This window comes from Microbacterium sp. TS-1 (assembly GCF_000509385.1).
GTDB lineage: Bacteria > Actinomycetota > Actinomycetes > Actinomycetales > Microbacteriaceae > Microbacterium > Microbacterium arborescens.
Window position 1 is genome coordinate 2,218,090 of the sequence record NZ_BASQ01000001.1, and the last position, 55,890, is coordinate 2,273,979.

General features: G+C 71.3%; 57 protein-coding genes (2 of these 57 cut by a window edge). 15 read left to right on the plus strand and 42 right to left on the minus strand.

Annotated elements, in window-relative coordinates; translation table 11 throughout:
- The 3 genes from MTS1_RS10300 to MTS1_RS16315 form a co-directional block, all read right to left on the minus strand.
- Nucleotides 1-770, minus strand: the 5' portion of a protein-coding gene (locus MTS1_RS10300; RefSeq protein WP_023953616.1) for a zinc-dependent alcohol dehydrogenase family protein. It extends 253 nt beyond the left edge of the window; the window shows 770 of its 1,023 coding nt (coding positions 1-770); the start codon lies at nt 768-770; its stop codon lies off the left edge, out of view.
- Nucleotides 771-887: 117 nt separating this feature from the next.
- Nucleotides 888-1,862, minus strand: coding sequence for an intradiol ring-cleavage dioxygenase (locus MTS1_RS10305; protein WP_036305531.1), 975 nt, complete (start codon nt 1,860-1,862; stop codon nt 888-890).
- Nucleotides 1,863-1,969: 107 nt separating this feature from the next.
- Nucleotides 1,970-3,337, minus strand: coding sequence for an HNH endonuclease signature motif containing protein (locus MTS1_RS16315; RefSeq protein ID WP_023953618.1), 1,368 nt, complete (start codon nt 3,335-3,337; stop codon nt 1,970-1,972).
- 196 nt (nt 3,338-3,533) lie between these two features.
- Here MTS1_RS16315 and MTS1_RS10315 point away from each other — a divergent pair, with 196 nt between their 5' ends.
- Nucleotides 3,534-3,866, plus strand: a complete 333-nt coding sequence (locus MTS1_RS10315; protein ID WP_023953619.1) for a DUF3140 domain-containing protein — start codon at nt 3,534-3,536, stop codon at nt 3,864-3,866.
- A 44-nt stretch (nt 3,867-3,910) separates the two neighbouring features.
- On the plus strand, nt 3,911-4,717 hold the full coding sequence (locus MTS1_RS10320) for an alpha/beta fold hydrolase (RefSeq protein ID WP_023953620.1): 807 nt from the start codon (nt 3,911-3,913) through the stop codon (nt 4,715-4,717).
- A 31-nt stretch (nt 4,718-4,748) separates the two neighbouring features.
- Here MTS1_RS10320 and MTS1_RS10325 read toward each other — a convergent pair whose 3' ends face one another.
- Together MTS1_RS10325 and MTS1_RS10330 are read right to left on the minus strand one after the other, a co-directional pair.
- The gene (locus MTS1_RS10325; RefSeq protein ID WP_233494919.1) at nt 4,749-5,198 is read right to left on the minus strand and encodes a GIY-YIG nuclease family protein; all 450 of its coding nucleotides are present in this window, start codon (nt 5,196-5,198) and stop codon (nt 4,749-4,751) included.
- Nucleotides 5,199-5,234: 36 nt separating this feature from the next.
- Nucleotides 5,235-6,158 (minus strand): NADP-dependent oxidoreductase, encoded by a 924-nt coding sequence (locus MTS1_RS10330; RefSeq protein ID WP_023953622.1) that lies wholly within the window; start codon nt 6,156-6,158, stop codon nt 5,235-5,237.
- A 121-nt stretch (nt 6,159-6,279) separates the two neighbouring features.
- On the opposite strand from MTS1_RS10330, the gene MTS1_RS10335 reads away from it, so the two are divergent.
- Together MTS1_RS10335 and MTS1_RS10340 are read left to right on the plus strand one after the other, a co-directional pair.
- The gene (locus tag MTS1_RS10335) at nt 6,280-6,930 is read left to right on the plus strand and encodes a hypothetical protein (protein ID WP_023953623.1); all 651 of its coding nucleotides are present in this window, start codon (nt 6,280-6,282) and stop codon (nt 6,928-6,930) included.
- On the plus strand, nt 6,927-7,256 hold the full coding sequence (locus MTS1_RS10340; protein ID WP_023953624.1) for a hypothetical protein: 330 nt from the start codon (nt 6,927-6,929) through the stop codon (nt 7,254-7,256). The genes MTS1_RS10335 and MTS1_RS10340 overlap by 4 nt, the downstream gene beginning before the upstream one ends.
- A gap of 79 nt (nt 7,257-7,335) precedes the next feature.
- On the opposite strand, the gene purB is transcribed toward MTS1_RS10340, so the two are convergent.
- Both purB and MTS1_RS10350 read right to left on the minus strand, forming a co-directional pair.
- Nucleotides 7,336-8,718: an adenylosuccinate lyase gene (gene purB, locus MTS1_RS10345; protein WP_023953625.1), complete on the minus strand. Its 1,383-nt coding sequence runs from the start codon at nt 8,716-8,718 to the stop codon at nt 7,336-7,338.
- A gap of 27 nt (nt 8,719-8,745) precedes the next feature.
- Nucleotides 8,746-9,222, minus strand: coding sequence for a low molecular weight protein-tyrosine-phosphatase (locus tag MTS1_RS10350; RefSeq protein ID WP_036305536.1), 477 nt, complete (start codon nt 9,220-9,222; stop codon nt 8,746-8,748).
- Between the two features lie 145 nt (nt 9,223-9,367).
- Here MTS1_RS10350 and MTS1_RS10355 point away from each other — a divergent pair, with 145 nt between their 5' ends.
- A complete protein-coding gene (locus tag MTS1_RS10355; RefSeq protein ID WP_023953627.1) occupies nt 9,368-9,670 on the plus strand; it encodes a hypothetical protein in 303 nt (100 codons plus the stop codon).
- On the plus strand, nt 9,667-10,968 hold the full coding sequence (locus MTS1_RS10360; protein ID WP_023953628.1) for a glycine/serine hydroxymethyltransferase: 1,302 nt from the start codon (nt 9,667-9,669) through the stop codon (nt 10,966-10,968). Before MTS1_RS10355 ends, MTS1_RS10360 begins: the two co-directional genes overlap by 4 nt.
- A 27-nt stretch (nt 10,969-10,995) precedes the next feature.
- Here MTS1_RS10360 and MTS1_RS10365 read toward each other — a convergent pair whose 3' ends face one another.
- Nucleotides 10,996-11,403 (minus strand): phage holin family protein, encoded by a 408-nt coding sequence (locus MTS1_RS10365; protein WP_023953629.1) that lies wholly within the window; start codon nt 11,401-11,403, stop codon nt 10,996-10,998.
- A gap of 72 nt (nt 11,404-11,475) precedes the next feature.
- Here MTS1_RS10365 and MTS1_RS10370 point away from each other — a divergent pair, with 72 nt between their 5' ends.
- Nucleotides 11,476-12,540: a histidinol-phosphate transaminase gene (locus MTS1_RS10370; RefSeq protein ID WP_023953630.1), complete on the plus strand. Its 1,065-nt coding sequence runs from the start codon at nt 11,476-11,478 to the stop codon at nt 12,538-12,540.
- 135 nt (nt 12,541-12,675) lie between these two features.
- Here MTS1_RS10370 and MTS1_RS10375 read toward each other — a convergent pair whose 3' ends face one another.
- The 7 genes from MTS1_RS10375 to MTS1_RS10405 form a co-directional block, all read right to left on the minus strand.
- A complete protein-coding gene (locus MTS1_RS10375) occupies nt 12,676-13,170 on the minus strand; it encodes a DUF1990 family protein (RefSeq protein WP_023953631.1) in 495 nt (164 codons plus the stop codon).
- A 331-nt stretch (nt 13,171-13,501) separates the two neighbouring features.
- A complete protein-coding gene (locus MTS1_RS10380) occupies nt 13,502-14,839 on the minus strand; it encodes a glucoamylase family protein (protein ID WP_023953632.1) in 1,338 nt (445 codons plus the stop codon).
- Nucleotides 14,836-16,542, minus strand: coding sequence for an ABC transporter ATP-binding protein (locus MTS1_RS10385; RefSeq protein WP_023953633.1), 1,707 nt, complete (start codon nt 16,540-16,542; stop codon nt 14,836-14,838). Before MTS1_RS10385 ends, MTS1_RS10380 begins: the two co-directional genes overlap by 4 nt.
- Nucleotides 16,539-17,537, minus strand: coding sequence for an ABC transporter permease (locus MTS1_RS10390; RefSeq protein ID WP_023953634.1), 999 nt, complete (start codon nt 17,535-17,537; stop codon nt 16,539-16,541). The genes MTS1_RS10385 and MTS1_RS10390 overlap by 4 nt, the downstream gene beginning before the upstream one ends.
- A gap of 17 nt (nt 17,538-17,554) precedes the next feature.
- The gene (locus tag MTS1_RS10395; RefSeq protein WP_023953635.1) at nt 17,555-18,541 is read right to left on the minus strand and encodes an ABC transporter permease; all 987 of its coding nucleotides are present in this window, start codon (nt 18,539-18,541) and stop codon (nt 17,555-17,557) included.
- A gap of 3 nt (nt 18,542-18,544) precedes the next feature.
- Entirely contained in the window at nt 18,545-20,251 is a 1,707-nt protein-coding gene (locus MTS1_RS10400; protein ID WP_023953636.1) for an ABC transporter substrate-binding protein, read from the minus strand.
- Nucleotides 20,252-20,304: 53 nt separating this feature from the next.
- Nucleotides 20,305-21,315 carry a LacI family DNA-binding transcriptional regulator gene (locus MTS1_RS10405; RefSeq protein WP_023953637.1) on the minus strand — a complete coding sequence of 337 codons (1,011 nt, stop codon included), beginning with the start codon at nt 21,313-21,315 and terminating at the stop codon, nt 20,305-20,307.
- A 156-nt stretch (nt 21,316-21,471) separates the two neighbouring features.
- On the opposite strand from MTS1_RS10405, the gene MTS1_RS10410 reads away from it, so the two are divergent.
- Nucleotides 21,472-23,067, plus strand: a complete 1,596-nt coding sequence (locus MTS1_RS10410; RefSeq protein ID WP_023953638.1) for an alpha-amylase family glycosyl hydrolase — start codon at nt 21,472-21,474, stop codon at nt 23,065-23,067.
- A 148-nt stretch (nt 23,068-23,215) separates the two neighbouring features.
- Here the strand turns inward: MTS1_RS10410 and MTS1_RS10415 are convergent, their stop codons facing one another.
- Nucleotides 23,216-23,662, minus strand: a complete 447-nt coding sequence (locus MTS1_RS10415; protein ID WP_023953639.1) for an SRPBCC family protein — start codon at nt 23,660-23,662, stop codon at nt 23,216-23,218.
- Nucleotides 23,663-23,913: 251 nt separating this feature from the next.
- Here MTS1_RS10415 and MTS1_RS10420 point away from each other — a divergent pair, with 251 nt between their 5' ends.
- From MTS1_RS10420 to MTS1_RS10435, 4 genes are all read left to right on the plus strand, one after another.
- Nucleotides 23,914-25,047: a thiamine pyrophosphate-dependent dehydrogenase E1 component subunit alpha gene (locus MTS1_RS10420; RefSeq protein ID WP_023953640.1), complete on the plus strand. Its 1,134-nt coding sequence runs from the start codon at nt 23,914-23,916 to the stop codon at nt 25,045-25,047.
- A complete protein-coding gene (locus MTS1_RS10425; RefSeq protein WP_023953641.1) occupies nt 25,044-26,024 on the plus strand; it encodes an alpha-ketoacid dehydrogenase subunit beta in 981 nt (326 codons plus the stop codon). The genes MTS1_RS10420 and MTS1_RS10425 overlap by 4 nt, the downstream gene beginning before the upstream one ends.
- A 31-nt stretch (nt 26,025-26,055) precedes the next feature.
- A complete protein-coding gene (locus MTS1_RS10430; RefSeq protein WP_023953642.1) occupies nt 26,056-27,402 on the plus strand; it encodes a dihydrolipoamide acetyltransferase family protein in 1,347 nt (448 codons plus the stop codon).
- 108 nt (nt 27,403-27,510) lie between these two features.
- Nucleotides 27,511-27,720: a DUF4287 domain-containing protein gene (locus MTS1_RS10435; RefSeq protein ID WP_023953643.1), complete on the plus strand. Its 210-nt coding sequence runs from the start codon at nt 27,511-27,513 to the stop codon at nt 27,718-27,720.
- A gap of 120 nt (nt 27,721-27,840) precedes the next feature.
- Here MTS1_RS10435 and MTS1_RS10440 read toward each other — a convergent pair whose 3' ends face one another.
- The 9 genes from MTS1_RS10440 to MTS1_RS10480 all read right to left on the minus strand — a co-directional run bounded on the left by MTS1_RS10440 (nt 27,841) and on the right by MTS1_RS10480 (nt 39,281).
- A complete protein-coding gene (locus tag MTS1_RS10440) occupies nt 27,841-28,407 on the minus strand; it encodes a manganese efflux pump MntP family protein (protein WP_023953644.1) in 567 nt (188 codons plus the stop codon).
- Nucleotides 28,408-28,591: 184 nt separating this feature from the next.
- Complete coding sequence (locus MTS1_RS10445) at nt 28,592-30,556, minus strand: SDR family NAD(P)-dependent oxidoreductase (protein ID WP_023953645.1); 1,965 nt, start codon at nt 30,554-30,556, stop codon at nt 28,592-28,594.
- Nucleotides 30,553-32,043 carry an FGGY-family carbohydrate kinase gene (locus MTS1_RS10450; protein WP_023953646.1) on the minus strand — a complete coding sequence of 497 codons (1,491 nt, stop codon included), beginning with the start codon at nt 32,041-32,043 and terminating at the stop codon, nt 30,553-30,555. The genes MTS1_RS10445 and MTS1_RS10450 overlap by 4 nt, the downstream gene beginning before the upstream one ends.
- Nucleotides 32,044-32,060: 17 nt before the next feature.
- A complete protein-coding gene (locus MTS1_RS10455; protein ID WP_023953647.1) occupies nt 32,061-33,713 on the minus strand; it encodes a glycerol-3-phosphate dehydrogenase/oxidase in 1,653 nt (550 codons plus the stop codon).
- Nucleotides 33,714-33,760: 47 nt separating this feature from the next.
- On the minus strand, nt 33,761-34,633 hold the full coding sequence (lsrF, locus tag MTS1_RS10460) for a 3-hydroxy-5-phosphonooxypentane-2,4-dione thiolase (RefSeq protein WP_023953648.1): 873 nt from the start codon (nt 34,631-34,633) through the stop codon (nt 33,761-33,763).
- Entirely contained in the window at nt 34,626-35,696 is a 1,071-nt protein-coding gene (locus tag MTS1_RS10465; protein ID WP_023953649.1) for an ABC transporter permease, read from the minus strand. Before MTS1_RS10465 ends, lsrF begins: the two co-directional genes overlap by 8 nt.
- The gene (locus tag MTS1_RS10470; RefSeq protein ID WP_023953650.1) at nt 35,693-36,664 is read right to left on the minus strand and encodes an ABC transporter permease; all 972 of its coding nucleotides are present in this window, start codon (nt 36,662-36,664) and stop codon (nt 35,693-35,695) included. The genes MTS1_RS10465 and MTS1_RS10470 overlap by 4 nt, the downstream gene beginning before the upstream one ends.
- The gene (locus MTS1_RS10475; protein ID WP_023953651.1) at nt 36,661-38,154 is read right to left on the minus strand and encodes a sugar ABC transporter ATP-binding protein; all 1,494 of its coding nucleotides are present in this window, start codon (nt 38,152-38,154) and stop codon (nt 36,661-36,663) included. Before MTS1_RS10475 ends, MTS1_RS10470 begins: the two co-directional genes overlap by 4 nt.
- Before the next feature lie 44 nt (nt 38,155-38,198).
- Nucleotides 38,199-39,281, minus strand: a complete 1,083-nt coding sequence (locus tag MTS1_RS10480) for a substrate-binding domain-containing protein (protein ID WP_023953652.1) — start codon at nt 39,279-39,281, stop codon at nt 38,199-38,201.
- A 181-nt stretch (nt 39,282-39,462) separates the two neighbouring features.
- On the opposite strand from MTS1_RS10480, the gene MTS1_RS10485 reads away from it, so the two are divergent.
- Complete coding sequence (locus MTS1_RS10485; protein WP_023953653.1) at nt 39,463-40,203, plus strand: GntR family transcriptional regulator; 741 nt, start codon at nt 39,463-39,465, stop codon at nt 40,201-40,203.
- 53 nt (nt 40,204-40,256) lie between these two features.
- A complete protein-coding gene (locus MTS1_RS10490) occupies nt 40,257-41,270 on the plus strand; it encodes a metal ABC transporter solute-binding protein, Zn/Mn family (RefSeq protein WP_023953654.1) in 1,014 nt (337 codons plus the stop codon).
- Between the two features lie 19 nt (nt 41,271-41,289).
- Here MTS1_RS10490 and csrA read toward each other — a convergent pair whose 3' ends face one another.
- The 12 genes from csrA to MTS1_RS10550 all read right to left on the minus strand — a co-directional run bounded on the left by csrA (nt 41,290) and on the right by MTS1_RS10550 (nt 50,918).
- Entirely contained in the window at nt 41,290-41,538 is a 249-nt protein-coding gene (gene csrA / locus MTS1_RS10495; protein ID WP_370576215.1) for a carbon storage regulator CsrA, read from the minus strand.
- A gap of 60 nt (nt 41,539-41,598) precedes the next feature.
- A complete protein-coding gene (locus MTS1_RS10500; protein WP_023953656.1) occupies nt 41,599-43,650 on the minus strand; it encodes a flagellar biosynthesis protein FlhA in 2,052 nt (683 codons plus the stop codon).
- Nucleotides 43,647-44,738: a flagellar biosynthesis protein FlhB gene (locus MTS1_RS10505; RefSeq protein WP_023953657.1), complete on the minus strand. Its 1,092-nt coding sequence runs from the start codon at nt 44,736-44,738 to the stop codon at nt 43,647-43,649. The genes MTS1_RS10500 and MTS1_RS10505 overlap by 4 nt, the downstream gene beginning before the upstream one ends.
- Nucleotides 44,739-44,751: 13 nt before the next feature.
- A complete protein-coding gene (locus tag MTS1_RS10510; RefSeq protein ID WP_023953658.1) occupies nt 44,752-45,513 on the minus strand; it encodes a flagellar biosynthetic protein FliR in 762 nt (253 codons plus the stop codon).
- A gap of 1 nt (nt 45,514) precedes the next feature.
- A complete protein-coding gene (gene fliQ / locus MTS1_RS10515) occupies nt 45,515-45,790 on the minus strand; it encodes a flagellar biosynthesis protein FliQ (protein WP_023953659.1) in 276 nt (91 codons plus the stop codon).
- Nucleotides 45,791-45,802: 12 nt separating this feature from the next.
- The gene (gene fliP, locus MTS1_RS10520; protein WP_023953660.1) at nt 45,803-46,537 is read right to left on the minus strand and encodes a flagellar type III secretion system pore protein FliP; all 735 of its coding nucleotides are present in this window, start codon (nt 46,535-46,537) and stop codon (nt 45,803-45,805) included.
- Nucleotides 46,534-47,007 (minus strand): flagellar biosynthetic protein FliO, encoded by a 474-nt coding sequence (locus MTS1_RS16095; protein ID WP_023953661.1) that lies wholly within the window; start codon nt 47,005-47,007, stop codon nt 46,534-46,536. Before MTS1_RS16095 ends, fliP begins: the two co-directional genes overlap by 4 nt.
- Before the next feature lie 49 nt (nt 47,008-47,056).
- Complete coding sequence (fliN, locus tag MTS1_RS10530; RefSeq protein ID WP_023953662.1) at nt 47,057-47,707, minus strand: flagellar motor switch protein FliN; 651 nt, start codon at nt 47,705-47,707, stop codon at nt 47,057-47,059.
- Nucleotides 47,704-48,633, minus strand: a complete 930-nt coding sequence (locus MTS1_RS10535; RefSeq protein WP_023953663.1) for a flagellar motor switch protein FliM — start codon at nt 48,631-48,633, stop codon at nt 47,704-47,706. The genes fliN and MTS1_RS10535 overlap by 4 nt, the downstream gene beginning before the upstream one ends.
- A 412-nt stretch (nt 48,634-49,045) precedes the next feature.
- Nucleotides 49,046-49,855 carry a flagellar motor protein MotB gene (locus tag MTS1_RS10540; RefSeq protein ID WP_023953664.1) on the minus strand — a complete coding sequence of 270 codons (810 nt, stop codon included), beginning with the start codon at nt 49,853-49,855 and terminating at the stop codon, nt 49,046-49,048.
- On the minus strand, nt 49,852-50,655 hold the full coding sequence (locus tag MTS1_RS10545; RefSeq protein ID WP_023953665.1) for a motility protein A: 804 nt from the start codon (nt 50,653-50,655) through the stop codon (nt 49,852-49,854). The genes MTS1_RS10540 and MTS1_RS10545 overlap by 4 nt, the downstream gene beginning before the upstream one ends.
- Nucleotides 50,655-50,918, minus strand: a complete 264-nt coding sequence (locus MTS1_RS10550) for a flagellar FlbD family protein (RefSeq protein ID WP_036304745.1) — start codon at nt 50,916-50,918, stop codon at nt 50,655-50,657. The genes MTS1_RS10545 and MTS1_RS10550 overlap by 1 nt, the downstream gene beginning before the upstream one ends.
- Before the next feature lie 234 nt (nt 50,919-51,152).
- On the opposite strand from MTS1_RS10550, the gene MTS1_RS10555 reads away from it, so the two are divergent.
- Nucleotides 51,153-51,653 (plus strand): hypothetical protein, encoded by a 501-nt coding sequence (locus MTS1_RS10555; protein WP_144083386.1) that lies wholly within the window; start codon nt 51,153-51,155, stop codon nt 51,651-51,653.
- Between the two features lie 103 nt (nt 51,654-51,756).
- On the opposite strand, the gene MTS1_RS10560 is transcribed toward MTS1_RS10555, so the two are convergent.
- The 5 genes in view from MTS1_RS10560 to MTS1_RS10580 are tightly spaced (at most 59 nt apart) and all read right to left on the minus strand, a layout consistent with a single transcriptional unit that may run on beyond the window.
- Nucleotides 51,757-52,917 carry a flagellar hook protein FlgE gene (locus MTS1_RS10560; RefSeq protein ID WP_023953668.1) on the minus strand — a complete coding sequence of 387 codons (1,161 nt, stop codon included), beginning with the start codon at nt 52,915-52,917 and terminating at the stop codon, nt 51,757-51,759.
- 59 nt (nt 52,918-52,976) lie between these two features.
- On the minus strand, nt 52,977-53,420 hold the full coding sequence (locus MTS1_RS10565) for a flagellar hook assembly protein FlgD (protein WP_036304747.1): 444 nt from the start codon (nt 53,418-53,420) through the stop codon (nt 52,977-52,979).
- 14 nt (nt 53,421-53,434) lie between these two features.
- Nucleotides 53,435-54,928, minus strand: coding sequence for a flagellar hook-length control protein FliK (locus tag MTS1_RS16630; protein WP_023953669.1), 1,494 nt, complete (start codon nt 54,926-54,928; stop codon nt 53,435-53,437).
- Nucleotides 54,925-55,383 carry a hypothetical protein gene (locus tag MTS1_RS10575; RefSeq protein WP_023953670.1) on the minus strand — a complete coding sequence of 153 codons (459 nt, stop codon included), beginning with the start codon at nt 55,381-55,383 and terminating at the stop codon, nt 54,925-54,927. The genes MTS1_RS16630 and MTS1_RS10575 overlap by 4 nt, the downstream gene beginning before the upstream one ends.
- Nucleotides 55,380-55,890, minus strand: the 3' end of a protein-coding gene (locus MTS1_RS10580) for a FliI/YscN family ATPase (protein ID WP_023953671.1). 809 nt of this gene lie beyond the right edge of the window; the window shows 511 of its 1,320 coding nt (coding positions 810-1,320); its start codon lies beyond the right edge, outside the window; the stop codon is at nt 55,380-55,382. The genes MTS1_RS10575 and MTS1_RS10580 overlap by 4 nt, the downstream gene beginning before the upstream one ends.

Consider the following 55,890-nt stretch of genomic DNA (forward strand, 5'->3'; position numbering starts at 1 on the left):
CCGGCGCGGGTGGAGCGGATCGCCTGCATCATCGACTCCTGCGTGCCGACCGCTTCGATGACCGAGTGCGCGCCCAATCCGTCGGTGAGCTGCTTGATTCGCGCGACGCCGTCGCCGCCGCGCTCCTCGACGATGTCGGTCGCGCCGAACCGGCGGGCGAGCGCCTGGCGGTCGGCGTGGCGCGACATCGCGATGATGCGCTCGGCCCCGAGCTGCTTGGCCGACAGGATGCCGAGAAGTCCGACGGCGCCATCGCCGACGACCGCGACGGTCTTGCCGGGGCCGGCCTGAGCGGCGACGGCGGCGAACCACCCGGTGCCGAGCACGTCGGATGCCGCCAGCAGGCCGCGGATCTGGTCGTCGGTGGGCTGGCCCGGGACGACGACGAGCGTGCCGTCGGCCAGGGGGACGCGCAGGCGTTCGGCCTGCGAGCCGAGACGGCCCATCGGCACGCGGTCGACGCAGTGCGACTGGTAGCCGTCGCGGCAGATCTCGCAGGTGTTGTCGGAGGCGATGAACGAGCCGACGACGAAGTCGCCGACGGAGAGTCCGCTGACATCGTCGCCGATCTGCTCGACGACGCCGACGTACTCGTGCCCCATCGGGATGGGGCGCTTGATGGCGTCTTCGCCGCGATAGGGCCACAGGTCGGAGCCGCAGATGCAGGCCGCCGCCACGCGGATGACGGCATCCGTGGGCTTCTCGATGACCGGGTCGGGGCGTTCCTCGACGCGGACGTCGCCGGGGGCGTGCATGATGACTCCGCGCATGGTGGTTGTCCCTTCGTAGCGGTGATCCCATTCCACCTCATGCGAGGGCCAGCGGGTCCCTCCTGGCCAGCCATGAGGGTTGCGTGGCATCATGCGGGCTCACGCTGCGAGGACGGTTCAGGGGCGGCCGGGCGATCTCCCGCCCGGAGCGGCGCCCGCCGTCGGGGTCGTGGTCGTGTCGACTCGCGCCGTGAGTGAGACGCCGTACCCGGATGACGTGTCTCCTGAGACCGTTGCGAGCTGGAGCGCGCCGCCGTCGTCGCCGAAGACGTTGTCGGAGGCGAGCGACACCTGCTCGAGGTTGCGCGCGGAACCGCTGTAGGCAGGGAGCGCGTAGACGGCGGTGCAGATGTCCTCGGGGAGGGCGACCTGGGATGTCGCGACGGCGTTCGCGGCGTCGGTCATCGCCGACGTGTCGGGGTACACCTCGAAGTGGATGTGCGGCCACCGGCCCGTGTAGCAGGCGGGGATGACCGAGGTGAAGGTGACGACGCCGGATGCGTCGGCAACCTGCACGCCGCGCAGGTAGGTCTCGTTCTCGACCCCGTTCGAGTACATCGAATACCCGCCGGCGGCGTCGCAGTGCCAGACGTAGACCGCGGCACCCGCGAACGGGACGTCGCCCCGGGCCGTGTCGAGGATCGTGAGCCGGAGGGTCATGGGCACGCCATCGGCCGTCGTCCCGCCTTCGAGCGACGATCGGATGTCGCTGCGGACGATTCCGGACCGCTCGAGGATGTCGGGTCCGTTCGACCCGTCGCCGGGGTAGGGGCCGGCGGTTTCGTCGGGAATCTCGCCGGCGGGCAGGTCGGAGTTCGCGAGGGCTGTCGCGGACGGTGTTGCGGTGGGTGTCGCGGTCGGTGCCGCGGTGGCCGAGGCCGACGGCGAGGCGGTCGCCGTGGGAGTGCAGGCCGCGAGAGCTGCGGCGCCCAGTCCGAGGCCGGCGAGGCTCAGCACGGAGCGGCGGCTCATCAGCGTGCGGATGTCGAACGGGGCGCCCTGGTCGACGACCTCGTCGTCGGCGCGGTCGAGCAGACGGCCCTCGTAGGCCGGCCCTGCGGGCGTGTGGTCGGGTTCGGGGATGCGGTTCACGTCGGACTCCTCGGTCGGTTCGACCACCGAGCATCGCCGGTCAGCCCATCCGTATCGTTGGGTGGACCTATGCGCCGGATATGAGACCCGCCCCAGACGCCGCGCGGTCAGAAGGGTGGTCTGTCCGGTGGCGGATCGGCGGTGTCGATGGTGAAGCACACCGCGGGTATGGGTACGTCTTCGCGGTAGACCCTGCCGAGGGGTGAGGTCCATTCGAGGACCCCGCCGCCGAGCTGCCGGACTTCCCATTTCGTGAATTGCTTCATCGAATGGTGTCGTTGGCAGAGGTGGGCGAGGTTGAAGATGTGGGTGTGCCCGCCGAGGGCGTAGTCGATGGTGTGGTCGAGCTCGCAGCGGATCGCGGCTCGCCGGCATCCGGGGAACCGGCAGTGCTGATCCCGCGCCATCAGGAGTTTCTTCATCGATGCGGTAGGCCGGTACGTGTCGATCTCGACCGGGGTCCTGGTGACGGGGTCGATGAACAGCCGGTCCCATTCGCTGACCTGCCCGGCGAGCTGCCGTGCCGTGTCGGAGTCGATCAGCCCGGCGCCCACAGCTTCGGCGGGGTTCTCGTCCCGCCCCATCAGGGTCTCCGCGGTGACGGCGACTTGCACGCGTGCCCGGATCGCGCCGAGCCCACCGGGCCGGTCGGTCCCGTAGGTCGGGTCGATCACGGGTGCCCCACTGAGGACGAGGTCGCCGAGGATGTCGGCCCGCAGCTGATCCATCGTCCGCGTATCGGCCGGCTCGCTCTCCCCGACGGGGGCCGCGCCCGCAGCATCCGTCCCGGCGGCGCCCGCGCCCGTCTCCGCCCAAGCGTCCTTCACGGACTGTCCCATCTGCGTGAGCCGGTCGAGCATCCCCGCCGCGATCACCGTGGGCAAATTGGCGACGAGGTTCGACATCCCATCGGTTCCGTGGAACACGCGTACGCATCGTTCCGCCGCCGCGGTCTTGTGCCGCTCTGTGAACGTCTGCGGGTGCAACCTGGCCGCCAGGGCCTCCAGCGTGCCTCGCACCCGGGAGGGCACGTCCCGCTCGCACACCCCGATCGCGGCCTCCGCGTAAGCCGACCGCACCTCCGCCGGCACCCCGGCACCGACCCGCACGACCACGTCGACGTGGCCGCGTTCGATCCGCCGCTGAACCCATGCGTCGAACACCGCGGGATAGTCGTCGATGACGGTCATCGCGTGGTCGATCTCACCCTGCAGTCGCCGGTCGGTGAGTCGCGCGATCCCTGCGGCTTCGGCCGCGACCGAACGCAGCTCCATGTCCGACGCCATCCCCCGCACCCCATCACGGCGCGCCTCACGCAACGCCGACCGACCCAGCTCCGCCAACGCACGAACCCGCGAGACATCAGCCGCATGGAACTGGTCGAGCGCCTCCGCGAACACGGAGAACGCGTCGGCGTGCGGCGACGCATCTGCGGCACCGTCGCGCCCGAGCCCTCCGCCGTCGTTCGATGTCATGTTCCCATAATGTCAGCGACCTCTGACATGGGAGGTGTATATACGTTCGACGGTGGATATGTCGCGACGTACGCGAATTGTGCAGGAATCGCCATACCCGCCGACAGCAGAAACCGCGAAAAGGCGGCATGACGAGCTGACTCATCCTGCTGTCAAGAGGATGCGGCTGGGGCGCAGCCGCGGGCACCATCGCACCATGAGTGACGACGACGACCAGACGCGGCACGAGTTCCGCGACGCCGTGAACATGAGCCCCGCCGAGCTCGAGAAATGGCTCGATACCGACGAGTCGAAGAAGGTCGGTCAGAAGGACGGCGGCGGCGAGTCGACGGGCCACCAGTCGGGCCGACGCATCGTCGACCTCCTCCGCACCAAGAAGGACGAGCTCACCGAATCGGACCTGAAGCACATGCGGAAAGTCGTCGGCTACGTCAACCGGCACCTCGCGCAGCGCCCCTCGGGCGACATCACCGAGACGGCCTGGCGCTATTCGCTCATGAACTGGGGCCACGACCCCGCGAAGAAGTGACTGCCTCCGCCGAGCAGGCCTCCGCCGCGCGGGAGAATGGAGCCGTGAGCATCCCCGCGTCCTCAGGTCTGACCGAGCTGCCCGAACCGCGATTCGTCCTCGTTGGCGAGGACGGCCACCGCATCGCCACCTACTCGTGGGGGGAGGACGACCTTCCGACGGTCGTCGTCGTGCACGGGTTCGCGTCGAACACGAAGGACAACTGGGTCTCGACCGGGTGGGTGCGCGACCTGCAGCGCGCGGGCTTCCGCGTGCTCGGTCTCGATCAGCGAGGACACGGTGCGAGCGACAAGCCGCATCGTGCCGCCGACTACGACCTGCACCAGCTCGCATCCGACGTCGAAGCTGTGCTCGACACCTATCTCGTCGACACGGCGATGTACGTCGGCTACTCGCTGGGCGCGCGTGTGGGCTGGGAGGTGCTTCAGGACTTCTCCGCGCGCATCACGCGCGGCGTGCTGGGCGGCGTGCCCGACGGCATCCCGCTCGCGCGCCTCGACATCGATCAGGTGCGCGCGCTCGTCGAGAACGGCACCGAGGTGACCGACCCCGTCACGCAGAACTACGTGCGGCTCACCGAGCGCGTCCCCGGCAACGACCTGCGGGCGCTGCTGGCGATCGCCGGCGGCATGCGCGCCTCGGGCACCGTCGATCCCGACCCCGCGAACGCGCCGGAGCAGCCCGTGCTGTTCGCCACGGGATCTCGTGACGCCATCATCGAGGGATCGAAAGCGCTCGCCGCCGCGACGCCGCAGGGGCGCTTCGTCGAGATCCCCGACCGGCACCACTTCAACGCACCGGGGTCGCGGGTGTTCCGCCAGACCGCGATCGAGTTCCTCACGGAGGGATGACGCCGTATCCGCCCGGGCGCCGGCTGCGGCGTCACGACGACGCGCGCCGATACGCGTCGCCGAGCCATCGGTCGTAGGTGAGCCACGGATCGGATGCCGCCGCCCGTACCGTCTCGATGTGCTCGGTCAGCGGGCTCACGAGGGTGAACCACTCGCCGCCCTCGCGGAGTGCGGCGAACTCGCGGTGCCGCTGCTGCTCGAGCGACCGCCCGCCGCGTTCGAATGCGAGGAGCTCGTCGTGCCGGATGGCGGCGAGCCGCTGCCGTGGCCGCTCGCTCGTGCCGATCTTCACGCGGGCGCCGAATCGCAGGTAGTAGACGACGGCCACGACCGGGCGGGGCAGGTCGGCGTCGAAGGCGTCACCCAGACGCCATCCGCAGCGCCGGCACACCCAGTGCCCCGTATCGGGGCTCATGCCGCCGGAGCGCCCGCCGCACACGCGGCAGGCGGACGGCATCTCGGATATCAAGGAGGCGGGCACGACTCCAGGATCGCGCCCGCCTCCGACATCCACCCGTCAGACCGTGACGACGATCTTGCCGCGGGTGTGCCCCTCTTCCAGACGGGCGTAGGCGGCGGCGGCGTCGTCGAGCGGGAAGGTCTCGGCGACCTCGACCCGCAGCGAACCGTCGGCGGCGAGACGCGCGAGCTCGGCGAGCTGCGCGGCATCCGGGCGAACCCAGATGTAGTTGCCGCCGAACTCGGATGCCGCCCGCGGGTCGGCGATCGAGGTGACGACACCGCCCTCGCGCAGCAGGTCGCGCGTGGAGTCGAGCGAGCTGCCACCCGCGAAGTCGAGCACGACGTCGACGCCGTCGGGAGCGATCTCGCGCACCCGGCCGGCCAGGCCGTCGCCGTAGACGACGGGCTCGGCGCCGAGCCCGCGGAGGTAGTCGTGGTTGCGCTCCGACGCGGTGCCGATGACGCGCGCGCCACGCAGGCGGGCGAGCTGAACACCGAACGATCCCACTCCGCCGGCCGCGCCGTGGATGAGGACGGTCGATCCCTCTCCGACGGCCGACCGCTCGATCGCCTGCAGCGCGGTCAGGCCGGTGAGCGGAATCGCAGCGGCCGCGGTGAAATCGAGACCGTCCGGCTTGCGCGTGGCCGTGCGCACGGGGACCGCCATGTACTCGGCGACCGAGCCGCCGCTCACGACATCGGCGCGCGCGTAGGCCAGCACCGGGTCGCCGACCTGGAACTCCGGGGTGTCGAGACCGACCTTCTCCACGACTCCGGCGACGTCCCACCCCGGGACGGCGGGCAGCTGGACGTCGAGCAGGCCCTGCAGGTACCCCTCGCGCACTTTGTAGTCGACGGGGTTCAGACCGGCGGCGACCACGCGCACCACGAGGGTGTCCGGCCCGATGTGGGGCATCTCCCGCTCGGTGATCTCGAAGCGGTCGTTGCCGCCGAACTCGTTGTACGTCAATGCCTTCATGTGCGGGGGCAACGTCGATGCCGTCCGGAGGATTCCCCGGCGGGATGCCGCCCGGCGGGCGGCGTCCCGGGCCGGAAGCGTAGAATCGGGGGGATCCCGTTCTGAATCGCGAGAGTCCGCCGTGTCTGCAGCATCCGCCGCCCGCACCTTCGAGGTGCGGCATGTCCAGCTCGCGCGCGCCCTTTTCGCGGCCGTCGCCGCCGTGATGATCACCTTCTCGCCCGATCACTCCGCCTCCGTCGGGATGTCGGTATTCAGCGGCTTCGCGACAGCGACCGCGATCATCTTCTTCGTCGGAGCCTGGCTGACGAGTCCCGCGGGCCGCCGCGGGCTGCCGATCGCGCTCGGGGCACTCACCCTCATCGCCGCGATCCTCGCCGGCATCCCGCCGCTGCGGACGCCGATCGGGTTCTTCGCCGTCGTCATCTCCTGGGCCGCCGTCACGGGCCTCATCGAGCTGGTCGGCGGCATCCGCGGGCGACGCTCCGGTGCCCCGGCCGCCCGCGACGAGGTGCTCATCGGCGCGATCACCCTGCTGCTCGTGGCGGGCCTGCTGCTGGTGAACCCGGCCTACCGTCTCGATTACGTCATCGAGGAGGCCGGCGCCTTCACGCTCACCGGCATCACCATCGGGGTGGGACTGTTCGGCGGCTACGCCGCGATCGTCGCCGTGTTCCTCGGAATCGCCGGCTTCTCGCCGCGGCGCGAAGAGATCGTGCCCGCGGCATCCGTTCCGTCATCCCCCTCGTCCGATCCGGAGGTCGCATCGTGAGCGGCGAACACCCCACCCGCCGCGAGATCATGCGCCCGGTCCAGCTGCTGGGCCTCGCGTTCGTCGCGGCGATCTTCTCGGGTGTCATCACCCTCGTGTCGATGGGGGCGTTCCAGTCGATCCCGCGCGAGTCGGTCGAGCGTGCCGTCGTCGTGGCCCTCGTCGTCGCCGGCATCGCCTTCATCGCGACGCTCGTGATCATCGCACTGCTGATGCTCGCCGTCGATCCCGCGCAGGTGAGCAAGCGTGTCGACCGCCCGGTTCTGTACCCCGACGAGTCCGAGACTCCCGACGACCCGGCCCCCGGCACGTCGCCTCGGAGCTGAGCGACCGCCGAGCGCGTACCGTCCACACCAAAACGCACCGCCCCCCGAGCGTTCTCGGCGGGGCGGTGCGTTTTCGGCGTCAGCCGAGGCGTGAGACCAAGTCGTCGGCGAGGCCCGCGTAGGTCGCGGGGGTCAGGGCGAGCAGGCGCTTCTTGGCGGCATCGCCGATGTCGAGGCCGCGCACGAACTCGGCGAGCTCCGGTCCGCCGACACGGCGACCGCGGGTCAGGTCCTTGAGCAGCGCATAGGGGTCGGTGATCTGCGAGCGGCCGGCGGCGATCTCGGCGCGGACGACGGTCTGGATCGCCTCGGCCAGCACCTCCCAGTTGGCGTCGAGGTCGGCCAGCAGCACGTCGCGCGAGAGGGAGATCTCGGTGAGCCCGCGCTGCAGGTTGTCGAGCGCCAGCAGCGAGTGCCCGAAGGCGACGCCGATGTTGCGCTGCGTCGTCGAGTCGGTCAGGTCGCGCTGCATGCGGCTCGTGACGAGCGTCTGCGCGAGCGTGGCGAACAGGCCTCCGGAGATCTCGAGGTTCGCCTCGGCGTTCTCGAACCGGATGGGGTTGATCTTGTGCGGCATCGTCGACGACCCGGTCGCGCCGGCGACGGGGATCTGCGCGAAGAAGCCGAGCGAGATGTAGGTCCAGACATCGGTCGCGAGGTTGTGCAGGATGCCGCCGGCGTGCCGCACCCGGTCGTAGAGCTCGACCTGCCAGTCGTGCGACTCGATCTGGGTGGTCAGGACGTTGAAGTCGATGCCGAGGCCCTCGATGAACGAGCGCGAGAGCTCGGGCCAGTCGACGTCGGGCTCTGCCGCGAGATGCGCGGACCAGGTGCCGGTCGCCCCCGAGAACTTCGCGAGGTACTCGCCGCCCTCGATCTGCTTCGCGACGCGGGCGAGGCGCCAGGCGAACACGGCGATCTCCTTGCCCATCGTCGACGGGGTGGCGGGCTGGCCGTGGGTGCGCGAGAGCATCGGGGCATCTCGGTGCTCTCGGGCGAGGTCGCCGAGGGCGCCGATGACGGCGTGCAGCTTCGGCAGCCAGACGTTCTCGACGGCGCGCTTGACGGTGAGCGCGTAGGAGGCCGAGTTGATGTCCTCGCTCGTGCACGCGAAGTGCGTCAGCTCGGCGATCGCGTCGAGGCCGAGGGCCGACAGCCGGTCGCGGACGAGGTACTCGACGGCCTTCACGTCATGGCGGGTGACGGCCTCCTTGGCGGCGAGCCAGTCGATCTCCGACTGACCGAAGTCGCGGTACAGGCCGCGCAGCCGCGTCTTCTGCTCATCCGCGAGGGGCGAGCTGCCGAACAGGCTCCGGTCGGTCAGGGCGATGATCCATTCGACCTCCACCTCGACGCGTGCGCGGTTCAGACCGGCTTCGGAGAGGTAGTCGGCGAGGGATCCGACGGCGGCGGCGTATCGGCCGTCGAGCGGGCTCAGGGGCTGCGGGGGCAGAGAGGTCACGAGGCTCCATTCAGTGTGAACGGGCGCTCAGGACGTGGTGCGGATCGCGGGTTCGAGCTGCCGGAAGAGCGCCCGGCTCGCGCTCTCGATCATAGCGAGCACCTCGTCGAACATTCCGGCGTCGCCGTAGTACGGGTCGGGCACATCGAGGTCGCCGCCGGCGTGCGCGTCGAACGACATGAGAAGGCCGAGCTTGTCGGTGTCGGCCGTCGTACGCGCCCAGTTCGACAGCACGCGCTCGTGCGAACGGTCGAGCGCGACGATGAGGTCGGATCGGTCGAAATCCGTCAGCGTGAAGCGACGGGCCCGGTGCCCCCGCCCGTCGTATCCGCGGCGTTCGAGCGCCTCGAGCGTGCGTCCGTCCGCGGGCTCGCCGACGTGCCAGTCACCCGTTCCCGAGCTCGCCGACACGACACGGTCGCCGAGCCCGGACTGGTCGATGAACCAGCGGAAGACCACGTCGGCCATGGGGGAGCGGCAGATGTTCCCGGTGCAGACGAACATGACGCGGAAGGGCTCGGCGCGTCGGGTCACCGTCCCATTGTGGAGGATGCGGCCTTTCCTGCACAGATGTATCGCCGACGTTCGTCGTCCCCCAGCGGGGACGAGGGCGGTCCGTGCGGCTCCCCGCACCGGCATCGTGAGGGGCATGCCTCCGCCTGAGCCGCTCGTTTCGAACGCCACGCCACTCGATGCCGCCGCGGTGCTGACGCTCGAGATGATCGCGGCGCTGCGCCCGCGCCTGACCGCCCTGCGCGACGAGGTGGACGCGATCCGACGCCGCGCGGCCGAGCTCGAACACGACACGGCCTGGCGCGCCCGCGCCGCGCGCGAGTACCGCGAGCGGCTCGCCGCGTGGCGCGAGCGATCGGATGACGCGGCGATGCGCATCGACCGCCTCGACGACGAACTGCACCGGGTGCAGACCCGGCTCGTGGCGGGAGGCCCGTGAGCGACGACTCCCTCGACATCCGCGACGGCGGGGTCATCGCGGTCGATACGGAACAGCTCCGTCTCGCGGCATCCGTGCTCCTCGGCCTGTCGACGGAATGCGACGTGCTGAGGTCGATGTTCGAGACGGCCGCTCGCGAGCTCGCTGCGCACGATGCGACCGCGTGGCCCGCAGCGGCCTTCGCCGCTGACCTCACCCAGCTCCTCGACGCGCTCACCGCCGAGGCCTCGGCTCTCGCCGGAAGACTGCGGGATGCCGCGGACGTCTACGACATCGTCGAGCTCGAAGCCGCACGGCGGGCTGCCGAGGGTGGCGACCGTCGCGTGACGGATCTGCTCGACCGCCGGATCTTCGCGGCCCGCGACCGTTCACCGACGGCCGCTTCGCGTGCCGACCTGCTGCTGAGGACCTGGCCGCTGCTGCGGCACGGCGAGCTCCAGCGCCAGATCGGCGGAGCCGCCGTTCCACTGGGCCTGCTCGGGGGAGCCGCCGTCGCGGCGGGCGGTCTCGCGCTGACCGCTCTCGGCGCCCTGGGGCTGGGGCGTGCGACCCCCGATCGCGGCGGGTCCGCGCCGCCGCAGGTCGTCGAGGTCACGCGGTCAGCGGTTCGCGAGGCGGCGGCGCCGGGCACACTCGCCGCGCTCGCGGAACGCATCCCGCGCGAGGGCGATCAGGTTCGCGTCGAGCGCTACACCCTCGCGGGAGGCGAGCGCCGTTTCGCCGTCTACGTCGCGGGAACCCGATCGCCGCTCGGATTCGGCGGCCGCGAGCCCTTCGACATGTCGTCGAACGTGCAGCTCTACGCGGGCCGCAGCTCGGCGTCGTACGAATCGGTGGTGAGTGCCCTCCGCGCCGCCGGCGCGCGGCCGGGAGACGCCGTGCTCGCCGTCGGGTACTCGCAGGGCGGCGCGATCACGTCACGCCTCGCGGTCGACGGGCCCTTCCGCGTCGTGGGCAACGTGACCTTCGGCTCTCCCGTGCAGGCCGATCCCGGCGAGGCCACGCTCCAGGTCACGGTGCGCCACACCGACGATCTCGTCCCGGCGCTGCAGTCCGGCGGCCACCCCGATCGTGCGGGCGCGGCGGGCAGCATCGTCGTCGAACGGGTCGCCGACCCACCGCCCGGCATCGCGGACGTCGCGCTCGGTGCCCACTCGATCGACGCCTACGGCGACACCGCCGCGCTCGCCGACGCCTCGGACGACCCCCGCGTCGATGACGTCCACGAGCGCATCGCGGCCTTCGGGGGCGACGAGCCGGCCGAGGTCACGACCTACCGCGTGCGGAGGCCCGACTGATGGTGCGCGCGTATGTCTGCTCGTGTGTCAGCGGCGGTCGCGGTCTCGGTCGCGACGGGGGCGGAACAGGATGCCGGCGACCCAGTTGATCAGTGCGATCACGATGGCCGCGAGCACCGCGAGCCAGAAGCCGCCGATGCGCAGGCCCCAGTCCCAACCCGAGGTGACCCACCCGGTGAGCCACAGCAGGAAGCCGTTGATGACGAATGAGATCAGGCCGAGGGTCAGGATGTACAGCGGGAACGCGAGCACCTTCAGCACGGTGCCGACGATCGCGTTGACGAGTCCGAAGATGAGGGCGATCAGCAGCAGCGTGAGGACGAGCTGCAGGTCGCCGCCCGGCGGGAACGCCACGACCGACACCTCCAGCGCCGGGATCAGCGTCACGATCCACACCGCGAAGGCGTTGACGATCAGTCGGATGATGAGGCTCATAGTGCCGTCAGTCTCCCACGGGGCCTCCGATCCGTCATCCGGTGGAGGCGGCGGCATCCGTAGACTCGCATCGTGACCGACCTGCCCGTGCGCATCCGACCCGAGATCGCGGCGCTGCCCGCATACCGCCAGGGGCGTCAGGCCTCCGCCGACGCCTTCAAGCTGTCGAGCAACGAGAACCCGTTCGACCCGCTGCCCGGCGTCGTCGAGGCCGTGCGCGCGGCGACGACCTTCAACCGCTACCCCGACGCCTCGGCCGGCCGGTTGCGCGCGCGGCTCGCGGATCGATACGCGGTCGCCCCCGATGGCGTGCACGTCGCGGCGGGTTCGGTGTCGATCCTGTACCAGCTCGCATCGGCGACCAGCGGTCCGGGTGACGAGATCATGTTCGCCTGGCGATCGTTCGAGGCTTATCCCGGGCTCGCGGCTGTCGCGGGCGCGACCGCCGTCGCGGTGCCGCTGACGGCCGACGCCGGCCACGACCTCGACGCGATGGCGGATGCCGTCACCGACCGCACGCGGATGATCATCGTCTGCAGCCCGAACAACCCCACCGGTCCCGTCGTGAGCCAGGCGGCGTTCGACGCGTTCGTGGCGCGGGTCCGCTCCGACGTCCTCATCGTCCTCGACGAGGCCTACGCCGAGTTCGTGACCGACCCGGATGCCGTGACGGGCGCCGCCGTGCTCGCCGCGGGGCACGCCAACGTCGTGATCCTGCGGACGTTCTCGAAGGCCTACGGACTCGCCGGACTGCGCGTCGGGTACGCCATCGGCGACCACCGCATCCTCGATGCGGCCCGCAGCACCGGCATCCCCCTCTCGGTCACAGCCCAGGCGGAGGAAGCCGCGCTTGCGAGCCTCGACGCCGAGGACGAGCTGCTCGAGCGAGTGCGTCACATCGCCGTGCGACGTGACGCGCTCGCCGACCGGTTGCGCGATGCCGGGTGGCACATCCCGAACGCGCAGGGCAACTTCGTGTGGCTGCCCGCGGGTGAGCGGGCCCTCGAGATCGCCGAGGCCTTCGACGCGGCCGGCCTGATCGTGCGGGCGTTCGCCGGCGACGGTGTGCGCATCTCGGTCGGCGAAGAGGAATCGATCGAGCGGATCGTCGCGGCCGCGGCATCCGTCGTCGGCTGACCGGCGCGCGAGCGGGGTCCCTCGGAGCCGACGGTGCGCGTGCCGCGATGCAATGCGTCGGGCTCGACACGCCGGTGAGGATGCCGTCCGCCCGGGGTGTCGGCCACGATCCCTCGCATCGCGGCGCGCGGGTCGTTAGCGCGCGGTGCGGTCTCCGCGCCGAAGAGCACTCAGATAGCGCGTTCGCACGATGACCTGCACGATGCGGACCGCCGGATAGGCGAGCCGCCAGAACCACAGGGGCGCCGGCCGCGAGAGCGATCGCAGCGTGAAGAGCACGTCGTCGCCGCGCCGGGTGACGAGGAACGCCTCCTCTCCCTCGAGCGGATGGCCCGGCAGTGCGAGGTAGACGTAGCCCACCCGGTCGGACTCGTCGACGAAAGCGACGACCTCGACCGGCTCGCGCAGCGTCAGGGGGCCGCGGCCGATCTCGAGCCAGTGCCGCCCACCGACGACGGCCGGCACATCGGGGACCACCCGGAATCCGCTGCGTGTCTTCACCCGCCACGTCAAGAGATCGGTCCGGGCCCGCCGCCACGCGGCATCCCCCGACCCCACGCGCACGGTCCTCTCGAATCGGCGGAAGCCTCGCGGGTCGGCATTCCACTCATCGCGGTGCGGCAGGCTCATGCGACCAGCATCCCACCCGCCCCGCCAGCGGGCGCGTGCGTGGGTGCGTGGATGCGCGGATGCAAGGGATCGGCTGCGACACCCCGTGATGGATGCCGCTGTCGCGGGGCGTCGGTCACAACACCTTGCATCGCGGCACGGCGCTGCGCCGGGGACGGCGTCCGACGGAACCGCCCGCGCTCGCCGCCACGGGTCCTTGACCTGCGGGTTGGCAGTACGCGCCCATATCGCGGGGTTGTGGGGGCGTGAGGTGCCAGGTCAGCGCTGGGCGTGCAGCCCTCGACCGCTGGCCGGGCGAGACACGCCCCCTGGCCGAGAGCCGGAGCGTCCGTCAAGCCGGGGTGAAGCCCAGCTTGTCGGCGCCGCGGGCGATCCAGGGATGCCGAGAGAACGTGTCCCACACGAGGGTCGAGCCGAGGGCTGCGGCACCCAGCAGCGCCGTCGCTCCCTTGTTGAGTCCGTAGCGCGGCTCGGCGTACCAGGGCTCGTCGCCCTCGAGGTTGACCCCGTCGGTCGCGCCCCACTCGTTCCATGCGCCAGGATGCTCATCTCGCAGCACGCGAAGCGCCGGAGCCACCTCCGCGGGAGCGAGCGGCAGCGCCCCGAAGAGAGACACGGGCGGCACGGTGCCGTCGGCATGGGGCTCGCGCAGCGCCGGGCGTGCGCCGTTGACGACGTACCCGCCCGGGCCGAGGCCGGCTGCCGGTCCCCAGAGTCCGCTCGCGAACGTCTTCCACCGTCCGGCCTGGTCGGCGCACCACGCCCGCGAGGCCAGCGACGCCTCGCGCGCGTTCGCCCACCAGTCGCGCCCGTCGAGATCGCGCACCCGCTGGAACGGATAGAACGCGAGCGGGAAGTGGTAGGTGAAAAGGGTTCCCGCCGGCTCATGCACGCACTCGTGCCCGCCGTACGACCCCACCGGCTTGTCGAACCCCCGCCACAGGTCACGCGCGAGCTCGGTCGACACTCGCTCGTGCCCCGCCGCGAGGAGGTACATCGGCAGCTGCTCGGCGGTCATCGACCAGGCGCTCACGAAGCCGGCCTCATCGGCGCCGTCGGCGTAGTCGTCCTCGCGGTCGGCGACCCACGCCATCCGGACGACCGCCCGGTTGCCGGCGTCGTCGATGATCCACGGCCAGTCGATGCGGCGCAGCAGGCGCTCGGTGCGCTCGCCGATCTCCCGTCCGGCGTCGCCGTCGGCCGCGAAGAAGGATGCCGCGACCGCGGCACCGCACAGGGCGAGCGTCGTGTCGATCGTGGAGTACTCCGATCGCCCCTGCCGTTCAGCGGTGGCCGCATCCACGAAGTGCGCGAGGAAGCCACCGCGATGCGGCACCGACTCCTCGAGCGTGCGCAGGGTCGCGGCGACCCGGTCACGCACGTCACGGCGGCCGAGGATGCCCCGCTCGACGCCGACGCACCATGCCGCGAGGGCGAAGCCGGTCGCCGCGACCGTCGCCACGCCCGGCAGGTCGTCGCGGTCGAGCACGAGCCCGCAGCCCGGGCTGTCGAGGTCGCCGGTCGCGTGCTCCCACAGCCACCGGATCGACGCGTCGACCTCCCGCTCGGTCAGCTCCCGGATGTCATCCGGCAGCACGCCATCCGGCAGCATGCCATCCGGCAGCGCACTCTCCGGCGGGTAGGTCTCGGGAAGCTCGGTGTCGGTCACGCGGCGGTCCTTCTCTCGAACGGGTTGGGGATGGCATCGAGCAGTTGTCGGGTGTACTCGGCCTGCGGGTCGTCGATGACGCGATCGGCCGGGCCCGACTCGATGAGCTCGCCGTTCCGCAGCACGAGCGCGTGATTGGCGAGGCTCTTCGCCGACAGCAGGTCGTGTGTGATGTAGAGCATCCCGACGCCGTGATCGGCGACGAGCGACTGCAGCACCTCGAGGATCTCGGCGCGGATCGACACGTCGAGACTCGCGATCGGCTCATCCGCGACGACGAGCCGGGGCTCGGCAGCGAGGGCGCGGGCGATGACGACGCGCTGGCGCTGGCCGCCCGAGAGCTCGTGCGGCAGCCGCCCGAGATACCGGCCCGCCGGAGTCAGCCCGACCTGCTCGAGCAGGCTGGCCGAGCGCTCGACGGCTTCGCGGCGCCCGACGTGCAGGAAGTTCGCGAGGGGCCGCGACAGCGAGTACCCGACGGTCAGCGTGGGGTTGAGGGCGGCATACGGATCCTGAAACACGTACTGCACGTTGCGGCGGTACTCGCGGGCGAGCCGGCCGTGCAAGGCGGTGATGTCGTGCGGCTCGCCGTCGCGCTGGCCGTAGTAGCGCACGGCGCCCGAGGTCGGATCGTCGATGCGGGTCAGGATGCGGGCGATCGTCGACTTGCCCGATCCCGACTGGCCGACGAGCGCCGTCACCTCGCCCTCGCGGAGCGTGAACGAGACGTCTTTCACGGCATCCACGTGCTCGGTCCGCAAGCCCTGCCGCTTCGAGAACCGGCGGTGCAGGTTCTCGACCTCGATGACGGGGGCGTGCTCGACCGGTGCTTCCTGCGACACCTCGACGGGCGCCTCGAGCTCGGCCCCGGTATAGCCGGCGACGTCCTCGCCGAGCAGCTCGGCGTACGACCCGACGAGATGGACGGAGTATGGATGCCGCGGCCCCGTGGTCACGGCATCCTGCGCGCTCATGTCCTCGACGACTTCGCCCTCGTACATGACCGCGACGCGGTCGGCGAAGTCGAGGAGCGTGCCCATGTCGTGGGTGATGAGGATCGCGCCGAATCGCTCGCGCTCCTGCAGCTCGCGGATCTTGTCGAGGATGGACTTCTGCACGACGACGTCGAGCCCCGTGGTGGGCTCGTCGAAGAGCACGAGCTTCGGCTTCAGTGCGAGGGCGAGCGCCAGGTTCACGCGCTGCTTCATGCCGCCCGACAGCTCGTGCGGGTACATGTCGAGGAACCGCACGTCGACGCTCACGAGGTCGAAGAGCTCTTCTGCGCGTTCGCGCGCGGCCGCCGTGCTCGCACCGGTGTGCTCGGCGAGGATGTCCTCGAACATCTTGCGAACGCGGACGACCGGGTTGAGCGAGTTCATACTCGACTGGAACACCGTCGACACGTACGACCAGCGCAGGGGGCGCAGGTCGTCGTCACCGAGTGCCGTGACGTCGCGGTCGCCCCACCGGATCGAGCCGCCGGTGATGTGCCCGGGGCTCCGCAGCAGCCGCAGCACCGCCTGGGCGAACGTCGTCTTGCCCGAGCCCGACTCGCCCGCGAGCCCGACGAACTCTCCGGGTGCGACGCGCAGCGACACGCGCTTGACCGCGTCGAGCGTCGCGCCGAGCTTGGGTCGGTACTGCACAGACAGGTCGGACACCTCGAGCACGGGCGCCGTGCTCGGATCGGATGCCGGGCTCATGACTTCTCCTCTTCGCGAAGGTGGGGGTTGCTGAGCATGTCGACGCCGAAGTTCACGAACGTCAGCGACGTCATGAGCAGCGCCAGCATGATGCCGGGCGCGACCAGCCAGACCCACAGTCCCTGCACGAGCGCGCCGTTCGCGTTGGCCTGGGCGAGCATCTGGCCCCAGCTGACGGTGTTCGGGTCGCCGAAGCCCATGAACGACAAGCCGGCCTCGGCGGCGATCGCAGCGGTCGCGGCGCCGATGAACCCCGAGACGATCAGCGACGACATGTTGGGCATGATCTCCCGGAACACGATGCGCAGCATCCCGTCGCCGCCGAACCGCGCTGCGGTGACGTAGTCGCGGTTGCGCATCGAGATGATCAGCGACCGCATCTCGCGCGATGCGCCGGCCCAGCTGGTGATGGCGATCACGAAGACGAGCAGACCGAGACCGCGCGTCTCGCTGTAGGCGACGATCACCATCATCAGCGGCAGCACCGGAATCACCAGCGCCAGGTTGGTCAGGAACGACAGGATGTCGTCGAGCAGGCCGCCCTCGCGGTATCCGGCGAGAAGCCCCACGACGATCGCGATGACGATCGTGGCGAGTCCGCCGAGCAACCCGATCGCGAACGAGAGGCGGGTGCCGTGCACGAGCTGCGTCCAGATGTCGTAGCCGAGCGTGTTCGTGCCCATCCAGTGGGCCCAGCTCGGGTCCTGCGACGGCGTGAAGGTCGCATCGTTGGGCCGATAGGGCGACAGAAGATCGGCGAACACCGCGACGAGCAGGAACACCGCGAGCATCACGATGCCCACGCGCGCTTTCCGGCTCGACCAGATGACGGCGTACCACCGGGCGGGGCGGACGACCGCCACGACCTCCTTCGTCGACGCGTCCTCGTCGGTCACGCGCCGCCGGAAGGTCCGGACGGGCTCGGTGCGCGTCGGTTCGGTGCGCGCCGGTTGCGGCATCGAGGCCGGCTGGGGGAGGGGGGTCTCATCGGACATCGTCTGTCACCTGCCTTTCACGCTCTGGCCCGGCGGGCCCGCGGATCGATGAGGGGGTAGAGCAGGTCGACGATGAAGTTCGCCGTCAGCACGATGACGATCGTCGCCAGCAGGATCGCCTGCATGAGGGGGAAGTCGCGGTTCGAGGTCGCCTCGCCCATGAGCCGGCCCATGCCGGGGTAGTCGAAGACGGTTTCGATGAGGATCGAGCCGCCCATGAGCACGCCGAGCGACAGGGCGAACCCGGTGATGACGGGGAGCAGCGCGTTTCGTGCGGCGTAGCCGAGGGCGACCGTGCGCTCTCTGAGCCCTGCGGCCGCGGCCAGGCGGATGTAGTCCTCGCCGAGCACCTGCACCATCGTGTTCCGCATCGACAGGATGAAGCCGATCGGCGCCGTCACCATGAGCGTCAGCGCGGGGAGGAACCCGTGCGAGATCACGTCGGCGACATGGATCGGGGTGAGTCCCGGGGTCGTGTATCCGTAGCCGCCGGATGCCGGGAACCAGCCGAGCGTGTAGGCGAAGACGAACAGGATGATGAGGCCGATCCACACCGACTGCAGGTTGCCGACGAACGTCGAGCCGACCGAGATCGTCGCGTCGAAACGGCTGTTGCGTCGCCACGCGGCGATCGCGCCGAACAGCGTGCCGAGGACGAACGAGAGGATCTGGGTGATTCCCACGAGGACGAGCGTCCACGGCAGCGCTTGCCCGATGACGTCGGCGACCGGGTAGGGGAAGTACGTGAAGGATGTGCCGAGGTCGAAGGATGCCAGCTGACGCAGGTAGTCGACGTAGGCGACGAACACGTTGTCATTCGAGTACCCGAGCATCGCCTTCACGGCGGCGACCTGGGCCGGATCGATCTCCCCCTGGCCATTGAGCTGACGGACCATGATCTCGGCCGGGTCGCCGGGCTGCAGGCGCGGGATGATGAAGTTCAGCGTGACCGCCGCCCAGAGGGTCAGAAGGAAGTAGCCGGTCTTGCGGGCGTAGTAGGCCACGGCTCAGCCCTCCCCGCCGGCATCCGACTCGCCGGCATCCGCCTCGCCCGGCGGGCGCAGGTTCGGCAGGACGCGGATGAGCTGGTCGACCGGATAGGGGTTGTCGTCGCTCGGCCACCCGACGGCGTTGTTCGTGCGGTAGATCAGCCGGTTCGGGGCGTACTGCAGCGCGATGTAGGGGAACTCGGTCATGAAGATGTCGATGATCCGACCCTCGATCTCGGCGGTGCGGCTCTCGTCGGTGGTGGTGGTCCATTCGGCGATGAGGGCGTCGATCTCGGGATTGACGTAGCGTGCCCGGTTGAGGAGCAGCTCCTGCTCGGTCGAGATCTGCGAGGCCTGCAGCTTCGCCCCGAGATCGCGCGCCCGCTGGCATCCGCCGCTGATGAAGTCGATCGTCATGTCGAAGTCACCGGCCTTCTGCATCCCCTCGATCGCGTTGGGATCAGTCGTGACCATGCGCACGGAGACGCCGACCTCGGCGGCGTTGCGGGCGACGACGTCCGCCATGGCGATGACGTCCATCCAGCCGGCCTGCACGCTGAAGACGAACGACAGCGGCTCGCCGTTCTGGTCGACGCGGCGCCCGTCGGGACCGCGTTCGTAGCCGGCGGCATCCAGCATCTCGTTCGCGCGCTCGGGGTCGTAGGGGATGAACTCCTTGCCGCGCCACTGCTCGGGAACGGCCTGCTCCTGGAAGGGCAGCAGCAGCATCGTCTGGCTGGCCGGCTCCATGATCCCGAAGCTCGCGCGCTGGCTCAGCGCCTCGCGGTCGAGGGCATAGGCGAAGGCCTCGCGGAACCTCGGGTCGTTCAGCACCGGGCGCTCGTTGTTGAGCACGAGGGCCGTGATGGCGTCGGGCGGATAGAAGAAGTGGGCGTTCTCGGGGTCGGGGGCGACGACCGAGCGGTTGGGGTTCGGGATATCGCCGCGGTAGAGGTCGAGCGCGCCGCTGCGCAGCTTCAGTGCGCCGGAGTTCGCGTCGTACTGGCCCTCGAGCGACAGGCGCTGGACGCGCACCTGGTCGGCGTTCCAGTAGTTCTCGTTGCGCTCGAGAACGAGGCGGCGCCCGTTGTAGGACTCGGGGGTGAAGGGCCCGGTGCCCACCCCCTGCTCGTCGACGAAGAGCGTCGGGTCGCCGTGCTCGGCGTAGATGTGCTGCGGGAGGATCTTGGTGTTCTGCAGGATCGCGTCGGTCTTCGGCACCGCGGGGCCGGCGAACTCGAACACGACGGTGTGGTCGTCGGTCGCCGTGACCCTCTCGGCGGGCGCACCGAAGAAGTCGCCCCACAAGCCCGACTTGTCGGCGGCGGGGAACTCCTTGCCGGCCATGAAGGTGTACACGACGTCGGCGGCGGTGAAGGGCTCGCCGTCGCTCCACTGCACGTTCTCGCGCAGGGTGAGCACGAGGCGGTCCGGTCGTTCCCATTCGTAGTCGGTGGCGAGCCACGGCACGGCCTCGCACGTAAACCGGTCGCGGATCATGAGCGGTTCGAAGAGCCACGTCTGAACGGTCGCGTTGGGCGAGAGCCAGTTGTAGTTGAGCAGCCCCTGGACCGAGCCGCCGGCTTCCGACGGCATCCGCAGTTCGTCGATGAACCCGGGCGGCGCCTCGGGAGCGGGCTCGAGGCCCACGTTCGCGCACGCGGACGTCGTGAGCAGAGCGGTCAGGGCGAGCGCTCCCGCCGCCAGTGTTCTGCGTCTTCTCATCGGAACCTCCTCGTTCCTCTGCGAGACCGGTCGCTCGTCGACCGGTCGTGTTCTCAGTCCGGCGTCCCCTCCGGCGAGCAGCCGCACGACTCCCGGATGACCAGGCGGGTCTCCAGGACGGTGTGCGAGCGGATGTCGTCGCCGAGGGCTCCCGCGGCGGCGCGAGCGCCGAGCTCGGCGATCGGCTGATGCACCGTCGTCAAGCGCGGGGAGGCGATGCCGGCGAGGGCCTGGTCGTCGAAGCCCGTGACCGCGACATCCGCGGGGATGCGGTGCCCGAGCCCCGGCAGCGTCGCGAGCATGCCGATCGCGAGCTCGTCGTTCGCGCAGACGAGCGCGTCGGGCAGGTCAGCGGCGTCGTGCAGCATCCGAGCGGCGACGGCGCCGCTGCGCACGTCGAGGCCGAGGCGCACGGGCTCGCCCGCCTCGGCGAGTCCGCGCTGATCGAGGGCCTCGCGGAAGCCCTGGTAGCGCCACGCGGTGTCGGGCGACCCCGAGGGCTCGCCGACGAAACGCATGCGGCGGAAGCCGTGCACGTCGGCGAGATGACCGGTGAGCTCGGCGGCGGCGGCGCGCCCGTCAGTCACGACGGTCGCCGCCTCGTCGGCCTCTCCGGCGACGACGATCACGCGGCCGGAGCGTGCGAGCGCGGCGACCTCGTCGGACGGCAGGGTGCCGCCGGCGATGATGAGGCCGTCGGTACGCTCGGCGAGCTGGCGGACGGCGCCCACCGCATCGGGCCGCAGGTGGGTTCCGACGACGTTGATGACGACGCCGCGCTCGACCGCCACCGACTCCGCGCCCTCGATGAGCTGGGCGAAGTACGGCCCGCCGAGTCCGGGCAGCACGATGCCGAGGGTGTTCGTGCGCTGATACGACAGGGCGCGGCCGAGGGCCGAGGGTCGATAGCCCAGCCTGTCGATCGCATCCTGGACGCGTCGCTTGGTGTCGGCCACGACACGCGGGTCGTCGTGCGTGACACGGGAGACGGTCGCGACCGAGACCCCGGCCTCACGAGCGATGTCGCGGATGGTCGGGCGGGTGGAGGGGGAGTCGGATGCCACGGGGCCACCTCACTTCGTCGTGTCGGGCGTCGGGCGCGGGTTCGCGCTGTGATCCGGCGATGTAACCGGATACATTGGGACTCTAGCCCGGTGTAACCGGTTACATCAAGCCTGACGTCGAGGACGTCGTCAGGGACGCCGCGAAGGAGCTGCACCATGACCCTCGTCTCCCTGGCAGACCGCCTCGACCGCATCGTGCTGTATCAGGCCTATCCGCAGAGCTTCGCCGACGCCGACGGCGACGGCATGGGCGACCTCGACGGCGTCACGGCCCGACTGGACTACCTCGCCTGGCTCGGCGTCGACGCGGTGTGGCTCAACCCCGTGTTCGTCTCGCCGTTCGGCGACGCGGGATACGACGTCGCGGACTTCGACCGCGTGGCCGACCGTTACGGCGGTGACGCGGCGATGGACCGGCTGCTCGCGGAAGCGGAGCGGCGCGGCATCGGCATCGTGCTCGACCTCGTGGCCGGCCACACCTCGGACGAGCATGCCTGGTTCGACGAGGCCCTGTCGGCGGGCGCCGCGGGCGACCCGGCCGGCGACCGGTACGTCTTCAGCCCCGTCTCCGCCGACGGGTTCGTTCCGGTGCCGTGGGGTGGCCGCGGGTTCTACAAGCCGAACTTCTTCGACTTCCAGCCCGCGCTGAACTTCGGTTACGCGCGGCCCCACCCGGACGAGCCGTGGCGTCAGGCCGTCGACGCGCCCGGGCCGTTGCGCAACCGGGACGCCCTCGTCGACATCATCCGCCGATGGTACGACCGCGGGGTGGCGGGCTTCCGGGTCGACATGGCCGCCTCGCTCGTGAAGGACGACCCCGGACACGTCGAGACCGCGAACCTGTGGCGCGACGTGCACCGGCGCCTCGACCGGACGCACCCCGGCCGCATCCTGATCTCGGAGTGGGGCGACCCGGCGCGAGCGGTGCCCGCCGGATTCGACGTCGACTTCTTTCTGCAGTTCGGCGGCGAGTTCGACGGGATGCCGCTGAAGTCGCTGTTCGAGAACGGCTCGGGCACCGTGCACGAGGCGTGGCCCGCGCGCGACGCGTGGGCCGATGCCGCCGGCCGGGGCGACCCCGCAGACTTCGTCGACGCCTGGTCCGAGGCACGTGACGCCATCGAGGCCGCCGGCAGTCGCGGGATCGTCGGGCTGCCGACGGCGAACCACGACTTCACGCGTCTGGTCAGTGGCGGTCGCGACGCCGTGCAGGCCCGCGCTGCGCTCCTCCTGGTGCTGACCTGGCCGGCGATGCCCTCGATCTACTACGGCGACGAGATCGGCATGCGCTACCTACCGGGCGTCGGCCCCGTCGAGGGATCATCGCTCGGCCCGACCTACGAGCGGGCGGGATCGCGTACGCCTATGGCCTGGGGAGCCGACGAGGTCCTCGGTCAGCGGGCGCACGAGTCGCGATACCTGCCGGTGGACGCCGCCCCGGACGCTCCGACGGTCGCGCAGCAGCTGGAAGACCCGGCATCCCTCCTGCATTTCGTGCGCGAGGCCATCGCGCTGCGCCGCAGCGACCCGCGGCTCTCGGCGCGGTCGCACACGGCGGTGGAGGTTACGGGCTACCCGTTCGTCTATCGGCGGGGCGGCTCGCTTCTCGTCGCGCTCAACCCCGCGGGGCGGCCGTGCGAGGTGGCGGTCGGCGGTCGCGGCATCCTTCTCCTGTCGTTCGGAGCGCGCCTCGACGGCGAAACCCTGCGGCTCGACGCCTTCGGTGCCGCCGTGGTCGACCTCGCCCGCTGAGCGGTGCAGGGCGGATCTGCCGCGTGCGTGGATGCAAGGGATCGGCGCCGACATCCCGTGATGGATGCCGTCGCGGCGGGGTGTCGGCCAGACACCCTTGCAACGGGGCCCGCTTGACGACGCGGCGATCGCGGCGAAACGAGCCGGATCAGCGGGAGACGGAGGCCACCAGGCGCGCGGCCCGGCGGATGAGGAGACGGCGCAGATAGGGCACGAGCACGAGGCGTTCGGCGACCCGGCCGAAGACGGGCGAGGCGAGGGTCACCCGGTCCGTCATGATCGTCGTCGCGTCGCGTTCGACGTAGAGGTGCTCGTGCCGGAAGAGGCGGAACGGCCCGGTGGTCTGCTCGTCGACGAAGCGGTGGGGTCGTTCGAGCGCGGTGATCCGCGATGTCATCCGGAACGGGATGCCGAAGTGCCACGCGCGCCACGTCACCGTCTCGTCCAATCCGATCAGCCCGCTCGTCACACCACCGATCGCGCGCTCGCCGGTGCCGCGCATCGAAGCGACGTGCGCCCCGATGTCACGCGAGGCGTCGAACAGCGCGTCGGCCGGCACCGCAGCGCGGGTCACGATCTCGAACGACGACGTCATCCGCTGATCCTCCCATCCCGCGATCGTCCCGGTCGCAGCGCAGCATCCCGGATGCAAGACATCTGTCATGACACCCCGGTGCGGATGCCGCCCGGCCGGGGTGGCGGCCACGATCCCTTGCATCCGGGCCCCGCACGCACCAACACCCCCACGGCCACCCCACCCGGCTTGTGCCGCACCCACCGCGAATCGCGGCATCCGTTGTCGACCGCATGCAGATGGGGCCATACCGGGGGCGTTAGCGTGGGAGGGTGACCGACGCAGAACTCGATCCCGCTCTCGTCCGCGTCCTCGCGGCCGACGGCTCACTCGACCCGTCGCCCGAAGCCGAACGCTATCTTCCGGTGATCGAGGCGCTCGGCGACGCCGAGCTCGAGACGTTCTACCGCGACATGGTGACGGTGCGGGCCTTCGACCACCAGGCGACGAACCTGCAGCGTCAGGGGCAGCTCGCGCTGTGGCCGCCGTCCTTCGGGCAGGAGGCCGCGCAGGTCGGATCCGCGCGAGCGGCCCGGCCCCAGGACCACCTCTTCCCGTCATACCGCGAGCACGTCGTGTGCACGATCCGCGGCGTCGACCCGATCGACATCATCCGACTCATGCGCGGTCTGACGCACGGCGGGTGGGACCCGACCGACCCGCGCAACGGCAACACCCACATCTACACGCTCGTTCTCGGCTCGCAGACGCTGCACGCCTCGGGCTACGGCATGGGCATGGTCTTCGACGGCCGCACCGGCACCGGCGACCCCGAGCGCGACGAAGCGGTCATCGTCTACTACGGCGACGGCGCGTCGAGCCAGGGCGACGTGCACGAGGCGATGGTCTTCGCCACGAGCTACAACACCCCGCAGGTCTTCTTCCTGCAGAACAACCACTGGGCGATCTCGGTGCCCGTCTCGACGCAGTCCAAGGTCCCGCTCGTGCGCCGCGGCGCCGGCTACGGGATGCCGTCGGTCCGCGTCGACGGCAACGACGTGCTCGCCAGCTATGCCGTCACCAAGCTCGCGCTCGACGAGGCCCGTTCCGGCGAGGGGCCCCGTGCGATCGAGGCGCTGACGTACCGCATGGGCGCGCACACGACGAGCGACGACCCCACGAAGTACCGCACGAGCGACGAAGAGGCTTTCTGGGCGCAGCGCGACCCGATCGCACGGATGCGCGCCTATCTCGAGGGCCGCGGTGCGTCGGCATCCTTCTTCGACGACGTGGATGCCGCGGCCGCGGCCTACGCCGACGACGTCCGGGTCCGCACGAACCAGCTCACCGCCCCCGAGGCCGACAGCATGTTCGCGCACGTCTACAGCGAGCAGCATCCGCTCGTCGACCGGCAGCGGAAGTGGCTCGCCGACTACGAGGCATCCTTCGAGGAGGGACGCGCATGAGCATCGAGACGCTGCCGTTCAGCAAGGCTCTCAACGCGGGCATGCGCGCTGCGATGCGGCAGGACGACCATGTCCTCATGATGGGTGAGGACATCGGCCGTCTCGGCGGCGTGTTCCGCGTCACCGAGGGGCTGCAGGCCGAGTTCGGCGACCGGCGCGTGCTCGACACGCCCCTCGCCGAGTCGGGCATCGTCGGCACCGCGATCGGACTCGCGATGGCCGGCTTCCGCCCGGTGTGCGAGATCCAGTTCGACGGATTCGTCTTCCCCGCCTTCGATCAGATCACCACGCAGCTCGCGAAGCTGACGAACCGGCACGAGGGACGGATGTCGTTCCCCGTCGTCATCCGGATCCCTTACGGCGGGCACATCGGCGCGGTCGAGCACCACCAGGAGAGCCCCGAGGCGTACTTCACGCACACCGCCGGCCTGCGGGTCGTCTCGCCGTCGACGCCGAACGACGCCTACTGGATGATCCAGGACGCGATCGCCTCGAACGACCCCATCGTGTTCCTCGAGCCGAAGTCGCGCTATTGGACCAAGGGCGAGGTCGACCTCGCCGCACGTGCCCTGCCGCTTCACGCCTCGCGTATCGTCCGCCGCGGCACCGACGTCACGCTCGTCGGACACGGCGCGATGGTGACGGTGCTGCTGCAGGCCGCCGCGCTCGCCGAGAGCGAGGGCGTCTCGTGCGAGGTCGTCGACCTGCGGTCGCTGTCGCCGGTCGACTACGGCCCGATCGTCGAGTCGGTGCGCCGCACCGGGCGCATGGTCTACGGCCAGGAGGCCCCCGGCTTCACGTCGCTGGGCTCCGAGATCGCGGCGACGGTGACAGAGCAGGCGTTCTTCTCGCTCGAGGCTCCCGTGCTGCGGGTGTCGGGCTTCGACGTCCCGTTCCCCGCGGCGAAGCTCGAGGGCGCGTACCTGCCCGACGCCGACCGCATCCTCGAGGCCGTCGATCGCGCCCTCGCCTACTGACCATCCGACGCGCCTGCGAGAGGATTCCCTCATGAGCACCCAGACCTTCCACCTGCCGGACGTCGGCGAAGGCCTCACCGAGGCCGAGATCGTGCAGTGGCGCGTCGCCGCGGGCGACGAGGTCGCCGTCAACGACGTCCTCGTCGAGATCGAGACCGCGAAGTCGCTCGTTGAGCTGCCGTCGCCGTTCTCGGGCACGGTCGGCGAGCTGCTCGTCGACGAGGGGACGACGGTCGAGGTGGGGGCCGCGATCATCACCATCGCCGGTGCCGCGGCGGAAGCGGATGCCGCGAGCGGCAACTCCGAGCACGGTCAGAAGCCCGCCGAGAAGCCGGCCGCCGCCGGCGACGCGTCGGAGGAGAGCGGCTCGGTGCTCGTCGGATACGGCGGGGCCGGACAGGTGCAGTCGCGCCGCCGCAAGCCCGCCGAGCCGCCCGTTCGCGCGGCCGTGGGCGTCGTGGCGAAGCCGCCGATCCGCAAGCTGGCGCGCGACCTCGGCGTCGACCTCGCCTCGGTCACGCCGACGGGCGCCGCGGGTGAGGTGACGCGCGAGGATGTCGTGAACCACGCGTCGCAGGCATCCGTCTTCCGGAACCTTCAGACGCCCGCCCGACCCGAGGTCCGCGAGCAGACGATCCCCGTGCCGCCGGCCGTCGTGTCGGCCGGACCCGCCGACGACCGCGAGGAGACGATCCCCGTCAAGGGCGTGCGGAAGGTCACGGCCAAGCACATGGTCGACTCCGCCCACACCGCGCCGCACGTGTCGGTGTGGACCGACGTCGACGCGACGCGCACGATGGAGCTCGTCAAGCGGATGAAGGCCTCGCCCGACTTCGCCGACATCAAGGTCTCGCCGCTGCTGATCATGGCGCGCGCGGTCGTGTGGGCGGTCCGCCGCACCCCGATGGTGAACGCCGCCTGGGTCGAGACCGACAACGGCGCGGAGATCCGGGTGCGCCACTACGTCAACCTCGGCATCGCGGCGGCGACGCCGCGCGGCCTGCTCGTCCCGAACATCAAGGATGCGCAGGACTTGAACATGCGCGGTCTCGCCCGCGCACTCGAGAAGCTGACCCTCACCGCGCGCGAGGGCAAGACCGCCCCGGCCGAGCAGCAGGGCGGCACGATCACGATCACCAACATCGGCGTGTTCGGCATGGATGCCGGCACCCCGATCATCAACCCCGGCGAGTCGGGCATCGTCGCGATGGGCACGATCCGGCAGAAGCCGTGGGTCGTCGACGGCGAGGTGCGTCCTCGCTTCGTCACGACGGTGTCGGGCTCGTTCGACCATCGCGTCGTGGACGGCGACGGCATGAGCCGGTTCATCGCCGACGTGGCATCCGTCTTGGAGGAGCCCGCGCTGCTGCTCGACTGAGCTGATCGCTCTCGAGAACGCACCGTCGTCGTGAGGTCGTACCGTGCGCGGTACGTTCTCGCCGCGACGGTATGGTCTCGGCGGCGGGCGGGGGAGTAGCCTCGGCGCATGAGTGAGAAGGGGCCCGCGTCGTACTTCCCGAGCATCGAGAAGACCTACGGACTGCCGGTCCAGCACTGGCTCGACATCGCGGCCGACCAGCTCGCGTCGGGATCCACGCACATGCAGGTCGTCGAGTCGCTCAAGACCGAGCACGGGTTGGGGCACGGCCACGCGAACGCGGTCGTCGCCTATGCGAAGTCGAAGCGCGCCGGCTGAGCCGCGGCATCCGCGGCATCCGTTCTTCGGAGCATGTCGCGAAGCTCGGACTGTTCGCGCCCATGCGTCCGAGATCGGCGCGATTCTCCGAGGTTCGCGAGCGCGGACAGCACGGCGGGATCAGCCGGCGACCAGGTGCTCGATGAGGATCTGCGTGCCGATGCCGATGAGCACGATGCCGCCGATGATCTCGGCGGGCTTGCGCCAGCGCGTGCCGATGCGGTGGCCGATCAGCACGGCGACGAACGACAGGGCGAACGTGACGAGGCCGATCGAGACGACCGCGATCCACAGCGGCACGTCGAGGAAGGCGAACGACAGTCCGACGGCCAGGGCGTCGATGCTCGTCGCAAGGGCGAGCAGCACGATCTCGCGGGCGGACAGGCCGGATGCCGCATCCGCGTCGTCATCGTCGGGGCGGAACGCCTCCCACAGCATCTTCGCGCCGATGGCGGCGAGCAGGCCGAAGGCGATCCAGTGGTCGAACGGCGCGATCGCCTCCGCGAAGGTGCTGCCGAGCAGCCAGCCGATCAGTGGCATGACGGCCTGCGCGAGACCGAAGGCGCCGGCGATGAGGAGGGCGCCGCGCACGACGTGGGCGCGCAGCTGCAGACCTTTTCCGAGGGCCACGGCGAACGCATCGGCGGAGACGCCGACGGCCAGGATGAACAGCGCCCAGGGCGACATGGCTCCTCCTCGAAGCGGGATGACGGGATGGCGGGCGATCGTCCCGGGCGCCGTCGAACGGAGATCGGCCGCTCTCGAGCTTGCCAGTCGCCGGCCCTCGAGAATGACGAAAAGCCCTGATTGACAGCATTTCGGGCGAGCGAATCGTTCGGTCGCCCGAAATCGCGCGCGCTTCCTGCGGCCGTCAGATCACCCGGTCGTTCCCTCCGTCGACGCTGAGGTGCGCGCCGGTCGTCGCCGGCAGCTGCTCGCAGAACACGGCGACGGCCTCGGCCACCATGGCGCTCGTGACCTCGATGCGCAGGAGGTTCCGCGTGCGGTACTCCTCGATGGACAGCCCGTAGCTGGCAGCTCGTTGCGCGAGCAGCTCGGGCGTCCAGATCGCGGTGTCGAAGACCGCATCCGGCTCGACCTGGTTCACGCGGATGCCGTCGGCGGCCCACTCGAGGGCGGCGACCCGTGCGAGCTGTGCCGCCGCCGTCTTGCTCGCCGAATAGGCGGCGACGCCCGGTCCCGGGGCGGCGACGTTCTTCGTCGAGACGAGCACGACCCGCCCGCCCCGCGGCGAGAGCGCGAGGTGAGGATGAGCCGCGCGCATCAGTCGGAGCGGGGCGGTGGCGTTGACGCGCAGGGCGCGCTCCCACGTCGCGTCGTCGAGGTCGGCGATGGACTGGCTGCCGGGGAAGATCCCCGCGGCGACGACGAGCATGTCGACGCCGCCGTAGGTGCGGACCGCCTCGTCGAGGGTGCGCTCGATGACCGCCGGGTCGGCGACGTCGCCGACGACACCGCGCCAGATGTCACCGGCGAAGGCGTGCCGCACGGCCGGGTCGAGGTCGACCCCGACGACGGCGGCGCCATCGGCGAGGAGTCGCTCGGCGACGGCCCGGCCGATGCCCGAGGCGGCGCCCGTCACGATGGCGACCTCGCCCGCGAGCGGCGCACGGCGGCGGCCCGCGAGCTTGGCCTGCTCGAGAGACCAGTACTCGATGTCGAAGCTCTGCGCCTCGTCGAGCGATCGGTAGCCGCCGATCGCGTCGGCGGCTTGGATGACGGCGATCGTGTGCTCCGCGATATCGGCCGCGACGCCGACATCTCTTACGGTGTCGCCCGCCGTCAGCATCCCGAGCTCCGGGTCGAGCACGACGCGGGGAGCGGGGTCGAGGGGAGTCACCGGCCCCGTCTGGCGCTGCCGATGGCGCTCGACGTAGGCCCGGTAGGCGCTCGCGTAGGCGGCGACATCGCGCCCGACGAGCGGATGACGCTTCGTGTAGATGACGTGCTCGGGGGTCGCGGTTCCGCGGGTCGTGGCCGCGCTGACGTCGGGGCGCGCAGCGAACGCGGCGGCACGGTGCGATCGGCTCTGCCGCAGCAGCAGGGGCCGGCCCGCGGCCCGCGCGATGTCGGCGCGCAGATTCGCGATGGCCTCGATGGTGCCCCGAGACGGGATGCCGCCCTCACCGGCACCCGTTTCACCGGCACCCGTTTCACCGGCATTCGTCTCGGGGGCGACGATCCCCGAGACCTCGGCCGCGCGGGCGACGACCTCGCGATGGCGCGCGAGCACCGCGTCGGGGTCGTCGCCGAAGGTGAACAGGCCGTGGTTGCGCAGCACGAGCGCGTCGACACCGCTCAGGTCGGTGTCGGCCACGAGGCGGGCGAGCGGGAATCCGGGCATCACGTAGGGCAGAACGGCGACCCGCGGGCCGAGCGCCGACGCGATCTCAACGTCGGACACGTCGCGATCGGTCACGGCGACGATCGCATCGGCGTGGGAGTGGAGTGCGACGCGTCCGGGGAGGTGCGCGTGCAGCAGCGCCTCGATCGAGGCCGTCGGCGCCGACGCGTCGAGGGAGGCCTGGCGCAGCTCGTTCACCATCGTCGGGTCGTCGAGGTGCGGCAGGCGCAGCAGGGCTTCGAGCCGTTCGCGCAGCAGCGGCGCGAACCCCGCGGGCTCGATCGTGGCGAGGTCCCACCCGCTGCCCTTGACGAGGACGAGGTCCACGGGTTCGCCCGTGACGTCCTCGCCCCGCGCGGTGATCGAGGTGTTCCCGCCGCCGTGGAGGACGAAGGAGGGATCGCCGCCGAGCGCGCGGCTGACGCGCACGATGTCGTCGAGCGCGGCCGACACCTCCGGTGACGGGGTCATGCGTAGGCCTCCCAGACGCTCGTCATCGACGAGACGACCCGGTCGAAGCGGGCGGCCTGCTGCTGGTACGCCGTGCGGCAGATGCCCGGCTGAACGACCAGCGCGGGGTCGGGCTCGACGCCCCACGGGGTCATGTCGACGCCGACACCGCGTGCCGCGAGCGAGGCGACGCCCCGGGCGCCCAGCTCGGTGCCGAGCTGCCGGCGCATCGCGTGCCCGATGACGTCGGCGAACATCTGCGCCCACTGCGGGTTCTTCGCCCCGCCGCCGGCGAGTGTCCACGGGGCGTCGGTGACGACAGCGCCCGTCGCGACGACCTTCTCGATCTGCACGCGGTGGTACTGCGTGATGCCCTCGGCGACCGCGCGGGCGACGTGCGGGTAGCCGTGGCTGCCCTTGATCCCGACGAACGTTCCGGAGGCGCCGAGGTGCTCGGGTGCGCCGTGGATGAACGGCAGGAAGAGCAGCCCGTCGGCCAGCGGGGGTGCGCCGTGCGCGGCCTCGAGCAGATCGCGCGGCGTCAGCGGAAGAGTGGCGCGCGCGCCGAGCAGTCCGGACGCCCACTCGATGCTCGCCGCGGACGTCGGTGCGACCTCCATGGCCAGCATGAGGCGGGGATCGGGGAGCAGCGCGTTGATGGTGACGCGCGGGGGGACGGCATCCGTCGGCACGACGACCGCGTTGATCGCCCACGTTCCCACGATCACCGTCACGTCGCCGAGGTCGGTGGAGCCCGCCCCCAGCGGGCTCGCGACGCAGTCCATGCACCCGGCGACGACGGGGATGCCCGCGGTCAGGCCGGAGCGCGCGGCGGCCTCGGCGCTGATCGTCCCGACGACCTCGTCGCTCGCGTGCAGGGGCGGCAGGATGCGCTGGAGCTCGCGGGGCAGGCCGAGCATGTCGAAGACCTCGGGCTCGTACTCCCGCGCCCGCAGGTTGACCAGCCCGCACCCCGACGAGTCGGATGTGTCGGCGCTCGCGACGCCGGTGAGGCACGCGGTGATCCAGTCCTTGCAGGTCAGCGCCCAGCGGGCCCGGTCGAGCGACTCGGGCTCGTTATCGAGCAGCCACCGCAGGAGCACGCCGGGCTGCGCGGCCCACGGAAGCGACCCGGTGAGCAGCCGCATCCGCTCGACCGCCGCGGGGTCGAGCGCCGCGACGACGTGCTCGGCCCGGCTGTCGGTCGAGGCGATGGCGGGCCGCACCGGCCGCAGCTGCTCGTCGACGAGGTACAGGCCGTTGCCGTGACCGGTCGCGCCGACGGCCGAGACGGTCCATCCGTCGGCCGCGAGCCACGCGGTCAGGTCGCGCAGGACGTCGGCCACGACGTCCCACAGCGTGTCCATCGCGATCTCCTGCCGCTCGCGCGAGACCGCGACGCGGGGGTTCGGCGCCGAGACCGTGCGGATCTCCCGCCCGGCGTCGTCGAACGCCGCTGCTTTGGCAGACGTGAGGCCCACGTCGATGCCGATGACGCAGATCTTCATCGATCCTCGTTTCTCGCTCAGGCGGCCGTCGGCTGAGCGGGTGCCGGGCGCAGGGTTCGGGGTGCGAAGCGCCGAGCGGCTTCACGGTATCGCGCCAGCTCGGCATCCGCGCGCTCGGCGCTCCAGTCGCCGTGCGCGACGAGCACGTCTGCCGCGCGGGGCGCGCAGCCGAGGCCCACGTCGCTGTTCAGCGCGATCGCGGTGCGGCGGATCAGGACGTCCTCGAGCGTGTGGGCGCCTTCCTCGCGGACGGCGTACACGACCTCCGCCGCGATCGCGCCGCTGTCGTCGTCGATGACCTCTGCCAGCGACGGATCGGATGCCGCGAGCATCTCGATCGGGCGGCTGAGGGTTCCGTACAGGTCGGCGAGACGGCGGGCGCTGCGCTCGGGAAGGACGCTGCGGGCGACGCTGTCGGCGACGAAGCGTCCGTGATCGCCCGCGGGTGCGCCGGGGAACCGGGCCGTCCGGGTCGCGGAGCGGCGACGGCCGAGGCCGAGTGCCGTCTCGATGCGCCGCAGCGCCTGCTCGCCGAGGGCACGGTGGGTCGTGTACTTGCCGCCGATGACGGTGAGGAGCCCCGCGGCCTCGCCCGTGTGCACGACGATCTCGCTGTCGCGGCTGACCGAGGCCGGGTCGCTGAGATCGGCGACGTAGGGGAGGGGGCGCACCCCCGAGAACGACCAGAGCACGGCGTCGCGGCGCAGCCCCGCTGCCGGGATGAGGTCGTTGACGGCCCGGAGCAGGTAGTCGACCTCGTCGTCGTCGACGATGATCTCGTCGATCGACCCGTCGTAGGGCAGGTCGGTGGTGCCGATCATGTACTTGCCGTCCCACCACGGCAGCACGAACATGGGCCGGCCGTCGTCGGGCGACTCGAAGAAGATGCACGTGTCGGGCGCGCCGGGGAAGGCGTCGACGACGAGGTGGCTTCCCTTCGTCGGCCCGATCCGGCGGGGGTGGTCGCCCTGCAGATCGAGCACCGCGTCGACCCAGGGGCCGGCGCAGTTGACGACCACGGGGGCGCGCAGCGTCCGCTCGCGTCCGTCCTCGCGGTCGAGGTACCGGACGCCGGCGATGCGTCCGTTCTCGCGGATCAGGTCGGTGACGGGGGTGTGGGTGAGCACGGTCGCGCCGTGGTTGGCCGCGTCGATGGCGAGCTCGATGCCGAAGCGCTCGGTCACCGGCACGTGCGCGTCCTGGAAGAGGCCGCCCCACTTCACGCCGCCCGCGGCCACCGAGGGCCACTCGCGGGCGAGTCGCCGCGAGAAGACGATGCGGTTGCGCGGCAGCTTCTTGCCCAGCGACAGGATGTCGTGCAGCAGCAGCCCGCACGACAGCAGCCATCCGGGCCGCGAGGCGCCCCGCGAGAAGGGGATGAGCATGGGGTACGGGCGCACGAGATGCGGCGCCGTGCGCAGCAGGATGTTGCGCTCGCGGATCGACTCGAGCACGAGCGGGATCTCCACGCGCTCGAGGTACTTCAGGCCGCCGTGGATGAGACGGGTCGAGATCGCCGACGTGCGGGCGGCGATGTCGTCACGGTCGATGACGACGACGTGGAGGCCGCGGCCGGCGGCCTCACGGGCGATGGCGAGGCCGTTGATCCCGGCGCCGATGACGACGACGTCGGCCGAGGTCGGCTCGGCATGGGTACGAAGCGAGGGCATGCTGCATCCTTCTGGTCTCGGGGCGCCCGTGGGCGCCCCGAGAGGGTTCAGTGGGAGAGGGTCTGGAAGAGGTCGAAGGCGTCGTCGGCGCTGAGGCCGTCGTGCACGACGCCGCGGACGGCCGCGAGCATGGCGGCCGGGTGCTCCGACTGGAAGACGTTGCGTCCCATGTCGACGCCCGCCGCGCCCTCGGCCATGGCGCGTGATGCGACCCGCAGGGCCTCGCGCTCCTCGACCTTCTTGCCGCCGGCGATGACGATCGGGACGGGGCACGCGCTCGTGATCGTCTCGAAGCCCTCCTCGACGTAGTACGTCTTCACGAACGCGGCGCCGAGCTCGGCGCTGATCCGCGTCGCGAGCCGGAAGTAGCGGGCGTCGCGCACCATGTCGCGGCCGACCGCGGTGACGGCCAGGACCGGGATGCCGGTGGCCTGGCCCGCGTCGACGAGGGTCGTCATGTTGCGCACCGACTTCGTCTCGTTGTCGCCGCCGATGAAGACCTGCACCGCGAGCGCCGCGGCATCCAGTCGCACGGCGTCGTCGATCGAGACGGCGACCTCCTCGTCGGAGAGCTCCTTGAGCACGCTCGGTCCGCCCGAGGCGCGGAGCACGATGCCCTTCGCGGAGTGCGGCGGGATGGTCGTGCGCAGGGCGCCGCGCGTGCACATCAGGGCATCGGCCTGGGGGACCAGCGGGAGGATCGAGCGATCGAGCCGCTCGAGTCCCGACGTCGGCCCCTGGAAGTAGCCGTGATCGAACGCAAGCATCACGGTCTTGCCGTCGCGGGGGTCGAACACGCGCGACATCCGCGCGCGCATCCCCCAGTCCTGGCCTGCTTGGCCCTTGATGGGGTAGCCGGTGCCGGCCGCGGCGGGGCCGGAGTAGTCGGTTCCCTCACGCAGGTCGTCGAGGTCAGCCATGGATGTTCTCCTTGTTCTTCGGGGTGGGGTCGGTGTCGGCGCGTCGGGCCGAGGGGGCAGGGGTGGGGCGCTGCAGGTTCGCGCGGAGTCGGCGCAGGGAGCTGCGGCCGGTTCCGGTCGCGGCGGACGCGATCACGACCACGAGGACGACGAGCACGCCCTTGAGGACGTTCTGGGCGCCGACCGACCACCCCACGAGGTTGAGCAGTCCCGACAGCAGCACGAAGAACAGGGCGCCGGTCCAGGCGCCGGCCGGCACGGGGCGGCCTCCCGAGATGAGGGTGCCGCCGATCACGACGACGGCGATCGAGTCGAGCATGTACGAGCTGCCGAGCACGGTGCTCGGGGAGATGAAGGCTGCGAGCAGGCCCCCGACGAGTCCCGCGAGGCCCGCCGACACGAGGTAGGCGGTGACGGTCACGCCCGCCACCGGCAGGCCCGCCCGCTCGGCCGCACGAACGCTCTGGCCCACCGCGATGACGGCCACACCGACACGGGTCCGCGTCAGGGCGAGCCAGACGATCACGGTCATGGCCGCGACGACGAGCGCGATGACGGGGATGCCGAACGCCTTGGCCGTGACGAAGGCTCGCAGGCCCGCGTCGGCGCCGCCGCGAGCGGCATCCGCCAGCAGAAGCGTCGCGGAGGTGACGATGAGGCTCGTCGCCAGGGTCGCGATGATCGGGGGCACCCGCAGGAGGAGGATCGCGGCGACGCTGACCGCGCCGGCGGCGAGCCCGGAGCCGGCGCCGGCGGCGAGCCCGATCACGGGCCCCGCTGTCGCGCCCACGCCGACCGAGACGTACGAGGCCATCGAGATGACGGTGCCGACCGAGACGTCGATGTTGCCCGGGCCGAGGGTGATGACGAGCATCTGCCCGAGGGCGACCAGCACGAGGAACGGCGCGAGTGAGAGGGCCTGGGCCATCGGGTCGAGGGGAGATCCGGGCCGCACGGCGATGATGACCGCCCACACGGCGAGCACGCCGAGAAGCGACCAGCCCCAGGCGGGCCAGGCGGGTCCGCGGCGGAGTGCCGGGAGCGGGATGGAAGCGGAGGTCATCGCGCGATCCTCTCGGTGATCATGCGGCCCGCGAGCACGGCGATGACGATGACGCCTTGTGCGGCCGATTGCAGGGCGGACGGAAGGTTGATGAGGCTGAGCAGCACGGTGATGAGGCCGAGGGTGATCGCGCCGAGCGTCGTCCCGATCGGCAGCGCCCGGCCGCCCGAGAACGTGCCGCCGCCGAGGATCACCGCGGCGATCGTCATGAGGGTGTACTCGCCGGCGGCGTTGATGTCGCCCGACCAGGTCTGCGAGGCGAGCAGCAGGCCCGAGACGACGAGCAGCGCGGCTGCCGCGACGTACGCGGTCGCCCGGGTCGCGACGAGCGAGGCGCCCGTCTTCTCGAGCGTCGCGGCCTGCGAGCCGAGCGCGCGCATGCGTGCCCCCGCGAGCGAGCGTCGGGTGATCCACCAGCCCAGCGCCGTCGCCGCGGCGATGAAGATGAGGGGTGCCGGGAACCAGGTCGGCCGCCAGGTCGACAGGGCCGAGAGCCAGTCGGGGGTCTGGCCGCCGGGGGTCGGCCGGATCTGCAGGCCGATGCCCAGCCACACGAACGACATGCCCAGCGTCAGGATGATCGAGGGCACCCCGCGGCGCTGCACCACCCACGCGAGGAGGGCGTAGACGGCGAGGATGCCGGCGATCATGGCGATCGCGAGCGCGGGGGTCTCCCGCAGGAGCGTCGCGGCGATCACCGTGATGAGCCCGACGAGGTATCCGACGCTCAGGTCGATGTCACCGACGGCCATCATGATCATCTGGGCTTGGGCGGCGAGCACGAGCGGGACCGACGACATGAGCATCAGGGTGAGACCGGGCACGCTGAGGATTCCGGGCTGCAGAGCCGCGGTCAGTGCGAAGATCGCGATGAGCGCGACGAGGGCGAGGAGCGCGGGCGACCCGTTGACGGCCGAGGCGCGCAGGCGCTGCGGGGCGGTGGGCGGGGCGAGCACATCGGTGGTCATCGGTCCTCCTGGACTGTCTCGGCGTCGACTCCGAAGGAGTCGGCGATGATGCGCTCGTCGGTGATGTCGTCGCCGGAGAGCTCGCTCACGACGCGTCCGGAGCGGAAGACATAGACGCGGTCGCAGTGGGCCATCTCGCCGTTCTCGGTGGAGTACCAGACGATCGAGCGGCCGCGTGCCGCCTCGACGCGCATGAGGGCGTACAGCTCGTTCTTCGTCGTGACATCGACGCCCCGGAAGGGGTCGTCCAGCAGGACGAGAGGGGCGTCGGTCGCGAACGCCCGCGCGACGATGACCTTCTGCTGGTTCCCGCCCGACAGCGACGTGATCGGGGCCCGGGCACCGCCCTTGACGTTCAGGCGCTGCACCCATTCCTCGGCGAGCCGTCGTCGCCGCGCGGGCGGAACGATTCCCGCCGTCGCGAGATGGCGGGTGGCGGAGACGGTGAGGTTGTCGGCGACGTTCCAGAGCGAGAAGATGCCGCTGGTCTGCCGGTCACCGGGCACGTAGGCGCGGCCGCGCACGACGCGGACGCCGCGCGCGTTGCTCCAGAGGCGGTGCAGCAGCTCGTCCTGGCCGTGGCCGGCGAGCCCGGCGAGGCCGACGATCTCGCCGGGTGAGACCGAGAACGGCACGTCGCCGCCGTCGATGCGGGCGACGGCGCCCCGCGCGTCGATCTCCGGCGGAGCGCTCGCGGCGCTCACCCGGCGCACCGTCGCCGTGTCGGCGTGGACCTCGCCGCCCATGGCCGCCAGCAGCGCGTCCTCGTCGGTATCCCTCGCCGCGACGACCTCGACGACGCGGCCGTCCTTCATGACGGCGATGCGGTCGGCGTGGGCCAGCACCTCCTGCATCCGGTGCGAGATGAGGACCATTCCGACGCCCTCGTCGGCGAGGCTGCGGAGCGCCGCGTAGAGCTGGCGGGTCGCGTTGATACTGAGCGATTCGGTCGGCTCGTCGAGGATCAGCAGCGACAGCGACGGCGTGCACAGAGCGCGCACGATCTCGACCATCTGCCGCTGCGCCATCGTGAGGTCGCCGGCCCGCCGCAGTACCGAGACACCGTGTCCGGGGAAGATCTCGTCGAGCTTCCGTGACACGCGCCGCTCGGCGCGACGGTTCCAGCCTGCCCCGCGGGTGCCGGCGTCCGAGAGCGCGATGTTCTCGGCGACGGTGAGGTCGGGGCAGAGGGCGAGCTCCTGGTAGATCATCCGGACGCCGGGCTGCTCGGTGCCGGGCTTCGCGGTCGCGCCGCCCGTCCGCCAGCGGATACTGCCGGCGTCGGGCTGCTCGCGTCCGGCGAGCACCCGCATGAGGGTGCTCTTGCCGGCGCCGTTGTGGCCGACCAGGCCCAGGATCTCGCCGGCGGCGACCGAGATGTCTATCCCGGCCAGTGCCGTCGTGTTTCCGTATCGTTTGGCGACCGCCTCGGCCGTGACGAGCGCCACGTCCGAGGGGGTGGTCGCGGGGGTGTGCGACAGGGTTGTCATCGGGTCTCCTGGTTCGAGCTGGTCGGCCACGGTGTCACCGGGCGTCAGGGCAGCGCGGGCACGGCGACGTCGTCGCCGGCCAGCAGAGCCGCGATCGCGGCGTCGGTGGTCTCCTCGTCCCAGGCGTTCGCGGCGTACTCGTCGGTGCCGAGGGTCTCGACCCAGTAGTCGAGGTTCTCCTGCGTGACCTGCACGAGCGGCAGGACGACCTCGTCGGGCACCTCGTCGCCGCGCAGCTTCGCGATGGCGGCGTAGAGGGCGGCGACGATCTGTCCGGGATCGGTCAGCGCGGCGAACGAACCGTTGTCGATGCCGCTCTCCTTCCAGAACGACAGCGACTTGCCGTCGGTGTCGAACACGACGACCGGGATGTCTCGACCGGCCGACTGGAACGCCTGCACGACGCCCATGCCGCCGATGCATCCGGGAACGGCGGCGATCGGGGGCATCGAGCCGAGGATCGCGACGATCTCCTTCTGCGCCGTCGCGGCGTCGCAGAAGCCGTTCACCTCGGCCGCGACCTTCACGTCGGGGTAGTCGGCGAGGATCTCCTGCTGGCGGGCGTAGAACGCCTCGTCGGGCTGCGAGCCGATCACGCCGCGGTTGAGGATGATGTCGCCCGTGCCCCCGATCGCGTCGAGCGCGGGCTGGAGCGAGTCGGCGCCCCACTGCCCGTAGTCGTTGCGCACGACGATGCCGCAGCTGGTGTCCATGTCGGCGTCGACGATCACGACCGTGATGCCGGCGGCGCATGCCTCCTCGACGACGGGGACGAGCGCGGTCGACGAAGCCGGGATGACCATGAGCACGTCGGGGTTCTGCAGCATGAGGCTGCGGATCTGCGATGCCTGCTCGGTCGCGCTGTTCTCGCCCGGGGCGTTGACGACGCTGTAGTCGGAGACGACGCCGCTCTCCTTGAGCTTCGCGGCCTCCGTCTCGAACTTGTCGATGAGGGTCAGGCGCCAGCCGTTGACGAACCCGTTCGAGAGGGCCACCTTCAGGCCCTGGGGTTCTCCGCCGGCAGCGGTGGTATCGGTCGGGCTGCCGGCGCAGCCGGCGAGGACGAGAGCGGAGATCGCTGTCGCGGCCGCTGCGGCGAGCAGACGGCGGGTGGTCGGGAACGTCATCGTTGTGCCTCCTGGTGTCGCATCGTTGCGAGGTGCCGATGTCACGAGGGCGTGCGGGCTGCAAACTCGTAACAACCAACCTGTCATGACAAGTTGGTGATGACTAAGATAGGGAGCGGGCCGCCGAGTGTCAACACGGCGCCGATACGCTCGCCGTGACGGCCCGATCGAGGAGGCTCCCATGACCGCAGCGACGACGCTCGACCGCTCGTCCGATCTCCCGTTGTGGCAGCAGCTGTCGCTCGCACTGCGGGGTGAGATCGAGTCGGGACGGTGGCGGCCCGATCAGGCGCTGCCGTCCGAGTCGGAGCTCATCGACCGCTTCGGGGTCTCCCGCACGGTCGTCCGGGAAGCCCTCGCCGACATGGTGCGCGCCGGGCTGATCTACAAGGTCCGCGCACGCGGATCGTTCGTCGCGCCGGCGCGGCCCGACCTGCGATTCGTCGGGTCGATGGCGGGGTCGTCGGACGATCTCGCCGGAACGGGTCGAGTGGTGACGACCCGCGTGCTCGACTTCGCCGTCGGCACGGCGGAGGCGGCGGACGCCGAGGCTCTGCGCATCCCTGTCGGGGCACCCGTGGTTCGGCTGCGTCGCCTGCGGCGGGTCGACGAGACGCCCTGGCTGCTCGTCGACACGGTGCTGCCCCACGACCGGTTTCCCACGCTCGCGCGCGCCAACCTCGAGAACCGGTCGCTCTACGAGCATCTCCGGCGCAACTTCGGGGTGCAGCCGAGCGGCGCCGATCGCTGGCTCAGCGCTGTCGTGCCCGACCCGGCGGACGCCGCGCTCCTCGAGCTCGCCCCGGGGCAGCCGGTGCTGTCGATCGAGTCGATCGCGTGGGACGCCGAGGGGCAGCCGTTCGAGCGGTACCTGGCCCTTCACCGCAGTGACGAATCGCGCTTCTACGTGGGAATCCGCTGATCTCCCGCTCCGGCGGTCAAGAGAACGATTATCAGTAACGTACAATCGACGGCATGACCCGTCGACTCCTCCCTGCCGCCGCGCTCGTGGCAGCGGCATCCCTCGCCCTCGCCGGCTGTGCCGGCACCTCGTCGCCGGCCGCGAGCGGTTCGGACGACGGCAAGATCAGCGTCGTCGCCTCGACGAACGTATACGGCTCGCTGGCCGCCGAGGTCGGCGGCGACGCGGTCGAGGTGACCTCGATCGTGACCTCGCTCGCGCAGGATCCGCACTCGTACGAGGCCTCGGCGCGCGATCAGCTGACGGTGTCGCAGGCCGACCTCGTCATCGAGAACGGCGGCGGCTACGACTCGTTCCTCGACGCACTGGTCGAGGCGAGCGGCAGCACGGCCCCCGTGCTCACGGCGGTCGAGTTCTCGCACGACTTCCCGGGCGCCGAGGGCCACGACGACCACGCCTCGGATGACGGCGACGATCACGCTTCGGATGACAGCGACGGTCACGACCACGATCACGATCACGAGGGTCATGACCACATCGAGGGCTTCAACGAGCACGTCTGGTACGACCCGCACACGATCGCGCACCTCGTCGAAGACATCGCGCACGAGCTCGGCGAGCTGGATGCGGCCCAGGCCGAGACCTTCGAGGCGAACGCTCAGGCGCTCATCGAGCGGATCAACGGTCTCGAGACGTCGCTCGAGACGATCTCCGCGGCGCACCAGGGCGAGAAGATCTTCGTGACCGAGCCGGTTCCGCTGTACCTCGCAGCGGCCGCCGGCCTCGAGAACGCGACTCCGGCAGCGTTCAGCGAGGCCGTCGAGGAGGGGCAGGACGTGCCTCCCGCGACGCTCCTCGAGGCGCAGCAGATCCTGCGCTCGGGCGACGTCCGGATCGTGATCGTCAACGCCCAGACGGGCGGCGCCGAGACGACGGAGATCACGAAGCTCGCCGACGAGCTGAACATCCCCGTGCTGGAGTTCACCGAGCTGATGCCCGACGGTGTCGACTACGTCGGCTGGATGCAGCAGAACATCGACGAGATCTCGGGCGCGCTCGCGGGCTGACCCGCCGTCGAGATTCCGCTCAGTCCGCCGTCGGGGCCTCGCCCTGGCGGCGGACGAGTGCGTTCAGGAGGGCCTGCTGCTCGTCTGCGGATGTGCGCGCCGCCGAGACGTTCTCGTTCTCGACGGCGGCGACGATCTCGGCGCGCTGGATGCGGGTCGACCGCGGTGCGTCGATGCCGAGCCGGATGCTGTCGCCCTTGACCTCGAGCACCGTGAGCTCGATGTCGTCGCCGATGAGCACCTTCTCACCGACCCGTCTCGTCAACACCAGCACTCGATCACCCTACTTTCCGGACGCCGTCCGCGCGCCTCGCGCTCGACGCGAGTCTCATGCGGTCGCGATGGCGTGCGCGTCGCCGATGCTGTCCCGGACCACGCCTACCGTGTCGATCGCGAGGCCCCCGGCCGTCGCCTCCGTGTACGACAGCACCGGCAGCCCGTCGGTCTGCGACGAGATGAGGCGCCGCACGGCCGAGCGCAGCGACGGGGCGCACACGAGCACCGGCTCGGGTCCGGGGCCCGCCGCCTCCAGCGCCGCGCGCGTCGACGCGACGACCGCCTCGAGCCGGTGCGGGTCGAGCGCGATGTGCGGGCCGTCCTCGCTCGGCCGCATCGCTTCGAGCATCGACTGCTCGAGCAGCGGGTCGATCATCACGATGCGCAGCCGCCCCTGCTCGGCGAAGCGCGTCGCCACGGCGGGCCCGAGCGCGAGACGTGCGGCCTCGATCAGGGCGTCGGGTTCGGTCGTCGTCTTGGCGCGCAGCGCGAGCGCCTCGTAGATCCGGGTCAGGTCGTTGATCGGGATGCGTTCGGCGAGCAGGCCCTGCAGCACGCGCTGCACCTCGGCCAGCGATAGCAGCGCCGGTGTGAGCTCCTCGACCGCTGCGGGGCTCGACTGCCGCAGCGTCTCGGTGAGCTGGCGGACGTCCTCGCGGCTGAGAAGCCGCGCGGCGTGAGCCTGGATGACCGAGGAGAGGTGCGTGATGATGACGCTCGCGCGGTCGACGACCGTCGCTCCCGCAAGTTCCGCGCTGTGCCGCATCTCGAGCGGAACCCACTTGCCGTCGATGCCGAACACGGGGTCGGGCGACGCCCGCCCGGGCAGGGTCTCCAGCCCCGAGCCCAGGGCGAGGAGCGAGGCCCGGGGTGCGACGCCCCGGCCCGCCTCGATGCCGGCGACCCGGATGACGTAGGTCGAGGGCGGCAGCTCGATGCTGTCGCGCGTGCGGACGGGCGGAACGATGAGTCCGAGCTCGAGAGCGGTCTTGCGTCGCAGCGCCCGCACGCGTCCGAGCAGGTCGTCGGGGCCGCCGGTGACGAGGTCGACGATGTCGGGAGCGAGCAGGATCTCGAGCGCATGCACCCGCATCCGCTCGGCCAGTTCCTCGGGGGTGTCGACGGCGCCGCGCGGATCGACGGCCGGGGCGTCCTCGGCAGCCTGCGTCTGCTCGCGTCGGCCGACCCGCTGCGCGATGAGGAGCAGGGTGGCGCCGATGACGAGGAACGGCAGCATCGGCATGCCGGGGATGAACGACATCACGATCGCCGCGCCACCCGCGATCGACAGGGCGTTGCGCGACTGCGTCAGCTGCGCCGCGGCGGCCGATCCCATGTCGGATTCCGCTCCCGAGCGCGTGACGATCATGCCCGTCGCGACCGCCATGAGCAGCGCGGGGATCTGCGTGACGAGGCCGTCGCCGATCGTGAGGAGGGCGTAGGTGTTGAGGGCCTCGCCCGCCTCCATGCCCTTCGAGAGCATGCCGATCGCGACGCCGCCGACGAGGTTGATGATGATGATCACGAGGCCGGCGATCGCGTCGCCCTTGACGAACTTCGAGGCGCCGTCCATCGCGCCGTAGAAGTCCGCCTCGGCGGCGATCTCGGCGCGCCTGCGCCGCGCTTCGGCATCGCTGATGAGGCCGGCGTTGAGGTCGGCGTCGATCGCCATCTGCTTGCCGGGCATGGCATCGAGGGTGAAGCGGGCGCCGACCTCGGCGACGCGCTCGGCGCCCTTCGTCACGACGACGAACTGGATGACGATGAGGATCAGGAAGACCACGATGCCGATGACGAGCGATCCGCCCACGGCGATCGCGGCGAACGCGTCGATGACCTGTCCCGCGTGCGCCTCGCCCAGCACGAGCTTCGTCGAGGCGACGTTCAGGCCGAGCCGGAACAGCGTCGCCACTAGCAGCAGCGAGGGGAAGACCGCGAAATCGAGCGGCCGCTTCACGAACATCGCCGTCAGCAGGATGAGCAGAGCGAACAGGATGTTGGTGATGATGAGGACGTCGAGGATCGGCGGCGGCACCGGCACGATCAGCAGCATGATGATGCCGACGACCCCCATCGGCACCAGCGACCTTCTCAGGATGTTCATCGGGGTGCCTTCCTCTCGGGAACGGTGTGGACGCCGCGTGCCGCGCCGCGGCGCTTGAGCCCGTCGACGAAGACGAGCACGCGGGCGACGGCGGTGTAGAGATCGCCGGGGATCTCCTGGCCGAGCTGGCAGGCGCCGTGCAGGGCACGGGCGAGCGGGATGTCGCGCACGAGCGGGACGCCGGCCTCGTGCGCCCGGTCGCGGATGCGTTCGGCGATGAGGCCCTGCCCCTTCGCGACGACCCGCGGCGCCGATTTGCCGGGCTCGTAGCGGAGCGCGACGGCGATGTGCGTGGGGTTCACGAGCACGACATCCGCATCTCCGACGGCGGCGATCATGCGGTTTCGGCTCATCGCCATCTGCCGGGCGCGGCGCTGGCTGCGGATGAGCGGGTCGCCCTCGGAGTTCTTGTGCTCGTCGCGCGCTTCCTTCTTCGTGACGCGGGTGTGCTTGCGGTTGCGGCGCATGACGACGAGGACGTCGACCGCGGCCAGCAGGACGCCGACGGCGACGGCGGTGATGAGCAGCGCGGTCACGACGTTCGAGGCGATCTCGAGCAGCCGGGTGATCGGGTGGGCGCCGCTCATCGTGAGAACGGGCATGAGCCCGGCGACGACGAACCACAGGGCGAGGCCGATCGCGGCGGTCTTGAGCAGCGCCTTCGCGCCTTCCCAGAGCGCCTGCAGGCCGAACAGCCGCTTGACGCCGTTCAGCACGTTGAACTGCTCGAACCGCGCCGGAACGCCGCGCAGATGGACGCCGCCCTGGGCGACCGACCCGACGATCGCGACGATCGCGACGGCGAGCAGTGCCGTGCCCAGGATGGCCGGGATGCCGCCGAGCGCCGACGACAGGACGGCGACGGCGTGCTCGGGGTCGGGGTTGCGGATGACGGCGGCGATCTCGACGAACTGCGCCGCCCCGGCATCCGCACCCGCCCCGATCATGGCGGGGAGGACCAGTGCGACGGTGCCGATCGCGAGCCAGGCGGACAGGTCCTGGCTGCGCGAGAGCTTGCCCTTGCGGTGGGCCTCGCGCAGCTGCCGGCGGCTGGCCTGCTCGGTGCGTTCCCCGCTGTCGCTGCTCATGACGCGCCGCCGTTCATCGGGTTCCGCCGATCAGCAGGCCCGTCGCCTGGTCGGTGAGGGCCCCGACGACGGCGGGCAGGGCGAGGATGACGCTGCCGGCGAGGAGGAACGTCAGGATGATCTTCAGCGGGAAGCCGAGCGCGAACGCGTTGAGGGCGGGGGCGACGCGGCTGACGAGCCCGAGCGCGATGTCGGCGAGGAAGAGGACGAGCAGCAGGGGACCGGCGATCTGCAGCGCGGCGACGAGCAGCTGCGACGCGGTGTCGACCAGCAGCTCGACCGGGCGGGCGAGGTCGAGCACCCCATCGACGGGGATCGCCGTGAAGCTCCGGGCGAGCCCCGCGAGGATGAGCTGGTAGCCGTTGCTCGCGAAGAGCAGGGCGAGGGCGATCATCTGGAACAGGCGCGTGAACTGGGCGCCGTTGACGTTCATCTGCGGATCGAAGGCCTGCGCGAGCTGGAAGCCGCCGAAGACGTCGATCAGGCCGCCGGCCGACTGCACGACCGCGAAGCACGTCATCACGAGGAACCCGAGCAGCGCCCCCGTGACGACCTGAGCGGTCAGGGCGAGGAAGAACGCGCCGGTGTCGAGGCTTTGGTAGCCCGGCGCCACCGTGCCGCTGAGGGCGAGGGCGACGCCGATCGCGACCATCGCCTTGATGCGGGCGGGGAAGGCGCCGTACGAGAACGGCGGGGCCGTGAAGACGAAGGCGGTCGTGCGGACCGCGGCCAGTCCCGTGGCCTCGATCCAGGCGAAGTCGAGCAGCAGCTGCATCTCAACCGCCCGAGAGCAGGTGCGGGATGCGGTCGAACATGGTGTGGGTGAAGGCGATCGCCTCCGCGATCATCCAGTGCCCGCACACGACGAGGGCGATCGCGACGGCGACGGCCTTCGGCACGAACGAGAGCGTGACCTCCTGGATCTGCGTGATCGATTGCAGGAGCGAGATGGCGAAGCCGACCACGAGTGCCGTGATCAGCAGCGGGGCGGCCAGCTTCGCGGCGAGCACGACGCCCTCCATGCCGATGTCGAGGACCGCTTCAGGGTTCACGCGTGCCCCCGGTCATCCGCCCGCTCCGTAGCTCTCCATGAGGGTGCGGAGGATGAGCCCCCACCCGTCGACGAGCACGAACAGCAGGATCTTGAAGGGCAGCGAGATCATCACCGGCGGGAGCATCATCATGCCCATCGACATCAGCGCCGCCGCGACGACGAGGTCGATCACGAGGAACGGCACGAAGATGACGAAGCCGATGATGAAGGCCGCGCGCAGTTCGGAGATCATGAACGCGGGAATGAGGGTGATCATGGGGACGCTCGCCGGATCCTGGGGATTCTCGGCCCCCGCGAACCGGGTCATCAGCGCGAGGTCCTCTTCGCGCGTGAACGACAGCATCCAGGTGCGCAACGGGTCGGCACCGACGCCGACCGCGTCGGTGAACGTCAGGGAGCCGTCGACGTAGGGCTGAACGGCGACCGTGTTGATCTCGGTCAGCACCGGCCACATCACGAACAGGGTCAGGAACAGGGCGAGGCCCGCGAGCACCTGGTTGGGCGGGATCGTGGGCAGGGAGAGCGCGTTCCGGGTCATCGCCAGCACGACGAAGATCTTCGTGAACGACGACATCATCAGCAGCAGCGCCGGGGCGACCGACAGCAGAGTGATGCCGATGAGCGTCAGCACCGACGACGAGGGCGTGCCGTCGATGCCGTTGATGTCGACCGAGATGCCGCCGTTCGGCGGGGGTGTCGAGGCGGCGACGAGCACGAGCGCCCCGAGCGCGCCGCCGGAGATCACGCGCCCAGGGCCCGGCGCAGCACCTGTGCGGCATCGCGCGCGGTCATGGTCGCCGGGCGGGTGGTGCGGGCGGTGCGTGCAGTGCGTTCGGCGCGGGCCTGCGCGCGGAGCAGGGGCACGGGCGGTGCGAGAGGCTCGTCGCCCGCGACATCCCGGAGAGCCGGGCGGCCCGTGCCGACGCCGTGTGCAGCATCCGCCGTCGCGGGGTGCCCCGTCGTGGTGTCGGGCGACGGGTCGATCCGGTCGAGCATCGACACCCCGCCCTCGGTGATGCCGAGCACGTAACGGGCCCCGTCGATCTCGACCACGGCGACCTGGGCCTTCGGCCCGATGCCGCGCTTGGCGACGACGGTGATGTCGGCGACGGCATCCGAGCGCGCCGGTCTGGGGCCGCGCGCACGGCTCGTGCGCGACCCCGCGGCGCTGCCGCGCGAGAAGCGACGCTGCAGCACCCACACGATCGCGAGCACGACGCCGAGGGAGACGACGACGCGCAGCGCGAGCAGCAGATCGTCGATGTCAGGCCTCCGCGTTCTCGATGATGCGCGTGATACGAACCGCGTAGTCCTGGTCGACGACGACGATCTCGCCGTGGGCGATGAGCCGTCCGTTGAGCTTCACGTCGGCGGGGGCGCCGGCTGAGCGGTCGAGCTCGATGATGCGGCCCGGCTCGAGGTCGAGCACGTCGCGGACGGTCATGCGCGTGCGGCCGACCTCGACGGTCAGCTCCATCTCGACGCCCGCGATGCGCTGCAGGCGGCGCGGCGAGGCGGCGGCGGGATGCGACACGCGGACCGCGAGACGCCCGATGACCCGGGCATCCTCGTCGACGAGGTCGAACACCTGCGCGGCGGGGTGGGCGAACAGCGACGAGGCGTCGCCGATGCTCGCCTCGCCGAGCACGCTCGGCCCGAACGCCGTCGCCGCGGCGTCGAGCGCGTCTCGGAGTCGTTCGGACAGCGGCAGGCCGGCGTCCGCGCCGACGAGAGCCGACTCGTCGAGCACCACGACCGCGAGGGCCGCGCTCGTGTCGCCGACCGACGAGACGATGACCGCGTCGCCGGTCTCGCCCGCGCTCGTCCCGGGGCGGGCGGTGATGCGCGACGCGGTCGGCAGGCGGTCGGCGAACGCCGCCGCGGCTGCGGCCTCGTGGGTGGTGGTGCTGGTCATGGCGACTCCTCGGACAGCGCGGGGGAGAGATCGGATGCCGTCACGACGCACGCGAGGCGTGCTCCGTGCGACCCCACGGCGGCGGATGCGACGACGTGCTCGTCGACGGCGAGATCGAGGGGACGGTCGGCGGCGTGCGCGAGCGAGATGACGTCGCCGATGGCGAGGTCGAGCACTTCGGCGGGGCGGACGGCGCGCGGTGCGAGTCGCAGCGTCACCTCGACGGGGGTCTGCTCGATGTGCCGGCGTACGAGACCCGGGTCGTTCGTGGCGCGCGGCGCCGAGGCGCTGTCGGACAGGCGCTCGAGCAGCGTCGCGGCGGGGAGGGCGATCGTCGCCGTCTCGGTGCGGTCGGCCAGGCGCATCGAGAACCGGGCCACGACGACGAGGTCCTGGCCGCCGACGACCTGGGCGAAGGCCGCGTTGTACTGCACCGCGCCGACGCTCAGCTCGCGAGGCAGGAGGGATCCGAGGGCGGTGCGGAGGTGGCCGAGGGTCTCGTCCATGAGCGACCGGATGAGCGCCTGCTCGATCGCCGTGAGGGCGCGGGCCTCGGGCCGCTGCGAGCCGTCCCCGCCGAGCATCTTCACGATCCACGACAGCGCCGACGGCAGCGGGAACTCGATGACCGCGCGATCGTCCGAGCTCGCATCGGAGCACAGCACGAGCGTCGTCGTCGGCGGGACCGTGGCGACGTACTCGTCGTAGGTCTCGAGGCTCACGCGTTCGAGGGCGATGTGCGCTCGCACCCGCGCCTTCGCGGCGAGGAGCATCGCCCACTGGCGCGCGAAGGCGTCGAAGGCCCCCGCCAGGGCGCGCGTGTGCTCGCGGGACAGCGCCGCGGGTCGCCCGAAGTCGTAGCGTTCCGGGGCCGCGGTTGCGGCATCCTCGGTTCGCACGCTCGGGGCGGTCGGCACGGTCTGCACGGCGGGGACTATCGGTCGCGTCGCGCGTCTGGTTAGCCCCGCGCTTCGCTGGGTGGGGGTGGGGGTGGGTTTGGGTTGGGTTGGGTTGGCAGCTTGTGCCCAGTCAGAGTTCGGGATGGGGCGGGGTCTGCCAAGTGAGACCCCGAGGCACCGCGGGTTGGCGCGGGTTGGCTCGGGTTGGCAGTCTGCGCCCAGTCGGGGCTGGGGATGGGGCGAGGTCTGCCAGGTGAGGCCTGGGGTGGGCGCGGGCTCTGAGGTGGGTTGGCAGTCTGCGCCCAGTCAGAGTTCGGGATGCGGCAAGTTCTGCCAAGTGAGACCCCGAGGCACCGCGGGTTGGGTCGGGTTGGCAGTCTGCGCCCACTCAGCCCGAGCGAGGGGGCGCGTTCTGCCAGGTGAAGGTCGTGCCGGGGAGTCAGCCGTCGGCGGCGGCGAGCGCGGGGAGCTCGCCTCGCACCTGGGCGTCGGCGTCCGAGAGCACGACGATGTCGACGCGGCGGTTCTGCGCGAGGGCCTCGGCGCTCGATCCCTCGGCGAGCGGTCGCGACGAGCCGAACCCCACGGAGCTGATGCGCTCGCGCGCGACCCCGCGTGCATCGACGAGGTAGCCGAGCACGCCGTTGGCCCGCGCGGTGGAGAGCTCCCAGTTGTCGGCGAAGGGCGCGATGGCGGGGCGGGCGTCGGCGTGGCCCTCGACCGAGATGAGGTGCGCGTCGGCGGCGAGCACGGCTCCCGCGGCGTCGAGCACGGCCCGGGCGCGGTCGCTCAGGTCGGTGCTGTTGGTGTCGAAAAACGTCTCGGCGCTGACGAGACCGATCGTGAGGCCCCGGTCGTCGATCGTGAAGGTCGCGGCGTCGCCCAGGCCCTGCTCGGCGAGAGCGCCCTCGAGGCGTGAGCGCAGGTCGTCGAGCGAGCTGTACTCCTGCTCGGCCGGAGTCGGAGCGGTCGGCGTCTCGACGAACCCCTCGCCCTCCTCCTCGACCAGCTCGGGTGGTACGACGACGCCCTCCGAGACGTCGCGGGTCTCGGAGATCTCCGAACCGAACCCGGTCGCGAGCGAGGCGCGCAGCTGCTCGAACTTCTCCTGGTCGACGTTGGACATCGCGAACATGACGATGAACATGCACATCATCACCGTGATCATGTCGAGGTACGACGCCATCCAGCGCTCGTCGGGGCCCTCGTGCGAGGACTCCATGACGCGGCGACGACGCGGCGCGCTCATACCCCGGCGTCCGCTGGCTCGTCGGCCGCCGCCTTCGCCCGACCGCGCCCGGGCTTGGTCTCGGGTGCGAGAGCCCGCAGTCGCTCGGCGACGAGCATCGGCGGGTTGCCCGCCTGGACGGCGAGCATCCCCTCGGTCACGAGCGTCATGCGGTCGACCTCGATCTCGGCGAGGCGCTGCAGCCGCGTGCCGATCGGCAGCCAGATGAAGTTCGCCGACAGCAGGCCCCACAGGGTCGCGACGAACGCGGCGGCGATGAGGGGCCCGAGCTGGTCGGGCTTGTCGAGGTACTCGAGCACGTGGGTGAGCGAGACGACCGTGCCGACGATGCCGACCGTCGGGGCGTACCCGCCGAGGGCGGAGTAGAAGCGCGAGGCCGTGCGGCGCTCCGCGGCGACGGTGGCGACGCGGTCCTCGAGCACGACCCGCAGGTCTTCGGCATCCGTTCCGTCGGCGATGCTCTGCAGGGCGTGGCGCAGCAGCGGATCCTTCTCGTCGGCCACGGCGCTCTCGAGGGCGAGCAGACCCTCGGCGCGTGCCTTCTCGGCGTAGCCCACGACGGTGTCGATGAGCGCCTCGGTCGATCCCTTTATGCCGACGAAGGCCCGCGGCAGGGCGCGCACCGCCCCCGCGGCATCCCGCAGCGTGCCGCCGGCGATGCCGATCGCGATCGTCGCGCCGAAGACCAGCACCATGGGCGCAGGCAGCAGCAGGGCGTTGAGGCTGGCACCCTCGAGCTGGATCATCGCCCACAGGCCGCCGAACGCCAGCAGGATGCCGATGAGGAGTGACGGGTCCATCAGCGCTCGCCCTCCGGTGCGATGGTCGGTGCGGTGGCCGATGCGGGCGCGGTGGCGGATGCCGAGGCATGGCCGAGGGCCGTCGCGAGCACGCGGGCGCGGAACTCGACGATGCTCTGGATGACGGCATCCATCGTCTCGGCAACCACGAACGTCGCCCCATCGACCAGCGTGAGCGTCGTGTCGGGGCTCGCCTGGATGCGCTCGACGAGGTCGGGGTTCACGGCGAACCGGTGACGGTTCAGTCGTGTCAGAACGATCATGTCGCCCTTCTCGTCGGTCGGCGCGCGGGGGAACGAGCTGTCGCGGGTACGACGGCTCCGAGGGGACTGTCGGCAGGACACGGCGGTCGGTTAGCGTTGCGCCCGTGTCAGCGTCGTCGCCGCAGCCCCCGTTCTTCCGCCCCGTCGAGCCGCGGGAGATCCCCGACGACGACCACCCGCCCCTCGACATGCCGGCATGGATGGGGCCGCCCTGGCACGTCGCCCCCCGTGATCGTGGCGCTCGACCGAGAGGTGGGCCGCTCGCCCGACACGGTCGTGTCGCTGGAACTCGTGCGGGTGTACCGCGAGGGTGTCGTGCTGCGGCTGGCAGTGCGCGTGGCCGAGACCGGCCGGCTCGCGCGGCAACGGATCTGGGGGTACCTCGATCGTGCGCACGGCCGGGGGCAGCTCGATGACCGGTTCGATCCGACGGGCCTGCGCTGGGGCGTCCGCTTCGCCGACGGGCGGACGATCACGACGCAGGACGATTCGCCGTGGGCGCGCGGCGACGTGACCGACGCGCAGGTCGAGGGGCCGGTTCTCGAGGGGCTCGGTCGGCCGCAGGGTCACGCCGACAGCTGGGCGCGCGAGTTCTGGGTCTGGCCGACACCCCCGGTGCCGACGTTCGAGGTCGGCGTCGAGTGGCCGGCCCGCGGCATCCCCGAGACGGTGACGCCGCTCGACGCCGCTGCGCTTCGCAACGCAGCTGCGCGAGCGCACCCGCTGTGGCCCTGACCGGCCGCGCGCGCAGCTCCTCAGAAACCGGCGGGCTCGGTGCCGCGCGGGCCGCGAGGCCGAACCCGCAGGAAATCTGAGGAGTTGCGGGCCGCGCCCGCGCTCAGCGCTTGAGGTTGGTCAGCTCCTGCAGCACCTCGTCGCTCGTGGTGATGATGCGGGCGTTCGCCTGGAATCCGCGCTGCGCGACGATGAGGTTCGTGAACTCCTGCGAGAGGTCGACGTTCGACATCTCCAGCGCCCCGCTGACGAGCCCGCCGCGGTCGTCGGTGCCCGCCGTGCCGACGTCGGCCGCGCCCGAGTTGGCGCCGGCACGGTACTGCGACGACCCGGCCTTCTCGAGCCCCTCGGGATTGTCGAAGGATGCGAGGGCGATCTGAGCGAGCACCGATGTCGCTCCGTTGCTGAAGGCGCCGACGAGGCTGCCGTCGGCCGACAGCGTGTACGACACGAGGCTTCCGGGCGCGCGCCCGTCCTGACCGCCGAGCTTGACGGTGCTGAGGTCGGCGTAGCCGGTGATGGCCGAGAGGTCGACCGCGACCCCACCCGAGGTGATCGTCGCGGGCGTCGTCGTCAGGCGTCCGTCGGTGAAGGCGAGCTGCGTCGTCGCGGTGCCGTCGGTGACGTCCCAGCCGCCCGCGGTTCGGGTGAAGGTGAGTGCGAGCTGGCGGGACTCGCCCTGAGCGTCGTAGACGGTGACGTCGCGGACGAGCTTCTCACCGACCGCGGAGCCCGAGGGCAGGTTGCCCGTCACCGCGGCGGTCGTCGTCGCGCGCCCGGGCGAGGTGGCGCCCACCGGAAGCGCGATGTTGCCGACCGGTCCGCCCGTCGGCACGACACCGTCGACGGCGCTCCAGCCCTGCACGAGCGCGCCGTCCTTCGTGGTCAGTCGACCCGCGGAGTCGAAGCCGAACGAGCCGTTGCGCGTGTACAGCGTCTCGGCGCCGTTGCGGACGACGAAGAAGCCGTCGCCCGCGATCATGAGGTCGGTGGGCACGCCGGTGGCCTGCTGCGATCCCTGCGTGAAGTTCGTGCGGACCGCCGCGACCTGGGTGCCGAGGCCGACCTGAGCGGCGTTCGTGCCGCCGGCTCCGGCCTGCGCGGCACGGGAGTTCTGGACGATCTGCGACAGCGTGTCCTGGAACTGCACCGAGCCCGCCTTGAACCCGACGGTGTTGACGTTGGCGATGTTGTTGCCCGTGACATCGAGCATGGTCTGGTGCGAGCGGAGGCCGGAGATGCCGGCGTAGAGCGAGCGGAGCATGGAGTGTCCTTCGGTGTGGGGCTGGCGGTGGTGGTGGGGGTTGCCGGAGTGGCCGTGGTTCAGGATGCGGATGCCGCGGGCGGCGCGGCATCCGACACCGCGATGCCCGAGACGACGTCGAGCGGAACCGCCGTGCCGCCGATCGTCACGAGCGGCACGCCCTTCTCGAACGACACCTGCGTCACGCGACCGCTGCGAGTCGTGCCGTCGGCGTCGACGTACGAGGCCTGCTGGCCGACGAGCGCGGCGGCGGTCTGGCGCATCGTGAGGGCGAAGTGCTCCGACGAGGTCGTGGTGAGCGCGACGAGCTGTTCCATCATGGCGAGCTGCGTCGTCTGCGCCATCATCTCGTTGGTATCGAGCGGAGAGCTCGGGTCCTGGTTCTTCATCTGCGCGACGAGCAGCTGCAGGAAGACCTCGGAATCGAGGGTCTGCTTCGGCGCGGGAGGGGCGGATGCCGCGGGCGTGGCACCCACGACGCCGACGGGCGGAACGCTGGTCATGGTGATTCTCCGATTCAGGCGTAGAGGTCGATGCGACCGGCCTCGAGGGGCGCGGGGCGGGCTGGGTCGTGCGGGAGGTCGGCGGGAACAGCGCGTGCATGACCGGCACGCCCGCCGCGACCCGGGTCGTGGGGGGTCTGCTGCGGCGTTCGGTCGGACGCGCCCCCGTCCGAGGTCTGGCCGGCCGTCCCGCCTGCTCCTCCGGCGTGCTGGGCCGGAGGCGGAAGCGTCGACGCCCGTGACGGATCGTCACCCGGGGTCAGGCTCACGGACGAGAACGGCGCGAGCACGGCGAGCTCGCGGCGCAGATCTCCGAGGACCGCCCGGATCGCGTCGTGTGCCGCCGCCGTGCCGGAGGTCAGCTCGACGGTGACGGACGACCCGGAGATGTGCGCCGTGACGGTGATCGGCCCGAGGCTTTCGGGCGATACCCGCAGCACCATCGTGTGCCGGCCCGGCTCGGCCGCCACGAAGGAGAGGACGGGGCCGCGCAGCTGGGGCGCGAGGGGCGGCGTGGCCGGCGCGCTGCTCGGCGCGGGCGACGCCGATGCGATCGTTGCCGGGGGCGGCAGGGGAGCAGCCGGTGCGGACGCGGGGTGCGGCAGCAGTGCGGATGCTGTTGCGGATGCAGGTGCGGATGCTGCGCCGCCCTGGCTCGTCGCAGCCGTCGACGACGGCGTGACCAGCGCTTCGGCTCGCGGGCCGTGCGGCTTCTCGAACGTGTCCGCAGCCTCCTGCGCGGCCGTGAACCCCGCGGTGCTCCCGAACCCCGCGGTGCTCCCGAGCGCCCCTGTGCCCGTGGCGTCCGGACGCCCGGCTGTAGCCGTTGTCGCCTCCCCGGCCGGTATCGGCCGCGCCATCACCGTCGCCGTCGGCCCGGTCACCGTCGCCGCGGTCACTACCGTCGCCGAAGCTTCGGTCGCTGGCGTCACGGTCGCTTCAGGCGCGGTCGCTTCCGCCGCGGTCGCTTCGGGCACGGTCGCTTCCGTCGCGGTCGCCGTCACGGGACCGGTGACCGAGAGCCCGGCAGCGCCCGCCGCGGCCCCGCCCGGGTCGACCCCGTCGCCCGAGTCGACCCCATGAACCGAGACCCCGCCGCCCGAGACCCCGCCGCCCGACACCCCGAGCCCGGCGAGGCTCCCCGCGCCGGCGCTCACAGTGGCGAGCAGTGCTGTCGCGTCATCCGTGACGGCAATACTCCGGTCAGCCGGATCTCCCGCCGCCTCCCCGTCGGGCATACTCGGGCCCTGAGCCGCGGCTTGCCCTGCGCCCGAGTCCGTGCCGGACGCCCCGCGGCCCGCGGAGGCATCCCCACCGGCCACCGGCACACCGTCCACCGGCACACCGTCCACCGGCTCCGCGGCCGCGGCCTGCCCGGCGAGGACGAGGGCGAAGGCGTCCGACGCCGTCGCACCTTCGCCGCCGTCGTCGCCGCCGTTCGGCCCTCCGCCGCCGCGAGGACGCGCGAGCGCGGTCGTCGTTCCGAGTGCGAGGCCCCACATGCTCATGACGCCTCCTCGGGCCGGGGAGAGGTGTCCGACATGCCCGGCATTTCGTTCGCCGAGCGCAGCGCGATCTCGTCGAGCACGGCCTGCTCGGCGGCGTCCCGTCGCTCCCGCTCGCGCTCGTGGAACGCGTCGGCCAGCCGCTCGATGCCTCGTTCGGCCCGGCGGGCGTCGTCGAGGCGCAGACGAGCCGCGTCGACGTCCGCGCGCTGCGCCCTTCGGAGCGTGTCGAGGTCGGCCAGCAAGCTGCGGGCGGCCACACGACTGGCCGCGAGGGCGGCGAGCGTGCGGATGTCGCCGGGCGTCTCGGCAGACGTGGTCAGGGCCGCGCGCAGCTGCCGATCGCGGGCCTCGGTGCGCTGCTCCTCCATCGCGGCGCGCGAGAGGTGCGCCGCCGCGGCACGCTGCTGGATGCCGCGGATGCGCAGCAGCCCCGCCAGGGGGAACCCCCGCTTCACGAGACGTCTCCGAACGAGGCGACGAGCTCGCCGAGACGGCGCCACGACTCGGCGGCCGGGGACTGATCGTCGAGGTCCTGCCGGAGGAAGGCGTCGATCGCCCGCGCAGAGGCGACGGCGGCGTCGACCCGCGGGTCGGCTCCAGGCTGGTACGCGCCGACGCCGATGAGGTCGTGGGCCTCCTGGCGGGCGGCGAGCACGGCCCGCAGCGTCGTCGCGAGCCGGCGCTGATCCCCGGTCGCGACCTTGCCGGCGAGCCGGGAGACCGATCCGAGCACGTCGATCGCGGGGTGGTGCCCGGTGACGGCGAGCGTCCGGTCGAGCACGAGGTGTCCGTCGAGGATCGAGCGCACGGTGTCGGCGACGGGCTCGTTGTGGTCGTCTCCCTCGACGAGCACGGTGTAGATCCCCGTGATCGACCCGTGCCGATCGGTGCCGGCGCGCTCGAGCAGGCGGGCGAGCACCGGGAACGTCGAGGGCGGGTAGCCGCGCGTCGCGGGCGGTTCG

Coding starts and splice junctions, on each gene's coding strand:
- MTS1_RS10540 (WP_023953664.1), bottom strand. CDS start 49,855: ATGAGCGCGCCGCGTCGTCGCCGCGTCATGGAGTCCTCGCACGAGGGC.
- MTS1_RS10365 (WP_023953629.1), bottom strand. CDS start 11,403: ATGAGCCTCATCATCCGACTGATCGTCAACGCCTTCGCGGTGTGGATC.
- MTS1_RS10400 (WP_023953636.1), bottom strand. CDS start 20,251: ATGAGAAGACGCAGAACACTGGCGGCGGGAGCGCTCGCCCTGACCGCT.
- MTS1_RS10470 (WP_023953650.1), bottom strand. CDS start 36,664: ATGACCACCGATGTGCTCGCCCCGCCCACCGCCCCGCAGCGCCTGCGC.
- MTS1_RS10450 (WP_023953646.1), bottom strand. CDS start 32,043: ATGAAGATCTGCGTCATCGGCATCGACGTGGGCCTCACGTCTGCCAAA.
- MTS1_RS10445 (WP_023953645.1), bottom strand. CDS start 30,556: ATGACCCCGTCACCGGAGGTGTCGGCCGCGCTCGACGACATCGTGCGC.
- MTS1_RS16630 (WP_023953669.1), bottom strand. CDS start 54,928: ATGAGCATGTGGGGCCTCGCACTCGGAACGACGACCGCGCTCGCGCGT.
- MTS1_RS10410 (WP_023953638.1), top strand. CDS start 21,472: ATGACCCTCGTCTCCCTGGCAGACCGCCTCGACCGCATCGTGCTGTAT.
- MTS1_RS10465 (WP_023953649.1), bottom strand. CDS start 35,696: ATGACCTCCGCTTCCATCCCGCTCCCGGCACTCCGCCGCGGACCCGCC.
- MTS1_RS10330 (WP_023953622.1), bottom strand. CDS start 6,158: ATGAAGGCATTGACGTACAACGAGTTCGGCGGCAACGACCGCTTCGAG.
- MTS1_RS10375 (WP_023953631.1), bottom strand. CDS start 13,170: ATGAGCCTGCCGCACCGCGATGAGTGGAATGCCGACCCGCGAGGCTTC.
- MTS1_RS10385 (WP_023953633.1), bottom strand. CDS start 16,542: ATGAGCCCGGCATCCGATCCGAGCACGGCGCCCGTGCTCGAGGTGTCC.
- MTS1_RS10480 (WP_023953652.1), bottom strand. CDS start 39,281: ATGACGTTCCCGACCACCCGCCGTCTGCTCGCCGCAGCGGCCGCGACA.
- MTS1_RS10560 (WP_023953668.1), bottom strand. CDS start 52,917: ATGCTCCGCTCGCTCTACGCCGGCATCTCCGGCCTCCGCTCGCACCAG.
- MTS1_RS10455 (WP_023953647.1), bottom strand. CDS start 33,713: ATGCCCTCGCTTCGTACCCATGCCGAGCCGACCTCGGCCGACGTCGTC.
- MTS1_RS10315 (WP_023953619.1), top strand. CDS start 3,534: ATGAGTGACGACGACGACCAGACGCGGCACGAGTTCCGCGACGCCGTG.
- MTS1_RS10355 (WP_023953627.1), top strand. CDS start 9,368: ATGCCTCCGCCTGAGCCGCTCGTTTCGAACGCCACGCCACTCGATGCC.
- MTS1_RS10475 (WP_023953651.1), bottom strand. CDS start 38,154: ATGACAACCCTGTCGCACACCCCCGCGACCACCCCCTCGGACGTGGCG.
- MTS1_RS10565 (WP_036304747.1), bottom strand. CDS start 53,420: ATGACCAGCGTTCCGCCCGTCGGCGTCGTGGGTGCCACGCCCGCGGCA.
- MTS1_RS10550 (WP_036304745.1), bottom strand. CDS start 50,918: ATGATCGTTCTGACACGACTGAACCGTCACCGGTTCGCCGTGAACCCC.
- MTS1_RS10435 (WP_023953643.1), top strand. CDS start 27,511: ATGAGTGAGAAGGGGCCCGCGTCGTACTTCCCGAGCATCGAGAAGACC.
- lsrF (WP_023953648.1), bottom strand. CDS start 34,633: ATGGCTGACCTCGACGACCTGCGTGAGGGAACCGACTACTCCGGCCCC.
- MTS1_RS10490 (WP_023953654.1), top strand. CDS start 40,257: ATGACCCGTCGACTCCTCCCTGCCGCCGCGCTCGTGGCAGCGGCATCC.
- MTS1_RS10430 (WP_023953642.1), top strand. CDS start 26,056: ATGAGCACCCAGACCTTCCACCTGCCGGACGTCGGCGAAGGCCTCACC.
- MTS1_RS10505 (WP_023953657.1), bottom strand. CDS start 44,738: ATGAGCAGCGACAGCGGGGAACGCACCGAGCAGGCCAGCCGCCGGCAG.
- MTS1_RS16315 (WP_023953618.1), bottom strand. CDS start 3,337: ATGACATCGAACGACGGCGGAGGGCTCGGGCGCGACGGTGCCGCAGAT.
- MTS1_RS10440 (WP_023953644.1), bottom strand. CDS start 28,407: ATGTCGCCCTGGGCGCTGTTCATCCTGGCCGTCGGCGTCTCCGCCGAT.
- MTS1_RS10415 (WP_023953639.1), bottom strand. CDS start 23,662: ATGACGTCGTCGTTCGAGATCGTGACCCGCGCTGCGGTGCCGGCCGAC.
- MTS1_RS10350 (WP_036305536.1), bottom strand. CDS start 9,222: ATGTTCGTCTGCACCGGGAACATCTGCCGCTCCCCCATGGCCGACGTG.
- MTS1_RS10390 (WP_023953634.1), bottom strand. CDS start 17,537: ATGTCCGATGAGACCCCCCTCCCCCAGCCGGCCTCGATGCCGCAACCG.
- fliN (WP_023953662.1), bottom strand. CDS start 47,707: ATGACCAGCACCACCACCCACGAGGCCGCAGCCGCGGCGGCGTTCGCC.
- MTS1_RS10500 (WP_023953656.1), bottom strand. CDS start 43,650: ATGAACATCCTGAGAAGGTCGCTGGTGCCGATGGGGGTCGTCGGCATC.
- MTS1_RS10545 (WP_023953665.1), bottom strand. CDS start 50,655: ATGGACCCGTCACTCCTCATCGGCATCCTGCTGGCGTTCGGCGGCCTG.
- MTS1_RS10510 (WP_023953658.1), bottom strand. CDS start 45,513: ATGCAGCTGCTGCTCGACTTCGCCTGGATCGAGGCCACGGGACTGGCC.
- MTS1_RS10485 (WP_023953653.1), top strand. CDS start 39,463: ATGACCGCAGCGACGACGCTCGACCGCTCGTCCGATCTCCCGTTGTGG.
- MTS1_RS10425 (WP_023953641.1), top strand. CDS start 25,044: ATGAGCATCGAGACGCTGCCGTTCAGCAAGGCTCTCAACGCGGGCATG.